Source organism: Methylobacterium oryzisoli (genome assembly GCF_046557895.1).
GTDB classification, from domain to species: Bacteria; Pseudomonadota; Alphaproteobacteria; order Rhizobiales; family Beijerinckiaceae; genus Methylobacterium; species Methylobacterium oryzisoli.
The window spans coordinates 30754-81457 of the sequence record NZ_JBKIBX010000029.1 but is presented as its reverse complement, the minus strand read 5'-3'; the positions used below and the strand labels follow the sequence as shown (position 1 = coordinate 81457).

Here is a 50704-nt window from a genome sequence, read left to right as displayed (position 1 = left end):
GAAGGCTCGACGGGGGGGTTCGGTGCGATGGTGCTGCACTGCCTGTCGGCGCGGGGCGTGCTGGACGAGGGGCGTGTGCGGGTGCGGACGCTGACGCTGCCGGACGTGTACCAGGACCACGACACGCCAGAGCGGATGTACGCGCAGGCGGGGCTGGACGCGTCCGCCATCGTCAAGACCGTTCGCGACCTCCTGCCGGCCCAGCAGGTCAAGCGCACTCACCTGCGCCGCGCCTGAGCGGCGGGCGGGCCTTAAGCCCGCCTTGCCGCTGAGGCTCCGGAATGGCAGAAGCGGCGGGCCTTCGCGCCCGCCGCGCATCTTTCGTTCGTCGTTCCCGCGACGGTGATCCTGGACAACCCCGTGAGCATGATCGAGGCGTCGGACCGCACCCTGTCTGAAGCCGGGCCGGAGGTCGGTCCGGTGCTGATCACCGGCGCGAGCGGCTTCCTCGGGCCGGCGCTGGTCGACGTCTTCCGCGGCGCCGGCTTCCCGGTGCGCATCCTCGTGCGCGCGACGAGCCCGCGCACCAACCTGACATGGCCGGACGTCGAGGTGGCCGAGGGCGACATGCGCGACCCCGCGGCCGTCGCGGCGGCCCTGCGCGGCATGCGCTACCTCGTGCACGCCGCCGCCGATTACCGCCTCTGGGCGCCCGACCCGGAGGAGATCGTGCGCACCAACCGGGACGGCACCCGGGTGCTGATGCAGGCGGCGCTCAAGGAGGGCCTGGAGCGGGTCGTCTACACGTCGAGCGTCGCGACGATCCGGCCGCACGACGACGGCACGCCCGCCGACGAGACCCGCCCGCTCACCCCCGAGACCGCCATCGGCGCCTACAAGCGCAGCAAGGTCGTGGCCGAGCGCGTGGTCGAGGAGATGGTGGCGCGCGAGCGCCTGCCCGCCGTGATCGTCAATCCCTCGACGCCGATCGGCCCCCGCGACGTGAAGCCGACCCCGACCGGGCGCATCATCGTCGAGGCGGCCAACGGGAAGATGCCGGCCTTCGTCGATACCGGCCTCAACCTCGCCCACGTGGACGACGTGGCGGCCGGCCACCTGCTGGCGCTGCGGCGCGGGCGCATCGGCGAGCGCTACATCCTGGGGGGCGAGAACGTGCTGCTGTCGCAGATGCTCGCCGACATCGCCGGGATCGTCGGGCGCCGCGCGCCGACCCTGCGCCTGCCCCGGGCGGCGGTCTATCCCGTGGCCTTCGTCTCGGAGCTTGCCGCCCGCGTCACCGGCAAGGCGCCGCTCGCGACCCTCGACGGCATCCGGATGTCGCGCTACCGGATGTTCTTCTCCGACGCCAAGGCCCAGGCCGAACTCGGCTACGCCGCGCGGCCCTACCGCGAGGGCCTGCGGGACGCCGTCGCCTGGTTCCGCCAAGCGGGGTCCGTGCGGTGACGGTGGCGCTAGTCCAGCCAGTCGGCCGCGATGCCCGTGAGGGCGGCGATCTCGTATCGCTGCGCGGCCGTCAGGTGTCGGCGGCCCCGTTCGATGTCGCTCAGGTGGCCCTGGGAGATGGCGAGCCGCCGCGCCAGTTCGGCCTGCGTGCAGCCGTGGTGCTTGCGGGCCGCAGTGACGGGCGATCCGTGCTCGGCGAGAAGGGCGACGAACCAGTCCGGAACGCTCGCGGTCTCGCCTCCGTCGGCCTTCGCGGCGAGATACGCCTCGGCCATCCGCGCGGTGGAGCGGTCCTCCGCGGCCTCGTCGCCGAGGCGGGCGAGCAGCGCGTCGTAGGCGCGGCGGCTGAGGACGACCAGCTCCTCGCCGGCCTCGGTCGTGATGATCTGAGGATCCATGGTGTCTCTCACTCACTCGTACACGTCGCGACGGTGACCGATCGCGAAAACCTCGATGCGGTCGGCCGTCTCGATGAACAGAACCCTGTAGTCGCCGACCCGCAGGCGTCTCCCGGGACGGCCGGTCAGCCCCTTCGTGTCGCCGGCGCCCGTCTCGGCATAGCGCCTCAGCTTCGCGACGATCGAGAGCCGCACGGCCTTGGGCAGCCGCGCCAAGTCCCGGGCGGCGGACGGCGTGTAGGCGATCGTCGGCATTGCGATATTATCGCGCCCGCCTGCGCGGCCCGCAAGTCCGCATCGATCATGACCGACGCCAGTCAGGGACGCCCAGCATGACCACCGCGACCGAGGCGCGCTCCGGCAAGTCGCACCGCGACGAGAACTTTCCGGTCGCGTCGCACCTGATCCATCCGCGCCACCGCGGGCCGATCCTGGCCTTCTACACCTTCGTGCGCGCGGGCGACGACGTCGCCGACAATGGCGGGCTGTCGCCCGAGCGCAAGATCGCCCTCCTCGACGGCCTCGCGGCGGCGCTGACCGGCGCGGGCGCGCCTGATCCCGAGGCCGCCCCCCTCAAGGCGGCCCTGGCGGCGCGCGGCCTGCCGCCGCGCCACGCCCTCGAACTCCTCGACGCCTTCCGGATGGATGCGCGGAAGTCGCGCTACGCGGATTTTGACGAGCTGATGCACTATTGCCGCTACTCGGCGATGCCGGTCGGGCGCTTCGTCCTCGACGTGCACGGCGAGGATCCGGCCGCGACCTGGGCGGCCTCGGACGCGATCTGCGCGGCCCTCCAGATCATCAACCACCTGCAGGATTGCGGGAAGGACTACGCCCAGCTCGACCGGGTCTACCTGCCCGCCGACCTGCTCGCCACGCACGGCGTCGAGGTCGCGGCGCTCGGGGCGCCGCGCGCCTCGCCCGGCCTGCGCGCGGTGATCGGCACGCTGGCGCATCGCTGCCTCGACCTCCTGCACGAGGGCCGGGCGCTGCCCGACCTGATCGAGGACACCCGCCTCTCCATGGAGATCGCCGCGATCCACCGTCTCGCGGTGCTGCTCGCCCGCGGCCTGACCGCCCGCGATCCCCTGAGCGAGCCCGTGCACCACGGCAAGGCCGCCTTCGCGCTGACCGCGCTCGCCGCCGCCGGCGCCTGCCTCGCGCGACGCCCCTTCCGGCGCCGCCTCGCCCCCAGCATCCGCGGAGCCCGGCCGTGACCGCGCTCGCCGCCCCCTCGCCTGCCCCCGAATCACCCCCCCCTGAGACGCCCGCCCTGCCGGCGGCGGGCTCCTCCTTCTACGCGGCGATGCGGCTGCTGCCGCAAGCCCAGCGCGACGCGATGTACGCGGTCTACGCCTTCTGCCGGGCGGTCGACGACGTCGCGGACGACGGCGGCGCCCGGGAGGTGCGGGCGGCCGAACTCGACCGCTGGCGCGCCGACATCGACGCCCTCTACGCCGGCAACCCCCCGCCCCGCACGCGGCCGCTCGTCGGCCCGGTGCGGCAGTTCGGCCTCCGGCGCGAGGACTTCCAGGCCGTCATCGACGGCATGGCGATGGACGCCGAGGCCGACATCGTGGCGCCCGACGCCGCGACCCTCGACCTCTACTGCGACCGGGTCGCGAGCGCGGTCGGGCGCCTGTCGGTGCGGATCTTCGGCATGGCCGAGGCGCCGGGCCGGGAGCTCGCCCATCACCTCGGGCGGGCGCTGCAGCTCACCAACATCCTGCGCGACATCGACGAGGATGCGGCGCGCGGGCGCCTCTACCTGCCGCGCGAGCGGCTGGCCGGGATCGGCCTCGACCGGCCGACGCCGGAGGCGGCCTTGCGCCATCCGCGCCTCGGCGAGGTCTGCGCGGCGCTGGCGGCGGAGGCGGACGCCCATTACCGCGCCTCCTGGCGGATCATCGCGGGGGCGCCGCGCCGGGCCACCAAGGCGCCCCGGATCATGGCGGCGGCCTACCGGCTGATCCTCGACGGGCTCCTGGCGCGCGGCTGGGCCGCTCCGCGCGCGCGGGTGAAGCCGGGCAAGCTGAAGCTCGCCGGCGTCCTTCTGCGGCACGGGATCGTGTGATGGCGGGACGCGTCCACGTGGTGGGAGCCGGCCTCGCGGGGCTCTCGGCGGCCGTGCGCCTCGTCGAGGCCGGCCGGCGCGTGATCGTGCACGAGGCCGCCAAGCAGGCGGGCGGTCGCTGCCGCTCCTACTTCGACCCCGCGCTCGGGCTCACCATCGACAACGGCAACCACCTGCTGCTCTCGGGCAACCGCGACGCCCTCGACTTCCTGGCGGCGGTGGGCGCCCCGGCGGACGTGCTGACCGGGCCGGCGGAGGCCGCCTTCCCGTTCGCGGATCTCGCCACGGGCGAGCGCTGGACCCTGCGGCCCAATGCCGGCCGGCTGCCCTGGTGGGTGCTCGACGCCCGCCGCCGCGTGCCCGGCAGCCGCGCCCGCGACTACCTCGCGCCGCTCGGGCTCTTCCGGGCGGGCGGGCGCGCCGCCACCATCGGCGAGAGCATGGCCTGCGAGGGCCTGCTGTGGCAGCGGCTCTGGCATCCGGTGCTGCTCGCCGCCCTCAACACCGAGCCGCGCGAGAGCGATGCGGGGCTCGCCGCCGCGATCCTGCGCGAGACGCTCGGCGCGGGCGGCCGGGCCTGCCGGCCCCTGGTGGCGGTGGCGGGCCTCTCGGCCGCCTTCGTGGAGCCGGCCCTGCGCCACCTCGCGGAGCGCGGCGCGGAACTCCGCTTCGGCCGCCGCCTGCGCGCGCTCGACGCCGCGGGGGGCGCGGTCGCGCAACTGGTCTTCAGCGACGGCGCCGAAACCCTCGGGCCGGACGACGCCGTAATTTTGGCGCTGCCCGCCTGGGTCGCCGCCGACCTGATCCCGGGCCTCGCCGTGCCGCAGGCGCACCGCTCGATCGTGAACGCGCATTTCGCGGTGGCCCCGCCTCCGGACGCCCCCCTGCTGCTGGGGGTGGTCGGCGGCGTGACCGAGTGGCTGTTCGCCTATCCGGACCGGCTCTCGGTGACGATCAGCGGCGCCGACCGGCTGCTCGACGTGCCCCGCGAGGATCTCGCCGCGACGATCTGGGGCGAGGTCGCCCGACTCACCGGCCAGGAGGGTGCCCCCCTGCCGTCTTGGCAGATCGTCAAGGAGAAGCGTGCCACCTTCGCGGCGACGCCGCAGGAGGCCGCGCGGCGCCCGGGTGCGCGCACGCACCTCGTCAATCTCGCACTTGCGGGAGATTGGACCGCGACGGGGCTGCCCTCGACCATCGAGGGCGCGATCCGGTCCGGCGCGACGGCGGCCTCGGTCGTCGTGGAGGACAACGCAGCCCTGCGCGGAGCCGCTTGACGGACCGTCCGCGCGGAGGGAACAGCTTGGGCAGTGCGGCGATTTTTGCATCGCCGCGAATCAGGGGACGCAGCGGCGGCACAGCGGGCCGTCCGGACGAAAGAAGGTGGGACGAAAGTGGGCAAGGTCGAGACGCTGCACCGCATGAGCACGCAGGGCATCACCCTGGAGGATGTCGAGCGGCGCGTGTCGCTCGCCTCCCGGGGGCTGCAGAAGCTCGCCCATCCCGACGGCCACTGGTGCTTCGAGCTGGAGGCCGACGCGACCATCCCGTCCGAGTACATCCTCTACCACCACTTCCGCGCCTCGATCCCGCCGGCCGAGCTGGAAGCCAAGATCGCCAACTACCTGCGCCGCACGCAGAGCGCCGCCCATGACGGCTGGTCCCTCGTCCACGACGGGCCCTTCGACATGAGCGCCTCCGTCAAGGCGTACTTCGCCCTCAAGATGATCGGCGATTCGGTCGAGGCCCCGCACATGCGCCGGGTCCGCGACGCCATCCTGGCCCGGGGCGGTGCGGCGCACGCCAACGTCTTCACCCGCACCCTGCTGGCGCTCTACGGCGAGGTGCCCTGGACCGCCGTTCCGGTGATGCCGGTCGAGGTCATGCTGCTGCCGCGGTGGTTCCCCTTCCACCTCGACAAGGTGTCCTACTGGGCCCGCACCGTGATGGTGCCGCTGTTCGTGCTGCAGGCCAAGAAGCCGCGCGCCCGGAACCCGCGCGGGATCGGCATGCAGGAGCTCTTCGTGGAGCCCCCCGAGCAGGTGAAGCGCTGGCCCGCCGGCCCGCAGGAGGCCTCGCCCTGGCGCCCGGTCTTCGCCGCCATCGACGCGGTGCTCCAGAAGGTCGAGGGCGCCTTCCCGGCCGGCTCGCGCGCCCGCGCCATCGACAAGGCGGTGGCCTTCGTGAGCGAGCGCCTGAACGGCGAGGACGGGCTGGGCGCCATCTTCCCGGCGATGACCAACTCGGTCCTGATGTTCGAGGCGCTGGGCTATCCCGAGGATCATCCCCTCGTCGCCACGGCCCGCTCGGCGGTGGAGAAGCTCGTCACCGTCAAGGAGCACGAGGCCTACGTGCAGCCCTGCCTGTCCCCGGTCTGGGACACGGCGCTCGCCGCCCACGCCCTGATGGAGGCCGGCGGCCCCGAGGCCGAGCGCCACGCCAAGCGCGCCCTCGACTGGCTCAAGCCCCTGCAGGTGCTCGACGTCAAGGGCGACTGGGCGGCCGCCAAGCCGGACGTGCGGCCGGGCGGCTGGGCCTTCCAGTACGCCAACCCGCACTACCCGGACCTCGACGACACCGCCGTGGTGGTGATGGCGATGGACCGCTCCCAGGCGCGGAGCGAGGCCCGGCGCGGCACGGGCACGCCCGATTACGACCACTCGATCGCCCGGGCGCGCGAGTGGGTGGAGGGGCTGCAGAGCCGGGACGGCGGCTGGGCGGCCTTCGACGCCGACAACACCTACCACTACCTCAACTACATCCCGTTCTCCGATCACGGCGCGCTGCTCGACCCGCCGACCGCCGACGTGACGGCGCGCTGCGTCTCCATGCTGGCGCAGCTCGGCGAGACGCAGGAATCGAGCCCCGCCCTCGCCCGCGGCCTCGCCTACCTGCTCGCCGACCAGGAGCCGGACGGCAGCTGGTACGGCCGCTGGGGCATGAACTACATCTACGGCACGTGGTCGGCGCTCTGCGCCCTCAACGCGGCCGGGGTCGACCCGGCCTCCGAGCCGGTGCGGCGGGCGGTGGGCTGGCTCACCGGCATCCAGAACCCGGACGGCGGCTGGGGCGAGGACGCGGCGAGCTACACGCTCGACTACCGCGGCTACGAGCGGGCGCCGAGCACCGCCTCGCAGACCGCCTGGGCGCTGATCGCCCTCATGGCGGCGGGTGAGGCCGACCACCCGGCGGTGGAGCGGGGCATCAACTACCTCGCCCGCACGCAAGGAGCGGATGGGCTGTGGGCGGAGGACCGCTACACCGCGACCGGGTTCCCGCGCGTGTTCTACCTGCGCTACCACGGCTACGCGAAGTTCTTCCCGCTCTGGGCGATGGCCCGCTACCGCAACCTGCGGCGCGGCAACAGCCGGCGCGTCGCGGTGGGCATGTGAGGTCCGGACGAGACCCCGGATCCGGGGTCTCGGTTTCTCGCCGGATCTTTGATCCGACGTCCGGAAACTGATAGGTCCGGCGGCCCGGGGCCCACCTATCCTGGGCCTCCCGGGGAAGCCGGACATCCTGCCGCATGCGCGTTGCGCGGGCGTCGGGCATTGGGAGGGCGCCAGCGCGGGATCCCTCGATGACGCTCTACAGCTACCACGTCTCGCACGAGCAGTTCGCGCCCCGCGACCTGCTCGGCCTCGTGCAGCGCGCCGAGCAGGCCGGCTTCGACGCGGCCTTCTCCTCCGACCATCTCCAGCCCTGGTCGGCCGCGCAGGGGCAGTCGGGCTTCGCTTGGGCGTGGCTCGGCGCCGCGCTCCAGGCGACGCAGCGCCTGACCTTCGGGATCATCACCGTGCCGGGCGGCTGGCGCTACCACCCGGCGGTGCTGGCCCAGGCCGTGGCGACGCTCGGCCAGATGTATCCCGGCCGCCTGCCCTGGGTGGCACTCGGCAGCGGGCAGGCGATGAACGAGCACGTCACCGGCCTGCCCTGGCCCGACAAGGCCGAGCGCAACGCGCGCCTGCGCGAGGGGGCCGAGATCATGCGGGCGCTGCTCGCGGGCGAGACCGTGACCCACCGGGGCCGCGTCTCGGCGGTCGAGGCGAAGGTCTGGTCGCGTCCCGAGACGCCCACCCGCCTCGTGGGGGCGGCCACCACGCCCGAGACCGCCGCCTGGCTGGGCACCTGGGCGGACGGTCTCCTGACGGTGGGCAGCCGGCCGGACGCGCTCGCCCGCATCATCGAGGCCTTCCGGGAGACCGGCGGGGCCGACAAGCCGATCTTCCTGAAGCTCGACCTCAGCTACGCCCGCGACCCCGCCGAGGCCCTGCACCAGGCGCATGCGCAATGGCGCTTCAACCAGATCGGCAGCCCGGCCGCCTGGGAGCTGCGCGGCCCGGCGGAGTTCGAGGCCGCCACCCGGTTCGTGCGCCCCGAGGACATGCACGCGCAGGTGCTGGTCTCCGGCGACCTTCCGGCGATCATCGACCGGGTCGCCGCCTGCGCGGCGCTCGGCTTCGACAGCATCGACCTGCATCAGGTCGGCGGCAGCCAGCCCGCCTTCATCGACCTGTTCGGCGAGCGCGTGCTGCCGGCCCTTCGGGCGCGCAAGGCCCCGGCCGCGGATTTCGATGCCACCGCGGTGATGCCGGCGGCGCGGGCGGGATAGCCTGGACGCGGCCTCCGATGCCCGGCGGGGTCCGGCCCCGGACCGCCGGCGCGCCCGGACGATTCAGGCCCGCTCAGGGTGGCCAAGCCGCCACAGAGCGGCCATACACGCCCTGGTATGAGGACTGCATGCGGCACGCCTCGCGTCCGCCCCTGCCCTCCAGACAGGCCGCCAGCATGATCGTCGTCGAGGACACCGCCGGCCCCTCCCCGCATCCCGTGCTGGCCGTGACGGGGCTCGCCCGCGAGGCGCGGCTCGCCGCCGGCCCGGGGGTCGCCACCGTGGGCGCGGGCGGGAACCCGGAGCGGCTGCGGGAGATGCTGCGCGCACGCACGCCGCCCGGCTGCCGGGCGGTGATGAGCATCGGCATCGCGGGCGGGCTCGACCCGGCGCTCGCGCCCGGCGACGTGGTGGTGGCGACGGGCGTGGTGACGGCGGGCGTGCGGCGGATCGCGCATCCGGACGTGGCGGCGGCGCTGGCCCGCCGCCTCGCCGACGGAGCGTTCCGGGTGGTGCAGGCGGATCTCGCGGGCGTGGACGCGGCGGTGCTCTCGCCCCACGCCAAGGCGATGCTCCACGCCGCCACGGGGGCGGCGGCCGTCGACATGGAATCGCACGTGGCGGCCGCCTTCGCGGACGGGCACGGCCTGCCGTTCTGCGCCGTGCGGGTGGTGTGCGACCCCGCCGACCGGGCGCTGCCCGCCGCGATCGCCAAGGCCCTGAAGCCGAACGGCGAGCCCGACCTCCTCGCCGTCCTGTCGGCGCTGGCGCGCCGTTCCGCCAAGGTGGGCGGGCTGGTGCGCCTCGCCCGCGATTCCTCGGCGGCTTTCGCGTCCTTAGGCCGCTGTCGCGCGCTTCTTGGCTTCGGTCTCGGCGTTCCGGATCTCGGAGAGTTTTTGCGCGACGTTGCGTGAGAAGACGAACTCCGCCGGACGCTGGTTCTCCAGCGAGATCTCCGGCGCCATCTCACCCTCGGTCTTGATGCCCGTGAGGGCGTAGACGAGAGGCTTCCAGGGCTTGCGCACGGAATCCACCACCGAGGATGCCTCGTAGCCGGAATGCACCATGCAGTCGGCGCACTTCTCGTAGTTGCCGGTGCCGTAGGCGTCCCAGTCGGTGGTCTCCATCAGCTCCTTGAAGGTCTTGGCGTAGCCCTCGCCGAGCAGGTAGCACGGCTTCTGCCAGCCGAAGACCGTCCGGGTCGGGTTGCCCCAGGGCGTGCAATGGTAGCTCTGGTTGCCGGCCAGGAAGTCGAGGAAGAGCCCGGACTGCTGGAAGGTCCACTTCTCGCGGCCCTTCTCCTTGCCGAGGCGGAAGACGCCGCGGAAGAGGTCCTTCGTGGCCTTGCGGTTGAGGAAGTGCTGCTGATCGGGCGCGCGCTCGTAGGCGTAGCCGGGGGAGACGGTGATGCCGTCGATGCCCATCCGGGTCACGCTGTCGAAGAAGTCGGCGATCTTCGCCGGCTCGGAGTTGTTGAAGAAGGTGCAGTTGATCGTGACCCGGAAGCCGAGATCCTTCGCCTTCTTGATCGCCGCCACCGCCTTGTCGTAGACGCCGCGCTGGCACACCGACTTGTCGTGCATCTCCTTGTCGCCATCAAGATGAATCGACCAGGTGAAATACGGGCTCGGCTTATACTGCGAGATCTTCTTCTCGAGCAGCAGGGCATTGGTGCAGACGATCGCGAATTTCTTCTGCGCGATGATGCCCTGGACGATCTGCGGCAGGTCCTTGTGCAGCAGAGGCTCGCCGCCCGCGATGACGACGACGGGCGCGCCGCACTCGCGGACCGATTCCAGTGCTTCGTCGACCGGCAGACGCTTGTTGAGGATCTCGTCCGGATAGTCGATCTTGCCGCAGCCGGCGCAGGCCAGATTGCAGCGGAACAGAGGCTCCATCATCATCACCAGCGGATAGCGCTTCCGCCCGGTGAGGTGCTGCTTCAGGATGTAGCCGCCGATCTTCGCGACGTACCGTAGAGGGATGCCCAAGATCAAGGCTCCTTTGCTCGCGTGCAGGATTCCGGACGGCTCATTAGCGCGAAAAGCGGCGAAATTCCAGCAACCTAGGTTCGAACGTCTCTAACTGTTGCTCAAACTCGACGGTAGCGCGAAGCTCACCCGCTCCTCTACGCCCTCCAGCACCGAGATGGCCAGCGGGGTGCGACGCTGCAGCGCAGCAATAACCTCTCGCACCTGCACCTCGGGCGTGGAGGCCCCGGCCGTCAGCCCGATGGTCCGCGCGGTCCCGAGGGCGATGCGGTCCAGATCCGCCTCGCCCTCGACGAGGTGGCTCGGGCGGCCCGCCTCGGCGGCGATCTCGCGCAGCCGGTTGCAGTTCGAGGAGTTGCGCGCGCCCACCACGAGGATCAGGTCGGCGATCTCCGCCAGCGCCCGCACGGCGACCTGCCGGTTCTGCGTGGCGTAGCAGATGTCGCGCGTCTCCGGGCCGACCGTGTCGGGGAAGCGGGCGCGCAAGGCCGCGATGAGGCCGCGGGTGTCGTCGACGCTGAGCGTCGTCTGGGTGACGTAGGCGAGCGGCGTGTCGGCCGGCAGGTCGAGGCGCGCCACGTCCGCGAGGCTGCCCACGAGGTGGACCGGCCCGTCGACCTGGCCGAGCGTGCCCTCCACCTCGACGTGGCCGGCATGCCCGATCAGCACCAGCGTGCGCCCCTGCGCCACGTAGGCGCGGGCATGGGCGTGCACCTTGGCGACGAGCGGACAGGTGGCGTCGATGGTCGCCAGCCCCCGCGCGGCGGCCTCCTCCGTCACCGCGCGCGGCACGCCGTGGGCCGAGAAGATGGTCAGCGCCCCGTCGGGAATCGCCGCGAGGGTCTCGACGAAGTGCGCGCCCCTGGCCTTGAGGTCGGCCACGACGCGCCCGTTATGCACGATCTCGTGGCGCACGTAGACCGGCATCCCGTCCGCGCGCGCCGCCTGCTGCTGCTGCGCGAGCGCCCGCTCGACGGTCTCGACCGCCCGGACCACCCCGGCGCAAAAACCCCGCGGCTGGGCCAGCACGAGCCGGACGGCACTCTGTTCGGGGTCCTCCACCACCGTCGATCCCTGCGCGTTGGTCCTCGTGCGGCGCGGCCCGAGCCGCGCGAACCGGCCGTTTTCGCCCCGCTCGGTCCGGATCGGCCGGCCGAAGGGGCGTCATCCGACCGTCTTACGGCGGCGTTCGCGCGCGAGTAAAGCGACGCTTGGCGCGCTGCGCGCACTCCGGCACCCGCGCGTGCGCCCGGCATCGGCCGGAATCGTTCTGAGTCAACGCGTTGCAATCCCCTCTTCGGACCACTACTTAGCGCGCCAGTGTTCCGGACCGACGCGCGGGCAGGCCCTCGGGCCGCGCTCTCGGGCGCCCGCTCCCGGCATCATTCCGCAGACCGGTCCTGCGGGCGACGATGATGCGGAATCAACGAGCTCCCGGCAGGAAGGCAGGGCCCCGCCCGCGCCCTCCCGCTCAGGTAGGCTGAGCAAAGGCAGGCTTCGCATCGTGATCGAACGGCTCGTCGCGCTTTCCGTCCGCCAGCGCTGGCTCGTCCTCGTGACGGCGCTGGCGCTCACCCTCGCCAGCGCGCTGACGGCAGCGCACCTCTTCCGCATCAACACCGATGTGGAGCGGCTGATCTCGCCGGACGTCGGCTGGCGCCAGGACGAGATCCAGTTCGAGAAGGCCTTCCCCCAGCGCAGCAACCTGCTGGTGGCGGTGATCGACGCGCGCACGCCCGAGCAGGCCGAGGAGGCCGCCAGCCGGCTCGCCGAGGCGCTCTCCAAGCACAAGGAGGTCGTCCCGGTCGTCTACCGGCCGGACGGCGGTCCGTTCTTCGACAAGAACGGCCTCCTTCTGATGCCGCAGAAGGAGCTGGAGCAGACCACCGAGCGCCTGATCCAGCAGCAGGGACTGCTCGGGCCGCTCGCCGGGGACCCGTCGCTGCGCGGCGTCATGCAAGTGCTCAGCATGGGCGCCCAGGGCGTGAAGGGGGGGCAGGCCAAGATCGAGGACCTGACGGGACCGATCGGCCAGTTCAACGACACCTTCGACAAGGTGCTGAAGGGCGAGCCGGCGCAGCTCTCCTGGCAGCTCCTGCTCCAGGGGGGCAAGGCCGAGACGAGCGACCTGCGCCGCTTCGTCATCACCCAGCCGGCGCTCGACTTCGACGAATTGCAGCCGGGCGCCAAGGCGACCGCGCTGATTCGCGAGACCGCCCGCGACCTGAAGCTGACGCCGGAGAGCGGGGTGCGGGTGCGCCTCACCGGGCAGGTGGCGGTGGCCGACGACGAGTTCGCCACCCTCTCGGACGACGCGCTCCTCAACAACTCGGTCACGGTCGGCGCGATCGTGCTGTTTCTGTGGCTGGCGCTGCGCTCGGCGAGCCTCGTCGTCGCGGTGATGATCACGACCTTCGCGGGGCTCATCGTCACGGCGGCGCTCGGCCTCCTGATGGTGCGGGAGCTGAACCCCATTTCGGTCGCCTTCGCGGCCCTGTTCGTGGGGCTCGGCATCGATTTCGGCATCCAGTTCGCGGTGCGCTACCGGGCCGACCGCTTCACGCAGCCCGACCTCGGCAAGGCGATCCGCTCGGCCGCCCACGGGGTGGGCTGGTCGCTGACGCTCGCGGCGGTGTCGCTGCTGGCGGGCTTCTTCTCGTTCCTGCCCACCGACTTCCGCGGCGTGTCCGAACTCGGGCTGATCGCCGGCGTCGGCATGATCGTGGCCTACCTGTTCTCGCTCACGCTCCTGCCCGCGCTCATCGCCGTGATGAAGCCCCCGGGGGAGAAGGAGGAGGTCGGCACCGCCTCGCTGGCCAAGGTCGATCACTGGATCATCCACAACCGCAAGCTCGTGCTGGTGCTCACCGGCATCGTCACGGTCGCGGGCCTGCCGCTCCTCTACTACCTGCCCTTCGACTCGAACCCGATGCACCTGCGCAGCCCGAAGGTGGAATCGGTCGCGACCTATCTCGACCTCGCCAAGGACCCGAAGACGAGCCCCAACACCATCGACGTGCTGGTGCCCAACCGCGACGCCGTGGCGCCGATGGCCGAGAAGCTGCGCGACCTGCCCGCCGTCGCCCGGGTCATCGACATCAACACCTTCGTGCCGTCCGACCAGGACCAGAAGCTGGCGACGATCGAGGATGCGGCCAGCGTGCTCGGCTCGATCCTGAACCCGCCGCGGGTCGCGCCGCCCCCGGCCGACCGTGACGTGGTGGCGGCGATCAAGGCGGCCGCGACGGCGCTGCGCGGCATCGCCGGCGCCGGCGGACCCGAGCCCCAGAAGGAGATCACCGCCTTCACGGACACCCTCGACCGCCTCGCGGCGGCCGAGCCGCCGGTGCGCGAGGCCGCCGCGGCCGCCGTGATTCCGAACCTCAAGCGACTGCTCACGCAGCTGCGCAGCCTGCTCACGCCGGAAAAGATCACGCTCGAGAACATGCCCGCGCAGCTGCGCTCCGAGTGGGTCTCCAAGGATGGGCGTGCCCGGCTCGAAGTGCAGCCGAAGGGGGATTCGAACGACAACGGCGTGCTGCGCCGCTTCGCCAAGCAGGTGCTCAGCGTGGCGCCCCACGCCACCGGCGCGCCGATCGCCACCACGCGGTCGAGCCGCACCATCCTGGGGGCCTTCGTGGAGGCGGCCCTGCTCGCCCTCGGCTCGATCTTCGTGATCCTGTCTGTGGCGCTGCGCCGGCCCTGGGACGTCGCGATGGCGCTCGGACCGCTGGTGCTCGCCACCCTGTGGACCCTGGAGGCGCTCTACCTCATCGGCATGCCGCTGAACTTCGCCAACATCATCGCGATGCCGTTGATGCTGGCGGTGGGCGTGGCCTTCCACATCTACTACGTGATCGCGTGGCGGGCCGGCGTCGCCGACATGCTGGCCTCCAGCCTGACGCGGGCGATCTTCTTCTCCGCGCTCACCACCGGGACCGCCTTCGGCTCGCTCGTCCTGTCGAGCCACCCGGGCACCGCCAGCATGGGCAAGCTCCTCGCCCTGTCGCTGTTCTTCACCCTGGTGGCGGCCTTCTTCATCGTTCCGGCCTTCCTCGGCCCGCCGCCGAAGGCCAAGGGGGCGGTGCCCGCCAAGGCGCCGGCGCCGCGGCGCGAGCCGGAAGAGGCGGTGGCGCGGCGCTTCGTGTAGCGCCGCGGTCCCTGACGCGCGGGCTCCTCCTCCCGGCGGGAGGCCGGGCGCCCCGGGATCAGGTCAGGAAATCCGAGAACCCGCCGAGCGCCGCGCCCGTTTCCCGCAGCGCCGCCCGGCTCTCGGGAGCCACCAGGGCCGCGAGCTCCTCGGCGTAGGCGTAGCCTTGCGCCTCGCCCGGGAACCCGCCCCCGGTCGCCGGGTGGGCGTAGAGTTCGGTCAGCCCGTCCGGCAGGTGCCGCAGCAGGGCCTGGACCCGGGCCGGGTTCATGTGCCCGGACCACGCGAGGCCGAGCACGCCGTCGGGCGTCAGGAGCCCGGCCCGGCGCGCCCGCCACCGCAGCAGCGCCGCCCAGGGCGCGGTGTCGAGGGCGAGGCCGGGCGCCGCCGCCGGCTCCGCCCGCCGCAGCACGGCCCGGTCCTCGCGCGGCACGCGCAGGGACCGCATGCCGTAGTCGCGCCCGATCGCCAGCACCATCCCGGCGATGATCGGGTGGACGTGGAAGTGCTTGTGCGCGTTGACGTGATCGAGGGGCAGCCCGGTCGCCCGGTAGGCCTCGAACTGCGCCCGGATCTCGGCCGCGAGCTGGCGGCGGGCACGGGGCTTCAGGGCGAGGTCGAGGCCGAGACCGCCCATGTCGGCCCGCATCAGCCCGGCCCCGTCGGTGAGGTCCGGCAGCTCCGCCGCCGGCAGGGTCGGCCACGCCTCGACCATCACGAGATGCAGCCCGACCCGCAGGGACGGCAGGGCGCGGGCCCGCGCCACCGCGTCGGCGGCGGCGGGGGCCGACACCATCAGGCTCGCCGCCGTGAGGATGCCGTCGCGGTGCGCCCGCTCCACCGCCGCGTTGACCTGGGCTGAGAGGCCGAAATCGTCCGACGTGACGACGAGGCGCTTGCCCGAGGCCGGCATGGTCAGCATTCCTGCTCCGTCGCGGCGGCGTCCTCCGGCCGCGCGGCCGCCAGGGCGTCGCGGCCGAGCACCAGCGTCGCCCCGCCCTTGCCGCCCGACGGGGAGAGCGCCTGGAGCAGGCGCAGGTTCATCAGCTCGGGATTGCCCTTGAGCATCCGGGCCGCGTTGGCGAGGGAGCGCAGGGCCGCCTGCTCGCCGCGGGCGCGCTCCAGGGCCGCCTGGGATTCGAGGCGGGCGCGCTCGACCTCGGCGTAGAGGCGGCGCAGCTCCGGCGGCAGGGTGAGCGCCGTGAGGGTGATCGAGACGATCCGGCAGCCCGCGACCGGCTGCGCGAGCGTGCTCACGAGCCCCGCGCCGAGCCCCGGCCGGTCGGCCAGCATCGCCTCGACGCTGCGGGCGGCGGCGGCGTGCACCAGCGCGTCGGTGACGGCGAGCTTGATTGCCTCGCGGTGGTTGCCCTCGTGGGCGGCGCGCGGATCGATGATCTCGAAGGCGATCGTCGCCGAGACCCGGTAGAGCAGCCGGTCGGAACTCGTGACTTCGAGGGCGAAGAGGTGCTCGAAGGCCACGGAGCGCGGCAGCACCACCACGAGGCGGTCGCGCCGGCCCAGGGTGCGGTAGCGGCCCGGGCCGAGAACCCGGGCGAAGCGGCCGTCGATGTAGAGGAGCCCCTGCTCCCACTCGTGGATGGTCCGGCTCGTCCCGCCGGAGCGCCGCCACAGGACGGCCAGCACCAGGGCGCAGAGCACCACGCTCGTGAGGCCGAGGCCGATCGACGACATCCTCGCTCCGTCCGGCTGGATCACCCTCCGGCGCCACAGGGGATCGGACGGGGGCCCGAAACCCGCAGGGTCCGATCCCGGCTGCCCGAAGGCCGGCGCCGGAGGGCTTGTTGGGCTATCGAGCGAAGCCGGGAGGCAGACCCTTCGCCGCTGGCCGTGCCCGGTCGGGCATCGCGCGGCACTCGGACCCGCCGCCCGGACCCTAGCACGGGGCCGGGCGCCCCTGTCGAGAGGGCCGGACGCGAACGGCCGGGCTCGCGCCCGGCCGCCGTGACGACACGCTGACGGGGCCGCGCTTACGCCGCCTTGGCGCCGGCCTGGCGGTCGCGCAGGAAGTGCCAGAACTCCACGCCCTCGCGCAGGCGCCGCTTCATCATGTCGGGCGAGCGCACCATCTCGCCGACGATCGAGGCGATCTTCGGGGCGCGGAAGTAGAACTTCTTGTAGAACTCCTCCACCGAGTTGAAGATCTCGGTGTGCGACAGGTGCGGGTAGTGCAGCGGCGCGATCTGCACGCCGTTCTCGTCGACCAGCTCGGCGTTGGCGGCGTCGAGCCAGCCGTTCTCCACCGCCTGCTTGTACAGGAAGGTGCCCGGATAGGGCGCCGCGAGCGAGACCTGGATGGTGTGCGGGTTGATCCGGGTAGCGAACTTGATCGTCTCCTGGATCGTCTCCTTCGACTCGCCCGGCAGGCCGAGGATGAAGGTGCCGTGGATGGCGATGCCGAGCTCGTGGCAGTCCTTGGTGAACTTTTCCGCCACCTCGACCCGCATGCCCTTCTTGATGTTGTGCAGGATCTGCTGGTTGCCGGACTCGTAGCCGACCAGCAGCAGCCGCAGGCCGTTGTCGCGCAGCACCTTCAGGGTTTCGCGCGGCACGTTGGCCTTGGCGTTGCACGACCACGTCACGCCGAGCTTGCCGAGTTCACGGGCGATTTCTTCCGCGCGGGGCAGGTTGTCCGTGAAGGTGTCGTCGTCGAAGAAGAACTCCTTCGTCTGCGGAAACGCCTTCAGGCAGTACTTGATCTCCTCGATCACGTGGCCGACCGAGCGCGTGCGGTAGGTGTGCCCGCCCACCGTCTGCGGCCAGAGGCAGAAGGTGCAGCGCGACTTGCAGCCCCGGCCGGAATAGAACGAGATGTAGGGGTGCTTCAGGTAGCCGATGAAGTACTTCTCCATCTCGAGGTCGCGCTTGTAGACGCTCGTGACGAAGGGCAGCTGGTCCATGTCCATCATCACCGGCCGGTCCTCGTTGTGCACGATGACGCCCGACGCGTTGCGGTAGGACAGGCCCTTGATCTGGGAGAGGTCGCGGCCGTCCGCGACCTCCTTGCAGGTGAAGTCGAACTCGTTGCGGGCCACGAAGTCGATGGCCGGAGCCTTGTCCAGCGAGCCCTGCGCGTCCACCGCCACCTTGGCGCCGATCAGGCCGGCCTTGAGGTTGGGGTTGGCGGCCTTCAGCGCCTCCACGGTCGCCACGTCCTGCCGGAAGGACGGCACCGAGGTGTGCAGCACCACGAGGTCGAAGTCCTTGGCCTGGGCGGCGACGTCGGCGAGCTTCAGGTTGTGGGGCGGCGCGTCGATGAGCTTGGAGTTCTCGACCAGGGCGGCCGGCTGGGCGAGCCAGGTCGGATACCAGAACGACTTGATCTCGCGCTTGGCCTGGTAGCGCGAGCCCGCGCCGCCGTCGAAGCCGTCGAAGGTGGGAGCCTGGAGGAAGAGGGTCCGCATCGGGTTGGTCTCTCGAAGGTGGGGCCGCGGAGGCGCGGCGAGGTCAGGCCGTGGGAGCGCCGGATTCCCGCGCGAGGCCCGGCTCCGGAATGAGCGTGCCGTCAGCTACGACGCGATAATCATGACCTTTCCAAGTCACGGCACCGGAGACGAAGCACCAGACGAAGCCTGCGAAGGACAGCATGTCGCGAATCGGCAACAGCCAGTAGGCGTGCGGGCTCAGGCCGAAGGCCCGCTCGACGCGCCAGCACAGGATGATCCGGCAGGTGAGCGCCAGGGCGGCCACCATCATCCCCTGCGGGCTCGAATCGGGCACCAGCGCGCCGATCAGCGCCAGCGGGAAGGCGTGGGTGACGAGGGTGCCGGCATAGCCCGCCGGGTCGAGGTTGCGGATGGTGCGGTTCCAGCGCGTCTCGTGCCGCCACAAGTCGCCGAGCGAGGTGTCGACGCAGGTATGCCCGATGGTGAAGTTCGGGATGGCGATGCGCCCGCCCTGCCCCGCCCGGGTGAGCGCCGCGCCGAGCGCGTAATCGTCCGCGAGGTCGTCCCGCACCGCCTCGAAGCCGCCGATGGCCTGGAGCGCCGCGGTGCGGAACGCGATGGTGGAGCCGAAGCAGGGTTCGGCCAGCCCGAGCGCCGTGCCGACCAGCACGTTGGGCAGGAACTGCGTGTCGATGGCGAGGCCCGAGAGCTGCGCCCAGGCGGTCTTGTGGGCGGGCACCCCGTGGTAGAGGCAGGTGACGGCCGCGACGCCGGGCTGCGCCAGTTCCGCCACCAGCCGCTCCAGGTAGTCGGGGGCGACCACCATGTCGCTGTCGGCCAGCACCACGATCTCGTGGGCGATCAGGCCCGCCATGTTGATGAGGTTCGAGACCTTGCGGTTCGCGCCGTGCTGGCGGGCATCCACCACGAGGTCGATGCGCAGCCGCGGATGCTCCGCCCGCAGGCGCTCGACCACGCCGATCGCCGGGTCGGCGGCGGTCTGGACGCCGAAGATGACCTGGACCGGGCCGGCGTAGTCCTGCCGGCAGAAGGTGGTCAGGTTCTCGTACAGGTTCGGCTCCGCCCCGCAGAGCGGCTTCATCAGGGTCACGGACGGCCGGGGCGCGCTCGGCTCCAGCACGGGCCCCGGGCGACGCGCGAGGCGGCCGGCGAGCCACGCGGCGGCGAGCGCGTAGAGGCAACCCGCGACCGCGAGGCTGAGAAAAAGGGTCGAGATCCAGAAGGATTCCATGGGTTGGTCCGAGGGCGTGCCGGCCGCCGGGGGCGGCGGGAGAGAGGTGGCGGGAGGCGCGAGAACCCCGTCAGGGCTTGGCGTCGGCCGCGGGCTTGTCGGGCGTGGCGGGCGCGGAGGTCGTCGAGGCTGGTGTGGCGGGGGCCGGCGGGGGCGGCGCCGCCAGCATCGTGGCGGTGGTCTTGCGCAGGAACTCGAGGAGGGCGTCGGGCCCGCCGGACTTGAGCTGCTCGCCGAAATTCGTGCGCAGCGTGCCCGCCTCGCTCACCGTGCCCTGAAGGTAGACGTCGGTGATCCGCCCCTCGGCGTTGGTCACGTAGTCGACGGGTGATTCCTCCCCGCTCGCCTCCGTGACGGTGCTGCGCACGAGCCGCCCGCTGCCGCGCGGCTCGCTCTTGGGCTGGACGGTGAAGCGCGCGCCCGTCGCGGCGCTGAGGCGGGTGGCGTAGGTGGCGGTGAGGTAGGGACCGAACGCCTCGACCAGGGCCGTCTGCTTGGCCGCCGGGATGTCCTTCCAGCGCGTGCCCACCGCGAGGCGCAGCATCGCCGGCAGGTCGAAGGATTGCGCCATCGGCCCGGACAGCACCGCCGCCCGGCCGGTCACGTCGGGGCGCTTGAGCGCCTCCTGGAACGCCTCGGTCATGCGCGTGACCGAGGCCACGGCCGCGTCCTCGGCCGCCAAGGCCGGGCTGAGGACCGGGCCGATGGCCGCAAGGCCGGCCGCGGCGAGGCTCGCGCGCAGGATCTCGCGTCGATTCGGCACTGGCTCAATCTCCCCTGGTTGCGTCGCCGGCCGGCCGGCCGGCCGCGCCCGCATAGCCGTAAGCCGGGGCCGGATCGAGGCGCGCGGGATCGAGAACGGAGCGCAGCGACGAGCCGAAGCCGGAGCTCGGCTCCGGCGCGGACCCGGCGGCCGGCGCCGCTTCGAGGGCGTGCCAGAGCAGCAGGCTCGGCAATCCGACCGCGAGGTCGGCGAGGCGCTTGACGAGGGAGAGGGCGAGCGCCGCCTCGGCGGGCACGCCGAACACCGCGCAGAGCGCGATCAGGCCCCCCTCCTGGGCGCCGAGCGCGCCGGGCACCGCGAAGGCCGCGCCGCGCACCGCCTGGGCGAGGCTCTCGATCACCACGGCTTCCGGAAAGCCGATGTCGTAGCCCATGAAGCGCAGGACGACCCAGACCTCCAGGGCGCCGATGATCCAGCCGATCATGTGCAGGCAGCCGGCCGCCAGGATGCGCCGCGGGCGGCCGTAGAGGCCGCGCAGGCACTCGTAGAGCACCTCGACGGCGCCGAGCGCCTGCCACTCGCGCCCGCCCGCGAAGCGCTGCAGCACGGTCTGCACGAGGCGGTGCCCGGAGCGCCGCTGCACGAGGTAGAAGGCGCCGAGCGCGGGTGCGGCGACCGCGAGCCCGGCCGCGACGGTGTGCACGATCGGCCCGTCGCCCTCGAGCCACACCAGGATGCCGAGCCCGAGCACCGTGAACAGGAACTGCGTGCCGGCCTGCACCATCAGGTCGACGAGCATGCCGGCGCCCGAGAGCCCGCCCGAGACGCCGCGCTGCGCCAGCAGGCGGGCGCCGATCAGGTCGCCGCCGACCTGCGCCACCGGCAGGAGCGTGTTCACGCCCTCGCGCACGAAGCGCACGTCGATGCAGGCCCGCAGGGACGGCCGGGCCGCGGCGGGGAAGACCACCCACCAGCCGAGGCCCGCCCAGGCCACCGCGACGAACCGGGCCAGGATGACGAGCGCCACGCCCCAGCCGGCGGCCCAGGCGGCGGCGGCCACCGCTTCCGGTCCCGACGACACGAACAGGCCGACCACGGTGCACAGACCCACGACCAGGGCCAGTGTGGTGAGATGCTTCATGGTCCTCTTTCTGTCGCGACAGCCTGCACCGCCACCCGAATAGGCGCGCTATTCGTGCAACGGGTGCGGTGCAAAGCATCGGCGCCCCTGGGCCGGACGTTGCAGCTCCGCCACGCCTTGTCTATCACCGCCCGGACACAGTGCTGGGTAAACCAGCCGTGCGGGCGGCTCGACCAAGATCGACACAGGTCGCCGCAAGTTTTTGGCAATGCGCGATTTTTCCCGCCTGCTGGCGAAAACCGCCGGGACGCGGGCGCGCCCGACAGCGACCGATTTGCAACGGCCGCAAGGGGGATGACAGGTATGGACCGGGAGACGACCATCGACAGCGGGCACGAGGTGCTCGACGAGGCCGCCGGCCGCGAGTTTCTGAGCGCAGGCCCCGCCCGCCCGCCTCAGCCCCAGTCGCCCGTGATGGCCTGGAACGAGTGGGATCCGCTCGAAGAGGTGATCGTCGGCAGCCTCGACGGCGCGACCATCCCGACCCACCACCTCACGGTGATCTTCAACCTGCCGCGGGCCGCCCAGCCGTTCTACCGCTTCGCCTCGGGCTGGCGGTACCCCAAGTTCATGAAGAAGCTCGCCCAGCAGGAGCTGGACGGCTTCATCAGGATCCTGGCCGGCGAGGGCGTGAAGATCCGCCGGCCCGACTCGATCGACTTCTCGAAGAAATTCCGGGCGCCGCGCTGGTCCTCCCGCGGCTTCTGCGTCGCCTGCCCGCGCGATCCTTACCTCGTGATCGGCGACGAGATCATCGAGAGCCCGATGTGCTGGCGCTCGCGCTACTTCGAGGGCGACGCCTACCGCGCGCTGTTCAAGGAGTATTTTCGCAATGGCGCCCGCTGGACCTCGGCGCCGCGGCCCCAGCTCACCGACGACCTCTACAATTACGACTACCGGGTGCCGAACCTGAAGGCCGGCGAACCGATGCAGTTCACGGTCAACGAGTTCGAGCCGGTCTTCGACGCGGCCGACTTCGTGCGCTGCGGCCGCGACCTGTTCGTGACCCGCTCCAACGTGACGAACCTGATGGGCATCGAGTGGCTGCGCCGCCACCTCGGCTCAGGCTTCCGCATCCACGAGATCGAGAGCCGCTGCCCGCAGCCGATGCACATCGATTCCTCGTTCATGCCGCTCGCCCCCGGCAAGGTGCTGGTCAACCCCGACTACATCGACGTCGAGAAGCTGCCGGCGGTGCTCAAGAAATGGGACGTGCTGATCGCGCCCCGCCCCGACCCCGTCGAGGGCTTCATGAGCAAGATCTCGATGTGCTCGCCTTGGACCTCGATCAACGTGCTCGCCATCGATGAGAAGAAGATCGTGGTCGATTCGAGCCAGCCGACGTTGATCAAGGCGCTCAAGGACTGGGGTTTCGATCCGATCCCGACGCCGTTCCTGTCCTACGGCCCGTTCGGCGGCTCGTTCCACTGCGCCACGCTGGACGTGCGCCGGCGCGGCACGCTGAAGTCGTACTTCTGAGCGACGCCCGGACGGCGGCCCGCGCTCACGCCGGCCGCCGTCCGGTCCCCATCGGGGATCGCGCCCCGGGATCGGGCTCGGGCCGGTCCTGCGCCTGAGGCGGTCGGGCGCCGCCCGGCGCCCAAGGCTGCTGCATCCGAAGGCGTTGCGTTCGGATGCGGCGCCAAGTCCTTGTTTCTCAAATCCTTTCATCGATCTCTCTTGCGCCGGGCCGGCGTCGGCGCAGCGCCAGGCCGTCGCCCGCATGCGAATCCTCGTCCTCGGTGGCTACGGCCTCGTCGGCTCCGCCGTGCTCGCGCGCCTGATCGAGGCGGGCCACGCCGTACTGGCGCTGGGGCGCGACGTCGGCGCGGCGCGGCGCCGCGTCCCCGAGGCGACCTGGATCGCGCGGGACATCGCCACGCTCACCGAGGCCGCCGCGTGGCATCCGGTCATCGCCGGCTGCGAGGCAGTCGTGAACTGCGCCGGGATCCTGCAGGACGGCCCGCGCGACGACGTGCGCGCCGTGCAGGAGACCGCCATGCGGGCCCTGTTTCGGGCCTGCATCGAGGCGGAGATTCGCAAGGTCGTGCAGGTCTCTGCGGTCGGCGCCTCGTGCGACGCGCGAACCGCCTTCATGCGCACCAAGTCCGCGGCGGACGCGGATCTCGCCGGGCTCGACCTCGACTGGACCATCCTGCGCCCGGGCCTCGTCCTCGCCCCCACCGCCTATGGCGGGACCGCCCTGCTGCGGGCCCTCGCCTCCGTCCCGCTCGTCACACCGCTCGTCGGCGGCGCGGGGTCGATCCAGACGGTCCACGTGGACGACGTCGCCGAGGCCGTGCGCCTCGCCGTCGAGGACCGGGTGCCGGCCCGGGCGCGCTACGATCTCGTGGAGGAGGAGGCGCATTCCCTGAGCGACGTGGTCGCGGCGTTCCGCGGCTGGCTCGGTCACCCGCCGGTCAAGGCCGTCACCGTGCCGCGGCCCCTCGTCCGGCTGGTGGTCGGGCTGAGCGACGGGCTCGGCCGGCTGGGCTGGCGGTCGCCGTTGCGCCGCACCGCGCTCGTGCAGGTCACGGAGGGCGTCACGGGCGATCCCGGTCCCTGGCGGCGCGCCGGCGGGCCGGTGCCGTCCGGGCTCCGGATGAGCCTCCGGCGCCTGCCCTCCACGGTGCAGGAGCGCTGGTTCGGCCGGCTCTGGCTCCTGAAGCCGGTCGTCGTCGGCGGCTTGGCGCTGTTCTGGCTCGTCTCCGGCCTCGTCGGTCTCGCCCGGTTCGACGCGGCGGCGGCCGTGCTCACGCAGCGCGGCGTCGGGGCGGGAGCCGCCGGTGCCGCGGTCGCGGCCGGGGTCGCGCTCGACCTCTCCCTCGGGGCGGCGATGCTCGTGCGGCGCACGATGCCGCTCGCCGCCCTGGCGATGGTCGGCGGCACGCTCGCCTACCTGGCGGCCGGGACGGTGCTGGCCCCCGACCTGTGGGCCGACCCCCTCGGCCCGTTCGTCAAGACGCTGCCCGCCGCCCTCCTGGCGCTGGTCGCCCTCGCGCTCGCCGCCGAGCGCTGACGCCATGCCGTGGATCGACCTGCTGCGCTGGCTGCACGTGATCGGCGCGACGGTGCTGTTCGGCACCGGGACGGGCATCGCCTTCTTCATGCTGGCCGCCCACCGCACCCGCGACCCGGTCCTCGTCGCACACGTCGCCGGCACGGTGGTGATCGCCGACGCGGTGTTCACGGCCACCGCCGCCGTGCTGCAGCCGCTGACCGGCTACGGCCTCGCCCGGCTGGTCGGCTGGCCGCTCACCGAGGGCTGGGTCCTGCTCTCGATCGGGCTCTACGTCGGCGTCGGCCTGTTCTGGCTGCCGGTGGTGCGGATCCAGCTCCGCCTGCGCGACCTCGCGCGGGACGCCGCCGCCGCCGGGCAGCCGCTGCCGCCCGCCTACGACCGGCTCTTCCGGATCTGGTTCGCCTGCGGCTGGCCGGCCTTCGCGGCCATGCTGGCGATTTTTTGGCTCATGACGGCCAAGCCGGCCCTGCCCGGCTGAGGAGCGGCCCCGCCCTCACGGCCGCCCGGCGGTCGGCCCCCGGTCGGACCAGTCCGGCGGCAGGCCGAGGGAATCGCCGATGATGCCGTCGACTCCGGGCGCGCGGCCGAAGGCCTGGCAATCCGGATCGCGGGGCATCTCGCCGAGCACCGTGACGCGGACGCGGTCGTAGGTTGGGAGGGTCAGCTCGGCCTGGAACGGATCCTCGCCGGTGGCGAGCAGGTAGCCGAAATCCTGGCCGAAATCGCCCGCGAGGTCGTAGGCGTCGGACCCGAGGGAGAACCGGGCCTGGTTGGTGAAGGAGTTGGCCGCGCCCGCCCAGACGATGGCGGCGCGCTGCTGGCGGCGCGCATCCAGCGCCTCGGCCTCGACGGTCAGGTCGCCGAGCCCGATCGGCAGGCGCGGGACCGGCACCTTGCCGACCGTGTCGGCGAAGCCGACGCCCACCTGGGCGGCGATCGTGATCGCCGCGGAGGCGCCGATGGTGACGCCTTGCGCCGGCACGTTGCTGAGGCCGACGCGGGTGATCGAGGAGCGCACGGTCAGATCCGCCGGCCCGGACGAGACCACGTCGTAGCGCAGGGAGAGTTCGTAGCAGAGCGCCCGGTCCGCCGCGTTGGCGATGACACGCCGCTCGACCGGCGTGAGCGCGGGGCCCGACACCGATTCCGGGAAGGCGGTGGGGATGATGCGCACGGTGCGCACGCCGGCGAGCGCGGCCCGATCGACGAAGAGCCGCGACTTCGAGGCGGTGGTGTCGCTCGCCGACAGGCGGTCGTAGCGGGAGATCAGGCCCGCCTCGGTGACGACCGGCGTGCCGCATCCGGCACTGGCCAGGAGGGCGGCCACGGCCCCGATTTGGACGGCCCGCGCCCTCAGGACAGCCTTGCGCACCTTCCGCATTCGCTCGATTTCCCGGATGAAGGGACCGGCCCGTCCCAAGAGGCGCCGCGGGTCCGCAGGCGGACGCGACGCGGCAAGCCTAGCCGTTCGGGCCTCGCCGGAGAAGCGTGCGCGCCCCGGGCGGGCCGCTTCGGCCCGCGCTGTTACGATTCAGCCACATGCGGGCGGGCCGCGGCTCAGGCCGTGCGCGTCGCCCGGCGCCACGCCGCAAGCCCGATCCCGAGCGCCAGCGCGACCTGCAGGAAGCTGCCCTCCCCGAGGTAGCGCGTGCCGAATTCGAACTGCACGGCGAGGCGCACGAGGAGCCCGAGTGCCATGAAGGCGAGGCACGCGGCGAGGGCGGCGAGGAGGAGCGCGACGAAATCGTTCATGGCTCTTGAGCCCGGACGAGGGATCCGAGAGGGGACCAAGCAAAGGCTGCGCCAGCGGGGAGCCGGGAGACGGGCGCCGGCCCGCCGCCTCAGGCCGGCCGCGTCGCCTGCATCGAGGGACGCGCGTCGAAGCCCTCGAACCACGTCGCGGCGGCGGGCGCGCGGGCGCGCCAGTCGAGGTCGGCGAAGCGCAGGTCGAGGTAGCCCAGCGCGCAGGCATACGTGATGATGCCGATGTCGAGGCGCTGGCCGAAGCCCGGGGCCGCCGCTTCGATCACCTGCAGCGCGCTCTCGATCTTGGCGTGCTGGCCTGCCACCCAGGCCTCGGAGCGCTCGGTCTCGGCCCGCACCCGGGATTCGTAGACGACGAGCAGCGCCGCATCGAGCAGCCCGTCCCCGGTCGATTGCGCGGCGAGCGCCGCCCAGCGGGCGGGACCGGCCGGGGGAAACAGCCCGCCCTGCCCCAGATGGTCGAGGTACTCGCAGATCACCCGGCTGTCGGCCAGCACCGTGCCGTCGTCGAGGAGCAGGGTCGGCACCTGCCCGAGCGGGTTCTGCGCCACGATTCCCGCGTCGCGGTTCACCGGGTGCGCGGCGGCCGGCAGCCGCTCCAGCCGATCGGCGAGGCCGAGTTCGAGGGCCGTCACCATCACCTTGCGCACGAACGGCGAGGTCTGCGAGTGGAAGAGCTTCATCGGAGTCTCCGGGGACGGTGGCGCGGATCGGGTCGGCGCCGGGCCGGCGTCAGCGCCGCGCCGGCGGTTTGGCCGCGCCGGGGGCCGTGCCGGTCGCGGCCGGGCGCTCGGCCGGCGGGCGCGGTGTCTCGGCCCCGAGGCGCCGCACCGGCCAGCCGTCGCTCCACCGCTCCATGTCGGTGAAGCGGGGGTTGTTCTTGAGCGCGGTGGCGTCCTGGCCGGCGAAGGCCGCGGCCGCCGCCATGTCGAAGGTCTTCCAGTAGGCGAGATAGTCGAGGCTGTCGGTGCCGGCGGCGTTGATCTGCGCCACGAGCGTGGTCTGCTCGCCGGTGAGCGCCATGTCGGCCGACCACCGGAAGGGCGGCGGCTTCTGTTTGGGGTCCCGAGGAGCCGCTTCCTTGGGCGGCTCGGGCGGCAGCTTGATCGCGGCGGCGTCGTAGGCGGTGTTGTTGCCCGCGGGCGAGGCGAGCGTGGCCGAGAGCGCCGGGAAGCCGTGGTCGTCCGAGAGCGCCCGCAGGAAGAGCTTGCGGTCGGCCGGCACGCCGCTCGCCTCGCGCAGCAGGCGGCGCGCCGCGAGGTCCGCCGCCCGCGCGTCCCGGTCGCCGATCACCGTGACGATGAGCGTGCCGGGGGCGATCCGCGCGAGGTCGTGCAGGGCGATGCCCCGGGCCTTGTCGTCCCGAGCGATGCCGCCAGGCATGGCCCCGAAGATCAGCCGCGGCACCGGAAGGCCGGTCTCGGTGGCGTGCGCGGCGAGGTTGGCGGCGATCGGCACGCCGGCCAAGTGGCCGATCAGCGCCACCCGGGTCATGTCGGGCTTCGCCTCGGGATCCGTCGCGAGAGAGGCGAGCGCGTCCTTGACGAGCTCCGCCGCCAGCGTGCTGGCATCGGCCGGGCGGGTGCGGTTGACCTCCTGGAAGCGCGGGAACAGCACGAGCGAGCCCGACTTGGCGAGGTGCTCGATCCAGGCCCCGTAGGCCTGCGGGTTGGTGGCGCCCCAGGCATGCAGGAACACCACCACGGGGCGCCCCTGCGCGGGGGCGGGCGTGGCGGCGTAGAACGCGAAGGTCACGGCCCCCGCGCGGCCGAGCGCCCGTTTGGTGACGGTCTGGCCCGCATAGGCGGCGCCGCCCGGACCCTCCTTGGGCTGCGGGGGCGGGGTGGCGGCCTCGGCCCCGCCCTGCGCCGCGGCGAGGCCGAGCGTCAGCAGGACGACGCGGGGAAGGCGGAGCAAGGGGCGCATGGACGAGGAGGCGGGGGAGCCGGGCCGACGATCCGCCCAACCGACACTGTTTCGGAGCCGATCACAAGGCCTCGTCGGCCCGCCCGCTGCCGGTTGCGCGGCCCTGTCGCTTCCGCGGTACAGTTGTCCGGGTGCCGGCGCTCAACCGCGCTGGCCTGGCGCTCAACCGCGCTGGCCTGGCTCCGGATCGGTCGGGCTCAGGTGGTCGATGAGCCGGTTCAGCTCATCGGGCACCGGCTCGTCGACCACGTCGGTGTAGAGGGCCCGCAGATCGTGCCCGAGTTTGGCGAGCAGCAGGGCGTCGGCCAGCGACGTGGCCGTCGCGTGCGTCTGTCCAAAGCTGGCTGCGTGGTTGCTCGGAATCAGCTTCATCTGCGGTCTTCGGGCGGCTGCCCTGTCTCCCCCGTGAGAGGCCCGGCCCTTCGGCCGATGGGCGGAATGACTCAGGAAATCACGAGTCACAACGCGGCTCGGACGGGTGGGTTGCGCAGCATCCGCGATGATCTCGCGCCCTGCTGCTCTCGCGAGCATTGACCCTGACGCCGCACCCGATGCCCGATAGTAGGAGGATGCAGGCGGCGTCGACGTGCGCGCCCGCACGGGCGGCCCGGGCGAACCCGCGGGTCATCTTGGAGAGTCGGGAGACGGCTTTTCCTCGACGCGACGCCTACCCGGCGTTCGCGTCTCCGACGGGAGAATTCCCGCTGTGATAGCCGGCCGCCTGCTCGACGAGGGTCAGGATGTCGAGCGCCCGCCACGGCTTGGGAATGAAGGTCGCGGACATGCGCAGGTCGCTCGGTTGGTCGCCCGCATCGCCCGAGGTGAGCAGCACATGCACGCGCGGCCACGTCACGCCGATGATGCGCGCCAATTCGAAGCCGCCGATCGGTCCGGGGGTTCTCACGTCGGAGAACACCACGGTCACCTCCTCGCCCCGCTCGCGCAGGATCGCGAGCGCCTTCTCGGCGGTCTCCGCCTCGATGACGCGGAAGCCCGTCTCCTCGAGGAGCGTGGCCGCGAGGAAGCGCTCCTCCGGCTCGTCCTCGACGACCAGGATCACGGGTTGCGTCTTCGCGCCGGCATCGCTCATAGGCATGGAACGGGCGTCCGGTCCAACGGTTGCATAGGGCCGCGCCGATCCGAGACGGCGCTCACGAAAGCTTGACCACAGACGCATCATCCTGCCCTTGATGGCGTGAATCAAGGTCCGGCGGGCCTGCGCCGGGGCTTGGGCGCGCATGTGTGCCGTCGCGGGCACGCTTCCTCCTGCGGCGCGGGTGCGCATCATGGGAGCGAGGTGGGCGCCAGCAAGGCAGCCGGCGCCCCGGCCCATTCACGATTGCGACAATGTGGCCAAGGTCGACGGCCGCCGCGGGGGCGCGGAATTGGCAGTCCCGAGCAAAGGTCACGCGCTCAAGCAGCCCGGACGAGTCCCGCCCGGGCCGCTCGACGAGGATCCGTGCGGGCCGGGCTGCCTCAGGCCGCCGCGGCCTTGCGGCTCTTGGCCGGCCAGCCGAGGCTGACGAGGCGCTGCTTGGCGTGCTCGCGCACCTCGTCGCGCAGGCCCGGCGCCAGGGCGGCGAGGACGCGCTGCGTCTCGGGGTCGAGCATCAGGTCGGTCACCGCGTTGATGCTCTTCGCCTTGTCGATCCGGGCCTTGAGGTCGGCCTCTGCCGAGGCGCCGTCGAGGGCGGGCGCGGCGGCCGTATCGGGCATCTCTTCTTCGGACAACTCCCCGGCCGCCTCGGGCTGCGGCGCCGGCTCGGTCCGGCCGGCCTGGGCACGCGCCGGCTGGAGATCGGGGCGGGAGGCCTTGAACTCGTCCGCCTCGTCCTCCGAGTAGAGCAGGCCGTGCAGGCCCGCGAGCTTGAGGATCACGCGGTCCTTGGCCCGCTTCTCCGCCATCGCGAAGACGTAGGCCGCCTGCTTGCCGGAGACGCGGTAGTTCACGCCGATCAGCGCCTCGCCGATCGACCACTCGGTGCGGTCGCCGTTCGGCCCCGGCATATGGCCGGTGACCAGGATCACGGCCTCGTCGCGCTCCGCCCGCACGATCACCGGCGCATCGAAGCGGATGCGGGCCTGCACGGCGATGCGCTCCAGCGCCTTGTGGTAGATCACGGCGGTGCCCTGCACCCGCCAGACGTTGCCGGCCAGCGGCTCACCGTAGGTCGCGAGGATCTCCGCGATCTGCTTGTCGGTCGTTGCGCTCATGCGATCGATCTCACCTGCTCGAAGGCGGCCGGGGGTGCGCTGAGGCGCCTGCGGCCACGGCGATTCTTGTAGCACGACGCCTCGCGTTGAGCGAGTGTTTTCGCCGGATTTCAGGAAGCAAAGCCGCTCCGGCGGCGCGCATTTTGTCCCAGCCCGCAACGCCTATCCGGAGCCGATCCGTGGCAAGCTCCAGACGATGACGCCCGGGCTTATCGTCGTGCGATTATGGCGCCGTTGACCGGCAAGAGTGTGTTCGCTAATCGTTCTTGTGAACTGGTGCGGCGAGATCTTTGTGCGTGGGCGATCCCTGCCTGCGCGCCGCCGCGTTTCCGGGAGTGCCCTCCGGCCATGAGTGCCCCTCGCCCGCACGATTCCGCCCTGTTGCTCGACCGGCCGGGGACGCGCCGCAGCGCGGTGCGCCATGCTCGCCGCACCGGCGCGCCGGCGCTCGCGGCCCCGCGCATGGCGCTGGTGGCCGACTTCTTGGCGATCGCGGCCCTCGATCCGGCCGTGGAGGCGCTGCGCCCCGGCCCCGCGCCGGCGCGGCTCCTCGTCGGGGACGAGAGCGTGGAGCACGCCGCCGATTTCGAGCAGACCCGCACGGACGAGCCGGGCCTGCTCGTCGACGTGGTGGCGGAGGCGGATCTCGCCCGCCATCCCCTGCGCGTCGCCTACGTGGCGGGCGAGACGGTGGTGGCCGAGGACGGGCGCCGCTTCGTCATCGAGAGCGCGGCCTCGCTGCGGGCCGAGCCCCGGATCTCCACGGTGCGGCTGGTGATGGCCTGCCGCCGCACCTTCGTGTCGGCGGGCGACCGGGTGCGGATCCTGCACTACCTCGACGAGTGCGGCACCGGCCGCCTCGTGGAATGCGCGGCGGTGGTCCAGAACGCCCCGGACGGCGTCGCCGCCGTGCTGGCGCTCGCCGTCGAAGGCCTGCTCGCCATCGACATCGGCCGCCCGATCCTGCCCGAGACTCCGGTGCGCCGCCGGCCCCTGCCCGCCGCGGACCCGTTCGGCTTCTGAACCCCGGCCGGGTTCAGACGTGCACCGGCCCGTCCTCGACGTCCCGCCGGCCGGCGGACAGGCCCACCGCCAGAAGCCAGCCGTAGAAGGCCGCCACCGCCCCGAGCACCAGCCAGCCCGGCAGGGGGCCCAGCGCCGCGTTGCCGACGATCTCGCCCACCGAGTGGACCATCTCGCCCCGGCCCGCCTCCTGCAGCCGGGCCGAGGTGATCTTGAGCACCCAGGCGAGCGCCAGGATCACGAACATCCAGCCGTAATTGCGCCGCAGCCGCCGCGCGAAGGCATCCGCCAGGGTGACGTGGAACTGGGGCTGGCGCAGGTCCGCGCCGAGCGCCGCCGGCCAGTCGGCCGACGGGTCCGGCCGCGGGGCGAAGACCTGCGCGTAGTAGCAGCGCTCCAGCCGGCGCACGCGGTGGCGGTAGACGTCGAAGAAGCGGTAGCGCCGGGCCTCGATGCCGAGCAGCAGCAGCACCAGGAGCATCGCGAACAGCAGCACGCCGTGATGCGCGGTCGGGGTCGAGAGCGACACCGACAGCATGGCGGCGATGACCGTGATGGCCCAGTTGGTGGTGCGGTCGATCCGGTCGCGCCAGCCCGCCATGCGGGCGATCTCGGCCCGGTGGTAGTGGGCGAGCACGGTGATGATCTCGGCGGGCGTGCGCGGATACGGGACCGGCGCCTCGGCGGCCCCGCGCGCGGTCTCCGGCCCGGTCGTCATGGCGCTCCCTCCCCGTCTCTCCCGGGCCGGATCCGGCCCGGGCGCATCATGGCGCGAGGGGGCGCGGAAGCTGAAGCCCGAATCACCCCGCCCGACGCGCCACAGCCTCCTCCACCAGCGAGCGGATCGCCGCGCGCACCGGCTCCGGGGTGCCGTCGCGGGCGAACTTGGCCTCGATCTCCTCACGGATCAGCGCGCCGTCGTCGCTGCGGGCGAGGTCGGTGGCGGTCTCGGCGCGCAGGAGCGACACGAAGGCGCTCTCGACCGGCGCCGCCTCGGGCCGGGCCGGGGCCACCTGGCGGCCCGTAAGGTCGAAGACGTCGGGGCGGTGCGGCAGGGGCTCGGGCTTGAGCGAGAGATCGGGCGCGACGATCCAGGCGGCGGGCTCGTGGGCCAGAAGATCGACCGAGCCGCGGGTGATGGTGCCGGGGTTGAACCAGAGCGTGCCGCCGATCCCCACCGGCCGGTGGCGCTTGTGGACGTGGCCGTTCACCGCCAGCGCGCAGCCCGCGATGGCGTGCGGCGGCACGGCGCCCGGATAGCCCGCTCCGAAGGCGAGGTCGTGGTGGGTGAGCCAGACAATCGCCTGCGTTCCGGGAAAAAGGCCCCGCACGTCGGCGGGGATCGCCTGCCCGTAGGGCGTGGCGCCGACGCCCACGACCCGGCCGCCGAGGTCGAACCGCGCGGCGGGGCCGGATTCCGGCACCGCGTCGAGCACGTCGCTGAGCGCCAGCACCGCGAGGCTGTCCCCGTCCGAGAGGCGGGCGTGGCGGATGTCGTGGTTGCCCACGTTGGCGAGCGGGCGATGGCGAAAGGCCTTCAGGATCCGCACGAGGCGCGCCTTCAGGCTCTCGTCGGGCTCCACCGGGTGCTCGAACAGGTCGCCGAGCAGCACCGGCGCGAGATCGCGCGCGTTGGCGAGCGCGACGCAGTGTTCGAGCTTGGCCAGGATCGGGCCGGGCCAGTCCGGGTCCTTGCGCCGGCCGGGCTTGCGCGAGGAGACGTGCGGATCGCCCACGAGCAGCAGGCCCGCGCAGGCGAGCGGGGCGGCCTCCCAGCGTTCGGACCCGAGGATCATGCGGCCTCCGGATGGGCGGGGCCGTGGCGATGGCCGTCGAGGAGCGTGCCGGCGACGGCCGGGCCGCCGCAGGCCGGGCAGCGCCCGCCGGTCCGGGCGAGCAGCGCCGCGGTCTCGGCCTCGATCTCCGCGAGGCCCGCCTGCGCCTGCGCGACGCGCCGCTCTGCCGCCGCGAGCCGGTCCGCCAGGGCGGCGAGCCGCGCGGCGTGGCTCACGGCTGGTCCATCGGGCGCGAGCGCGGGCGCCGCCGGCAGGTCCGCGAGCGACCGCGCCCGGGCGCGGGCACGGGCGAGGTCGCCCAAAAGGCGTGCCAGGGCGGCGGCGTGACGCTCGGGCGCCGCGCTCGGGCGCAGGATGGGTGCCGCCGGCAGGTCCGCCAGCGCCGCCGCCTGGGCGCGGGCCGCCGCGAGGCCGCGCGCCGCGGCGCTCAACCGCCGGGCGACGCCCTCGCGGTGGCGCGCCTCGGCGAGGGTGCGGCCGAGATCCGCCACGGCCTCGGGCGGGGGCAGCGCGCGCACGGCCTCGGCCCGCGCCAGCGCGGCCTCGCGCCCCTCCGCGAGCTGGCCGAGGAGGAGCGCCCGCGCCTCGATCGCCCGCAGGCGCTCCGCCCCCTGGGCGAGCGCGCCGGCCTCGCGGCGCAGGCCCGCCACCGCCGGGCCGAGCGCGTCGAGATCCACGAAGGGCGCCAGCCGCTCGCCCAGGGCCGCGAGGCGTCGCTCGCCCTCGCGCACCGCGCGCTGATCCTCGATGATCCGCTCGCGCTGGAGCGCCTGCATGTCGCGGACGTAGCCCGCCTCCCGGCCGATCGAGAGCACGGCGGAGCGCTTGGGTGCTTTTTCGCCGAGCAGGAAGACCGGGAATTTCTGGTGGGCGACGTGGACCTCCAGCTCCTCCACCCGGGTGATGCCGAAGAGGCGGTCGACCCAGTCGGGCACGTCGCGTCCGCCGGTCTCGCAATGCGTCCCGTTCTCGACCACCACCGACCCGTCGGGCTCGTGCAGCGACCACAGGTTGACCGGGCTGCGCTTCGGCCGGCGCACGAAGCGCAGCGTGCGCCCGTCCGCGACGCCGATCTCGATCCGGGCGGCCGCGGCGCCGGCCCGCACCAGCCCGTCGCGGGCCTCGCCGTAAAACACCGCCCGCAGCGCCCGGATCACCGTGGACTTGCCGCGGTTGTTGGGGCCGATCAGCGCGTTGACGCCGGGGCCGAGCGGCAGCGTGGCGTCGGCGAAGCCCTGCACGTCCACGAGGCGGATGAAGCGGAACCCTGCGTCGCCGGGCGTCCACGCCGCCGCGCAGGCCTCCGCCGGCCCGTCGACGAGGACGCCGCTCTCCGGGTGGCCGCCGATCCGGCTCACCTGCGTGGCGCTCCCGAAGCCCGTGACGTCGTGGTGCGAGATGGCGAGGCATTGCAGCCCCAGCCGCGCGGCGCCGTCCTCCAGCACCCGGTAGAAGGCCGGCACCCGGTCCGGGGCGATCCAGCAATCGGCCTCGTCGAGGGCGATGAAGCGCCCGACCCCGGCCTTGACCACCGCGATCAGCCGCAGGCCCATGCCGACCACGTTGGTCATGGCCCCGCCGTTGTCCTCCAGCACGTCCTCGCGCCCGCCGTCCGGGCGCAGGAGGCCGATGTCGAGGGCCGGCAGGCCGCGCTCGGTGGAGAGGTCGAGCGAGACCGGCTTTTCCCCCGGCAGCACCTCCTGCACCAGGGCCGAGAGCAGCGTCTCGAAACGCGCGAGGCTGCGCTGGTGCACCTCCTGCTGCAGGTCGCGCAGGCAGGCATCGATCGCGTCGCGCAGGTCGAGCCGGCCCTTGGCCGCCGCCACCGTGCGGATCAGCGCGTCCCGCTCCTCGCAGAGGGCCGCGCGGCGCGCCTCGGCGAGGCTCAGCGCGCGGGCGAGGCGTTCGGCCGCCTCCGCCGCCTCGCCGGGGCGCATCTCAGCGGGTCCCGGCGCGGTCGGCAGGCTTGTCCGACAGGCGGTCGAGGCGCTCCTGGACCTCGCGCAGGCCCTGCGCGAAGGCCTCCACCGCCCGGGCGTTCTCGGCCCGGGCAGCCTCGATCATCGCCCGGATCGCCGCCTCGTCGTCGGTGCCCAGCTCCTCCCGGGCCTGGGCGCGGGCCGCCTCCAGCTCGGCGGTCAGGCGCTCGACGTCGCTCTCGGCCCGGATCCGGTCGGCGCGCAGGCGCTCGTAGGCGGGCCGCAGGGCCTCCAGCCGCTTGAGCGCCTCGGCCTCCTGGCTGGTCCGGCTCCGGTCCATGCTGCTCCCCGCTCCCGCGTCGTGACGAACGCCTCAGGTGGCATGCCGCGCGGCCCCGCGCCAGGGGCTCTGCCCCCGATATCGTTCCGGGATTGTTCGCGCGGAGCCGTTGACGGATGCCCTGATTCGGCTCACTGTTCGGCATATGTTCCATAGATCGGGCCCGGACGCCACGCGGCACGGGCCCGCACCGGAGGCGGATGATGCCGACGAGTTGGCCGACCACCGCGCAGCCGTCCGACGACGCCGTCCTGTTCGAGAACCGGGACTGGATCGTCACGCGCGAGGGCCTGGAGCATCGCGCCACCGGCTACTTCATCGCCCGCGAGACCCTGCCGGCCCGGCGGCCGGACGGCTACTGGGACTGGCCGCTGCAGCTCTCCGAAAAGACGTGGTGCGGCGTGCGCAGCTTCCGCGAGGCCTTCCTGGCGGCGCTCGACGCCGGCGGCATCGCCCCGGATTCCAAGCTCACCCTGTCCTTCGCCCTCGGCTTCGGCACGCGCCTGCCCGGGCCGGACACCGAAGACTTCACCGCGCTCGCCGACCTCGTGCGGTTCGCCGAGCCCCGGGCCAAGCCCGCCCCGCACCGCCCGGCGCGGGCGCTGGCGGTCGGCGCCTGAGCCGAGGCGGCCCCGGGCCGCCTCACGCGTCCTGCCGGTCCCGCGCCGCCACCTCGACCGGGCCGACCTGCGCGACCCGCAGGCCCGCCGCCATCGCCTGGAGCCGCGTCTGCGGGTCCTCCGGCTGGATCACGCCGGCCGACATCACGAGCTTGGCCGCGTCGTCCACGCTGATCGGCACCTCCAGCACCTCCGAGCGCGGCAGGTAGAAGAAGAACCCGGTGGTCGGGTTGGGGGCGCAGGGCAGGAAGACCCCGACATAGTCGCCGGCCGGCGGCAGCGCCGCCTGCACGTCCGGGCCGGCGGGGGCCGAGAGGAAGACCACCGACCACGTGCCCTTCACCGGGAATTCCACGAGGCCGACGGTGCGGAACGACGTGCCCTTGGCGGAAAACAGCGTCTCGAACACCTGCCGCAGGCCCCGGTAGAGGCCCGAGATCACCGGGGTGCGCGCGAGCAGCACCTCGCCGAACTCCACCACCGAGCGCCCGACGAGGTTGGCTGTCAGCGCGCCGAGCGTGGTCAGCGCCACGAAGGCGATGAGCAGCCCGAGGCCCGGGATGCTGAAGGGCAGGTAATGGTCCGGCAGGTAGGCCGAGGGGACCAGCGGCTTGACCCAGCCGTCGATGAGGCTGATGCACCACCACGTGATGTAGATCGTGATCGCCAGCGGGCCGGCGACGATGACGCCGGTGAAGAAGTAGTTGCGCAGGCGCCCCCGGACACTGACGCGCTTGCGGGTGTCCAGCTCGGGGATCGACGGAGACGAATCCTGCACGCTCTCGCCCTCACCAGCGCAGGCGCCCCCTGCCCCCGCACAGGTAGCGGTTTGCTGCGCTGCGCTCAAGGCGGCGCGCGGTGAGTTCGCGTCCCGCCGCGCCCGACGCCGTGCAGGCGCTCTTGGAATGCGCGCTGGCCGACCCGGCCGTGACCTGGACCTTCGGCGGCTACGGGGCGGCGCTCGCCCTGCGGCGCGAACCCGGCGAGGAGGCCGTGCCGCTCGCGGGCCGGCTCGGCTGGGCGACCTCGCGCGCCGCGCTCGCCTTCGCGCCAGGGCTGCACCCCGTCGCCTACGAGACGGCGCTCGGCGCGCGGGACTGGAGCCACGCGGTGGCCTTGTGCGTGCCCGCTGCCGCCTGCGTTGAATTCGCGCCCGGCGCCGTGACGGCCTGCGGGCCGGACCGCGCGGCCCTGCGCCCGCAGGACCGCGAGGCAGCCCTGTTCGATCTCGGTCTCGGCCTGCGCCAGGCGCGGGTGCTGCTGCGCAGCGCCGATCCGGCCGCGACGGCGGTCCTGCGGGCGGCCTGCGGCAGGGAACCCCTGGCCGACGAGGGGCTTTTCGCCGCGCTCCTCGCCCTCCCCTGCGACCGGGTCGTCCTCGCCGGCCCGCACCGGGCCGAGGCGGCGCCGGGCGGCCCGCGCCTGCACGTGCTGGGAAAGCTCCTGCGCCTCGGCCGCACCCATGCGGCCACGGCCCCGATCCCGCCCGGGCTGGTGCCGGTCGCCCACCTGCATCCGCCGCATCCGCTCGCGGGCGGCGCGCCGTTCGACCGCGCCCGGCACGACGCCTTCCAGGCGCTCCTGGCGGCCTGGGGCGATCCGGCCCTGATGGCGCTGAAGGCGCGCGCGCTGGCCGGCGAGGACCCGGTGCCGCAAACCCGCGCCGGGCGGGCCGCCCTGACGGTGGCGCGCGCGCAGGCCGCCTGGCTCGCGGGCTGACCCCGCCGCGGCTCCCGGCAAAAAAGAAGGCCGCCCGTAGGGGGCGGCCCGAGTCTAGGGAGGAAACGCCCAAGAGGGCAGCAGGGCCACGACGCCAACGTAACCCTGCTGTCCTCATACCTATCCCGGTTCCCGGCCCGCGGACGTGCGGGAGCGCACATCGGTGGCGAGCCCGGGCCGGAGGCGCGCGTCAGCGGCGCAGGATCTTGGTGACGATCCGGCCCACGAGCGTGCTCGAATCCTGGTTGCGGTAATCGTGGCGGTCGCCCTGGCGGAGGTTCGGGTCGTCGTTGCCCAGGATCTTGGTGACGATGCGGCCGATCAGGCTCATGGGAGGCTCCTTGTCGGTGAGGACGAGCGCGTTGCGCTGGCAGTCGCCATGTCAACGAGGAGGGAGGCTGAGCCGTTCCGCGGCGGACCCGGTTCACGACCCCGTGTGGAAGCTCGGCTCCTCCTCGACCGCCGCGATACCCGGCACCTTGTGCAGGGCACCGACGCTCCGCTCCGGCACCGCGCCGACGATCACGCCGCCGAGATCGAACGTTTCGGCAACCGTCATGCCGGCGTGCTCCAGCTTCTTGGCGACTTGGTCGAGGCGATCACGGTATTCCTCCTCGACCGTGACCATGACGTTCATCGACTTGGAGGAGGGTTGCGTCTTCTGGGACATGGCAAATCTCGCGAGCGGGAGTGGCCGACGGCAAGGACCGCTGAGAACCGCGCCCTGCTCCATATCTATCTCAAGCCATGGCCGCTCGGCCAGTTCCCGTGTCGCACCGAGCGCTCCCGCATCGCGGGAGCGTCGGGCACTGGCGCACTTCGATCTCTCGGTGCCAAATCGAGGATCCGGCGAGGAAGCTTGAGGACGCCTCCTCGACGTCTCCCGCCATCAGGCCTGAACCAAGCCGGCACCGATGTCGCCCGCCGATTGCGGCAGCGTACGCGCCCGCGCGACGAGGAGTCGCCACAACCCGCCGGCGCTGAGATTCGGGTTTTCCTGGCGCAGCAGGGCCGCGATCCCGGCGACGTGAGGGGTCGCCATGCTCGTGCCGCTGATCGTGTGGTACTGCGCCGGCCATTGCCTGTAGGCGTTCGGTTGCGGCGTCGCCGCAGGCTCCGGCGCGCTTGAGTAGACGTCGACGCCCGGTCCCGAGATGTCGACGCGTCCATCCGAATTGACGGATCCGTTCGAGAAGTCGGCGGTGCGCAGGAAGTGGTCGACGGCACCGACCGCCATGATCGACGGGCAATTGGCCGGATTTGCCACCGGACAGATCTTGTTCTGACTTCGGCGGCTGTCGTTTCCCGCGGCGGCGATGATGAGTGTTCCCTGTGCTAGAGCCGTCCGCGCAACGCTCTCGAACGCCTCCTGATGGCTCTGCCCCGGCGAGACCCAGCCGCCCAGCGACATCGAGACGATATGGCACTTGTTCCTGACGGCCCATTCCATGCCGGCCAGCGTTGATCGGCCGAGGCTCGACCCCTGGTTCGACAGGACCTTCCCGGCGAAGATCTCGGCCTCGTAGGCGATGCCGTACCGTCTCCCTCTGACCGGGCTGCGTGGTCCGCACGCCGTTCCGATGCAATGCGTGCCGTGCCCGTTGTCGTCGGGCACGTCCTGTCCCGCGATGAAGGACCGTCCCGTGACCTGCCGCCCGCGGAAATCCGGATGATCGAGGTCGAAGCCCGTGTCCAGCACCGCGACGCGCACCCCGCGACCGCTCGACCGAGTGCTGAGGACGCGGGTCGCCGCCAAGCCCCAGGTCGCCTCCGCAGTATCTTGGAAGCCCTGCCCTACGGTCGCCTCGTTTGGCGTGAGGATTCCAGCGGATGGGTTGCCCAGCAGCTTGTCGTAGAGATGGTCGACCGCGTCCTTGTAGCCGCGCAGATAGGTCGCGAAATCCGCCGGAGACCGGCCGAAGGCGAAGAAGATCGGCTCCGGCTCCTGGACGATGCCGTCCTCGGCGGCAACCAGCGTCGCGAGCGCGGTCTCCTGGTCGGGGTCGGCATCCACGACGGCGACGCCAAGCGAATCGAAGACGATCATGCCGGCCTGCGCGGTCTGCGCGAAATCGACGGCGCCGTCGTCGAACTCGGCTGCATGGGCAACGGCCTTGAGACCCGCCGAAGAGGTCAATTGCTGCAAGCCGGCCTTCATGGCGCCGGGCTTGAAGCTGATGAGGATGCCGGGCGTGAGGTCGCCTGCCGGCGACGCGCCATCGGGCGAGTCCTCGCGGGACGCACTCGTGCTCTGCCTGCGAGCTCTGCGGGCCATCGTCCTCTCCATCATATCGTGATCGCGTGAGGATTCAGAACACGTGTGGACGAGCACTGGAAAGCGCGGTCCATCGCGGCGATAAATCGATGTTGAGACACTTACAGGTTGCGGATGTTATTGGTTTATGCCAATCATGCAAGCATAAATCGTGAAAACGACAACCTCGAAGAGGGCGGGCAAAGAGCCGGGAGTTTGAAGACTCCCAGAAATGGCCGGAGACCGGGTAGGAAACGAAATAAATTGCCGGCGATGGCGCCGGTTTGCTGCGAGTTGAAGGGCTCGAACTGCCGGGGCGGGCAGGTTTGCGGCCCACCACGCTTGGCTCACACCCACTCCGCCATCGCCTCGAACACCAGGGCGTGGCGCCCGGCCAGGGCCTCGATGTCGGCCGCGTAGCCGCCGCCGATCACCGCGACGAGCGGGATGCCCCGCCGCCACGCCTCGCCGACCACGTGGCGGTCGCGGGCGGCCAAGCCCTCGTCGCCGAGCGCGAGCCGCCCGAGCCGGTCGTCGCGGTGCGGGTCGACGCCCGCGTTGTAGAAGACGAGGTCCGGCTGCACGGCGTCGAGGAGCCGCGGCACGTGGAGGCGCAGCGCGTCGAGATAGCCTTCGTCCCCGAGCCCGTCCGGCAGCCCGACGTCGAGATCCCCCGGCACCTTGTCGGTGGGGTAGTTCTTCTCGGCGTGCATCGAGAAGGTGAACAGGTCGGGGTCGCCCGCGAGGCAGTCGGCGGTGCCGTCGCCCTGGTGCACGTCGAGGTCGACGACGAGCGCCCGCCGGATCGTCCCCTCGCGCTTGAGCGCGAGCGCGGCCACCGCCACGTCGTTGAAGACGCAGAACCCCCCGCCCCCGGCCCGGCGCCCGTGATGGCTGCCCCCCGCGGTGCTCCCCGCGAGCCCGTGCGCCAGCGCGAGCCGGGCGGCGAGCAGCGTGCCCCCGGCGGAGGCGAGCGAGCGGCGCGCCACCCCGGCATCCACCGGCAGCCCGATCGCCCGCTCGACCGCCCGCGGCACCGTGCCGGTGAGCACCTGCTCGACGTAGGCGCGGTCGTGCGCGAGGGCGAGCGTGTCGGGGTCGGCCGGCTCGGGCGTGACGAAGCCCTCCCGCACCAGCCCGCGCGCGGCCAGGATCTCGGCGAGCCGGCCGTACTTGCGCATCGGGAAGCGGTGCCCGTCCGGCAGCGCCGCCTCGTAGGCCGGGTGGAACACGACCGGGAGCATCGGGCCTCCTCCGCGCATCGGTCGCCGGCGCGGCGGCGGCGATGATGCAGGTCCAAAAGCTTGGCGGAACCGCCCCGGGCCGTGCCGCGCCAGCCGGAGGTGGGGCTGGGCAGCCTCGCGCGAAGCGCGACCGCACGCCGCAAGGCGCCCGGCCGGGGTTGAGCAATGGCCCCGCTATCCCCAGAGTGCGCCCGCGCGCCGCGGCGTGGACACGGTTTGAACACGAAATCCGCCGACCCTTGGGGAAGGCGGGGCAACGAGCAGCCGGGGGCATGCTGGGCAGGGGACGGACGGCACACGGCGCACACCGTATCGGGAGACACGGCCGGCCGGGGGCGCTCGCGCTCGGCGCCTGTCTGGTGATCGGCCTCCTGACGGCGCCGCCGGCGCGGGCCTTCGACCTGTTCGGCCTGTTCGGGAGCGAGGAGGCGCCGCCCGCCCCGCGCCCGGACGCGGTGGCCTACGCGGTGCGCCTCCAGGGTGTCGAGGACGGCGACCTGCTCCCCGCGCTCCAAGATGCCTCGACCCTCTATCGCCTGCGGGGCGAGCCGCCGCCGGACGGCGAGGGCCTGTTGCGCCGCGCCGAGGCCGACGCGGTCCGGCTCGTCGACGCGCTGTGGGGCTACGGCTACTACGCGGGTACCGTCACCTTCCGCATCGAGGACGTGACCCTCGGCGGCGACGGGGCGGCCCGGGCGGCCGTGCGCGCCGCGGAAGCCGCCCGCGACCGCCGCCCCGCGGCGGTGCGGATCATCGTCGAGCAGGGTCCGCTCTATCGCCTGCGCAGCATCGCGGTGCGGGACGCTTCGGGCCGGCCCCTCGCCCTGCCCCCGCGCCTGACCCGCGTCGCCGACGAGGAGCCGGCGCGCTCCGCCACGGTGCTGGCCCGCGAGGCGCGCCTCGTCGATCACCTGCGCGGCGAGGGCCATCCCTTCGCCAAGGTGGTCCGGCGCGATCCGGTGGTGGACCACGCCGCCCGGGCGATGGACGTGACGCTCACGGTCGATCCGGGGCCGTTCGCGACCCTCGGCGCCGTGACGGTGCGCGGCACGCGCGACCTCGACCCGGCGGTGGTGCGCTCCTTCATCTACGCGGAGCCCGGCGATCCCTATTCCCCGGAGGCGCTGGCGGGCATCCGCCGCTCGGTCTCGCGCATCGAGGCGCTCGGCGGCGTGCGGGTGCGCGAGGGGCAGGCGCTCGACCCGGACGGCACGCTGCCGGTCTTCGTGGACGTCACCGAGCGGGCGCCGAACCTGCTGGGCGTCGCGGCCCGCTACTCCACGGTCGACGGGCCGGGCGTGCGCGGCTACTGGGCGAACCGCAACCTGTTCGGCGGCGGCGAGAGCCTGCGCCTCGACGCGGACCTCTCCTATCTGGGGCTCGGCACCGACTACTACGCGCGCCGCCGCAAGCTCGCCGGCATCGAGACCAACGGGCTCGGCGGGCGGCTCGCCGCCACCTTCGTCAAGCCCGCCCTGTTCGGCAGCCGCACCGACCTTCTCGCCAGCGCCTTCGTGGGGCGCGAGGTGCAGCAATCCTACCTCAGCGACGCGGCCGGCGGCACGCTGGCCCTGCGCCACCGCTTCACCGACACCTTTTCCGTGCAGGGGGGCGTCGAGGGGCAGGTCGGCTCGGCCCGCGACGCGCTGGGCCGCGTCGATTACCGCCTCGTCGGCCTGCCGGTCTCGGTGGCCTACGATTCCACCGACAGCCTGCTCGATCCGACGCGCGGCATCCGCCTCACCGCCTCGGCGACGCCCTATCCGGGCTTCCTCGGCTCCGATCCGGGCCTCTTCCTCGCGCGGGCGCAGGGCTCGACCTACCTCGCCCTCGACGACGAGGCGAACACCATCCTGGCCGCGCGCCTCGGCTTCGGCTCGATCAGCGGCGCGGGCCTGGCCGAGATCCCGGCCTCGCTGCGCTTCTTCGCGGGGGGCGGCGGCTCGATCCGGGGCTACGCCTACCGCACGGTCGGGCCGATCGGGCCGTTCCAGCTGCCGATCGGCGGGCGCTCGCTCCTCGACGGCTCGCTGGAGGCGCGCATCAAGATCACCGACACGATCGGCCTCGTGCCCTTCGTGGATGCCGGCACCGCCTTCGCGTCGAGCCTGCCGGATTTCGACGAGCCGATCCGCTACGCGGCGGGCCTGGGCCTGCGCTACTACACCGGCATCGGCCCGATCCGGGTCGACCTCGCGGTGCCGCTGAACCCCGACAAGGCGCTCAAGCAGCCGCCGGTCGCCCTCTACATCAGCATCGGGCAGGCGTTCTGATGACGCACCATTCCGGACGGATCGCGGGGGGGCCGCGCGGTGCGCGGTCCGGCAGGGGCCGGGCGGCCCCGCTCGCGGCGGCCCTCGCGCTCCTGCTGTTCGGCCTCGCCTGGCTGGGGTCGAACGCGGGGAGCCGGGCGGCCGAGGGCGAGACCACGGTGCTGGGGGGCCTGCTCTCCCGTGCGCTCTCGACGCCGGCCTCGCGGGTGTCGATCGGGGCCGTGGACGGCGCCCTGTCCTCCGACGCGACCATCCGCGACGTGTCGATCGCCGACCGCGAGGGCGTGTGGCTGCGCCTCGACCGGGCGCGGCTGATCTGGCGGCGCACCGCCCTCCTCTCCCGCCGCCTGGAGGTGGACCGGCTGGAGATCGGCCGCCTGGAGGTGCTGCGCCGGCCGCTGCCGAACCCGGTCGCCACCACCGCCACGGACGATCCGCTGCTGCCGGACCTGCCCGTGAAGATCGAGGTGAAGGCCTTCACGCTCGGCGAACTCGTCCTCGGCGAGCCGGTGCTGGGGCAGGCCGCCCGCCTCGCCGGCGCCGGGCAGGCCAAGCTCGGCAACCCGAGCGAGGGGCTCGACCTCGGCCTCGGCATCCGCCGCCTCGACCGGCCCGGGAACGCCACCCTCAAGCTCGCCTTCGTGCCGGAGGGCCAGAGGCTCGAACTGAAACTCGCCCACGACGAGCCCGAGGGCGGCCTCGTCGCGCGGGCCATGACCCTGCCGGGCCTGCCGCCCGTGACCCTCGACCTCGACGGGCGCGGTCCCCTCGACGCCTTCGCGGCCAAGCTCGCCTTCCGGGCGGGCGACGACATCGGCGCCGAGGGTCAGGCCCGCATCGACCGGGTGGCGAAGGAGCGCCGGATGACGCTCGACCTCGCCTCGCGGATCGAGGGGCTGATGCCCGGCCCCGCCGCCGCGATCTTCGCGGGCACGACAAGGCTCGACGGCGCGCTGCGGTTCGGCGACGACGGCGGCCTCGCCGTCGAGCGCTTCGACCTCGCCTCGCGCACCGCGCGCCTCACCGCGGCGGGCCGGCTCGATCCCGCCGGCAGCGCCGACCTCGTCGTCCAGGCCCGCGCGCTGCCGACCGACGGCGGCGTCACGCGGGCGGGCGCGGGCGAGGTCGAATCGCTCAGCCTCGACGCCAGCCTGAAGGGCCCGCTCGCCGCCCCGCGCCTCGCCGGCACCCTGCGCGCCGCGGGCCTGCGGGCGCAGGACAGCCGCCTCGACCGGGTGAGCGCCGACCTCTCGGCCGAGCCGCTGCCGCGCACCCCCGAGGGGCAGGCTTTTCGCCTCGCCGCCGACGCGGCCGTGGAGGGCCTGAGCCTCGCCGATCCGGCCCTGCGCCGGGCGCTCGGCCCGCGCGCGCGGCTGACCCTGCGCGGCACCCTGCGGCCGGACGGCGTCGCCGACCTCGCCGACCTCACCCTCGACGCGCCCCAGGCCGGCCTGCACTATGCCGGCCGGGTCGGCCGCACCGAGGTGGCGGGCCGGCTGCGCGCCGAGCTGCGCGACCTGTCCGCCTTCTCGCTGCTGGCCGGACGGCCGCTGGCCGGCCGCGTGACGGCCGGTGCCGACCTCGCCGGCAACCCCGCCCGCACCGGCGTGACCGCCGCGGTCGAGGCCCGGGGCGACGACCTCGCGCTCGGCACCCCCGCCCTCGACCGCACGATCGGCCCCGCCCCGCGCCTGACCGGCCGCCTGACCCGCCTGCCGGACGGCTACGCCGTCGAGGGGCTGCGCCTGGAAGGCCGCGCCGTGACGGGGAGCGCGGAGGGCCGCGCCACGCTGGCGCAGGCGAACCTGACGGCGCGGCTCGACCTCGCCGACCTCGCGACCCTGCACGACGACCTCGCCGGCCGCGCCGGGCTCTCCGCCGCCCTCACCGGCTCGCTGGAGCGTCCCGACCTCGCCCTCGGCGTCCGGGCGCCGGACGCGCGGGCGCTCGGGCGGCCCCTGGCCGGCCTCGCCGCCGAGGCGAGCCTGCGCGACGTCACCGGCCGCCTCGACGGCACGGTGCGGCTCTCCGGCCGGGTCGACGGCAAGGCGCTCGCCGGCGAGGGGCAGCTCGCCCGCGCCCGGACCGACTGGGTGCTCGACCGGCTCGCCTTGAGCCTCGGCTCGGTGGCGGTGGCGGGCCGGGCGGCGGTCGGACAGGAGAGCGGCCTCGCGGAGGCCGACCTCACCGTCAGGGCGGGCGATCTCGACGATCTCTCGGCGCTCGCGCTGACGCGCCTCGGCGGGCGCCTCGACGCGGCGCTGACGCTGGAGCGGACCGGCGGCCGGCAGGACGCGCGCCTGCGCGCGACGGCCGAGCGCCTGACGGCCGGCTCGCTCGCGCTGACGCGCCTCGACGCCGACCTCGCCGGCAGCGACCTCAAGGGCGCACCCCGCCTCCAGGGGCGGCTCCACGCCGACCGGCTGGTCGCCGCCGGGGAGACGATCGAGACCGTGCGCTTCGACGCCGCGCCGGCCCAGGGCGGCGAGGCGGGCAGCGACCTCCTGCTCCAGGCCCGCGCCCGCGGCTTCACCCTCGACGGCCAGGGGCGGCTCGTCGCCGGCCCGCGGCGCCTCGATCTCGCGCGGCTCTCGGCGGTGCGCGGGGCCGACCGGCTCGCGCTGGCGCAGCCGGCCCGCCTCACCCTCGACGGGTCGGACCTCGTGGTGGAGGGGCTCGCGGTCGCGGCGGGATCCGGGCGGATCGCGCTCGACGGGCGGCTGGGCTCGCGCCTCGACGCCACCCTGGCGCTCAAGGCGGTGCCGCTCTCGCTGGCGCGCCTCGCTCGCCCCTCCCTCGCCCTCTCGGGCAGCCTCGACGGCGAGGCGGTGTTGTCCGGCCCGGCCGCGAGCCCGCAGGGGCGCTATGCCCTGGCGCTGACGCGCCTCGTCACCCCGGACACCCGCGCGGCCGGCCTGCCGCCCATCGACGCGCGCGCCGCGGGCACGATCCGCGACGGCCGGGCCGGCCTCGACGGCACGGTCACGGCGGGGCGCGGGGTGCAGGTGAGCCTCGGCGGGTCGCTTCCCGTGGAGATCGGCGGCCCGCTCGCGCTCTCGGCCCGCGGCAGCCTCGACGCCGCCCTCGCCAACACGCTCCTGTCCACCGCCGGCCAGCGCCTCGCGGGCAGGGTCGCCTTCGAGGGCGAGGCGACCGGGACGGTGGCCGCCCCGCGCCTGTCGGGCCACGCGACGCTGAGCGGGGGCAGCTTCACCGACCCGCTCCAGGGCATCCGCCTCACCGACATCGAGGGCCGGGTGAGCGGCCGGGGCGACGCGCTGGTGATCGAGCGCCTCACCGCCGCCACCCGCAACGGCGGCAGCCTGCGGGCGGAGGGGCGCGTCGCGCTCTCCCCCGCGCAGGGGTTCCCGGGCACGATCCGGATCGGCGGGACGCGGGCCGAACTGGTGTCGAGCCCGCTGATGAATGCGGTGGCGGACCTCGACCTCTCCCTGTCCGGGCCGCTCGCCCGCACCCCGCGGATCGCCGGGCGGGTGGACGTGGTCTCGCTGGAGGTCGGGGTGCCCGACCGCCTGCCCGCCACCGTGCAGCCCCTGCCGGGCCTGCGGCACGTCAACGTGCCGGAGGACCAGCGTCGGCGCCTCGCCGCGCGGGCGCGCCGGGAGGCGGCCGGCCGCCGCAAGGCCCCCCCCTTCGAGGCCGCCCTCGACCTCGCGGTGAACGCCCCCGGGCGCATCATCGTGCGCGGACGCGGCATCGACGCCGAACTCGGCGGGGCGCTGCGGCTCACCGGCAGCTCGCGCGCGCCGGTGGCGAACGGCGCCTTCGCGATGCGCCGCGGGCGCATCCAGATCATCAGCCAGCGCCTCGACTTCGAGCGTGGGCGCCTGACCTTCGCGGGCGACCTCACGACGCCGGATCTCGACTTCGAGGCCCGGGCCCAGGCCGGGGACGTCACCGCCCGCATCCTCGTCACCGGCCCGGCCGACCGGCCCTCCTTCGTGCTCGCCTCCGAGCCGCCCCTGCCGCAGGACGAGGTGCTCTCGCGCCTGCTGTTCAAGAAGGCGTCCGGGGGGCTCTCGCCCTTCCAGGCCCTGCAGCTCGCGCAGGGGGTGGCGCAGCTCTCCGGCGGCGCCGGCGGCCCCGACGTGTTCGAGAGCGCCCGCAAGGGGCTCGGCCTCGACGGCCTCGACGTGCAGGCCGGCGCCAGGGGCGGGGCGGCGGTCGGCCTGTCGCGGGCGCTCGGCGACCGGCTGAGCGTCGGCGTCCGCGCCGGGGCGCGGCCGGAGGACAGCGCCGCCACCCTCACGTACGACGTCACCGGCCGCATCAAGGTCCAGGGCGAGGCCGGCGCGGACGGGCGCACCGCCGTGGGCGTCGGCGCCGAGTGGGAGTATTGAGGATCGGGCCGGCGGCCCGGGCCGGTCCGACCCGCCCGCCGGGTGCGAGGCGTCCGGCGCTCAGCCGCGCCGGGCGGTGAGCAGCGAGGCCGCGAGGACGCCGAGGCTCACCGTGCCGATGAGCAGGGTCGCGATGGCGTTGATCTCGGGCGAGATGCCCAGGCGCACCTGGCTGTAGAGCCGCATCGGCAGCGTGGTGGCGCCCGGCCCCGAGACGAAGCTCGCGATCACCAGATCGTCCATCGACAGCGTGAAGGCGAGCAGGAACCCGGCGATCACCGCGGGCAGGATCAGCGGCAGCGTGACCGTGAAAAACACCCGCGCGGGCGGCGCGCCGAGATCCGCCGCGGCGTCGAGCAGCGCGCGGTCGAGGGTGGCCAGCCGCGCCTGCACCACCACGGCGACGAAGCAGAGCGTGAAGGTCGCGTGCGCGGCCACGATGGTCCACAGGCCCCGGTCGACGCCGAGCGCCACGAAGAGCAGCAGCAGCGACAGGCCGATGATCACCTCCGGCATCACCATCGGGGCGACGATCAGGCCGGTGAACAGGGTGCGGCCGGGAAAGCGCCCGCGCCGGTCGAGGGCGAGCGCCGCGAGCGTGCCGAGCACGGTGGCGAGGCTCGCCGAGGCGAACGCGACCTTGAGGGTGGTGAACGTCGCGCTCACGAGCGCGCTGTCGGCCGCGAGGCCGGCGTACCAGCGGGTCGAGAAACCGCCCCAGACCGTGACGAGGCGCGACGCGTTGAACGAGTAGACCACGAGGACGAGGATCGGCCCGTACAGGAAGGCGAAGCCGAGCGCGAGGCCGGCGAGCGCCAGGGGGTGGAGGCGCGTGCTCACGGTGGTCCCTCCAGCCGCCGCGCCTCGGCCTCGCGGAAGAACACCACCGGTCCCGCCACGATGACGAGCATCAGCACCGCCACCGCGGCGGCCAGCGGCCAGTCGCGGTTGGAGAAGAACTCGCTCCACAGGACGCGCCCGAGCATCAGGGTGTCGGGGCCGCCGAGCAGGTCGGGCACGATGAACTCGCCGATGATCGGGATGAAGCACAAGAGCGCCCCCGCCACGAGCCCGGGCGCGGAGAGCGGCAGCGTCACGGTGAGGAAGGCCTTGAACCGGCTCGCCCCGAGGTCGCGGGCGGCCTCGATCAGGCCGCGGTCGAGGCGCTCCAGCACCGCGTAGAGCGGCAGCACCATGAAGGGCAGGTAGGCGTAGACCACCCCGATCAGGATCGCCGGCAGCGTGTTCAGGATCTCGATCGGGCTGGCGATCAGTCCCAGCGCGAGGAGCGCTTTGTTGATGAGCCCGTCGCCCTTCAGGATCGCGATCCAGGCGTAGATCCGGATGAGGAAGCTCGTCCAGAACGGGATCACCATCAGGGCGACGAGGAGCGGTTGCAGCCCCTTGGGCGCGCGCGCCATGCCGTAAGCGATCGGGTAGCCGACGAGGACGAGGAGCACGGTCGCGGCGAGCGCCACCCCGAGCGAGGTCGTGGCCGCCGCGAGGTAGAGCGGGTCGGCGATCAGCGTGCGGTAATTCTCGAAATCGAGGGCGGCCAGGAAGTCCGACCACGCGGCCACGCCCCCGTCCCAGTTCAGGACGGGCGTGTAGGGCGGCAGCGCGGTGGCCGGGTCCGACAGGCTGATCTTGAGGACGATCAGGAACGGCAGGCCGAAAAAGACCAGGAGCCAGCCGAACGGCACCGCCGGGAGCAGCGCCCGGCGCAGGCGGTCGCGGCGGCGCGACCCCGCGTTCATGCCGGCCCCCGTACTCACGCGGGCACCAGCGAGGCGGCCTCGGGGGAGAAGCCGAGGCGCACCGCGTCGCCGGGCGCGAGCGGGGCCGTGCCCGCGGGCGCGGCGGCGCGCAGCACCCGGCCGTCCGCCGCCCGCGCCCGGTAGAGGATCCGGTCGCCCAGATAGGTGGTGTCGAAGAGCGTGGCCGGGAGCCCCTCGCCCGCATCCCCCTCTTCACGCCCCTCTTGACGCGTGAGGCGCAGCCGCTCGGGGCGCAACGCCAGCACGGCGCCCGCCCCCGCCGCCCCGGCCCCGTGGTGGTCGGTGCCCGTGAGCGGCCCGAGCGGCGTGTCGAGGCGGCGCGCCTCGCCCGCGCCGCCGGGGCCGAGGCGGCCCTCGATCAGGTTCACGTCCCCGAGGAGGGCCGCGACGTAGCGGGTCGCGGGGCGCTCGTAGAGGGTGGCGGCCGATCCGACTTGGACGAGGCGCCCGCGATCCATCACGCCGATGCGGTCGGCGAGCACCATCGCCTCGCCGGGATCGTGGGTGACGACCACGAAGGTGGTGCCGAGCCGCCGCTGGATCTCGCGCAACTCGGCCTGGGTCGCCTCCCGCAGGGAGCGGTCGAGGGCGCCGAGCGGCTCGTCGAGGAGGAGCACGCGGGGCCGCTTGGCGAGCGCGCGGGCGAGCGCCACCCGCTGGCGTTGGCCGCCCGAGAGCCGGTCGGGCCGGCGCGCCGACAGACCGTCGAGCTGGACGAGGCGCAGCATCTCGGCGGTGCGGGCGGCGATCTCGGCCTTCGCCAGCCCCTCCTGCTTGAGCCCGTAGGCGATGTTGCCGGCCACGCTCATGTGGGGAAACAGCGCGTAGGACTGGAACATCATGTTCACCGGGCGCCGGTGGGGCGGCACGCCCGCGAGGTCCCGCCCGTCGAGGAGGATGCGCCCGGCGCTCGGCGTCTCGAAGCCCGCCAGCATCCGCAGCAGCGTGGACTTGCCGCAGCCCGAGGGGCCGAGCAGGCAAAAGACCTCGCCCGCCGCGAGGTCGAGGCTCACCGCCTCCACGGCCGGCACCGTGCCGAAGTGCTTGGTCACCGCCTCGAAGCGGAGATGGGCGGGAGCGGAAGGGGCAGGGTCTGGGGGCAAGATGAAATGGGCTTCGATCGCGTCCCTGAAACTGCGCCCTTACACGCAAGAACCCGGGCGGCCGTCAAGGTGGCGGGCCAAGTGAGGTCGTTGGCCTGGACGGCGGGCTCGGCGCGCGGCGTCCGCCAGAGCATTTTCCGACGAAGTGGATCCCGGTTCGTCGCAGAAAATGCGGCAAATCAAAGACTTGGAGCG

45 protein-coding genes and 1 pseudogene are annotated in these 50704 nt (G+C 73.4%); 17 read left to right on the top strand and 29 right to left on the bottom strand.

Annotation, left to right across the window (positions count from 1 at the left end):
* Positions 1 to 237 (top strand): annotated as a pseudogene (locus ACKUB9_RS23340) (1-deoxy-D-xylulose-5-phosphate synthase); the annotation flags it as partial.
* Positions 238 to 366: 129 nt separating this feature from the next.
* On the top strand, positions 367 to 1404 hold the full coding sequence (gene hpnA / locus ACKUB9_RS23335; protein WP_407527348.1) for a hopanoid-associated sugar epimerase: 1038 nt from the start codon (positions 367 to 369) through the stop codon (positions 1402 to 1404).
* An 8-nt stretch (positions 1405 to 1412) separates the two neighbouring features.
* Here the strand turns inward: hpnA and ACKUB9_RS23330 are convergent, their stop codons facing one another.
* Together ACKUB9_RS23330 and ACKUB9_RS23325 are read right to left on the bottom strand one after the other, a co-directional pair.
* Positions 1413 to 1802: a helix-turn-helix domain-containing protein gene (locus tag ACKUB9_RS23330; protein WP_407527141.1), complete on the bottom strand. Its 390-nt coding sequence runs from the start codon at positions 1800 to 1802 to the stop codon at positions 1413 to 1415.
* A gap of 12 nt (positions 1803 to 1814) precedes the next feature.
* Entirely contained in the window at positions 1815 to 2057 is a 243-nt protein-coding gene (locus ACKUB9_RS23325; protein ID WP_407527144.1) for a type II toxin-antitoxin system RelE family toxin, read from the bottom strand.
* A gap of 77 nt (positions 2058 to 2134) precedes the next feature.
* Between ACKUB9_RS23325 and hpnC the strand changes: the two genes are divergently transcribed.
* The 6 genes from hpnC to ACKUB9_RS23295 all read left to right on the top strand — a co-directional run bounded on the left by hpnC (position 2135) and on the right by ACKUB9_RS23295 (position 9402).
* Entirely contained in the window at positions 2135 to 3019 is an 885-nt protein-coding gene (gene hpnC / locus ACKUB9_RS23320; RefSeq protein ID WP_407527147.1) for a squalene synthase HpnC, read from the top strand.
* Positions 3016 to 3876, top strand: a complete 861-nt coding sequence (gene hpnD / locus ACKUB9_RS23315; protein WP_407527150.1) for a presqualene diphosphate synthase HpnD — start codon at positions 3016 to 3018, stop codon at positions 3874 to 3876. Before hpnC ends, hpnD begins: the two co-directional genes overlap by 4 nt.
* On the top strand, positions 3876 to 5153 hold the full coding sequence (gene hpnE / locus ACKUB9_RS23310) for a hydroxysqualene dehydroxylase HpnE (protein WP_407527152.1): 1278 nt from the start codon (positions 3876 to 3878) through the stop codon (positions 5151 to 5153). The genes hpnD and hpnE overlap by 1 nt, the downstream gene beginning before the upstream one ends.
* A 144-nt stretch (positions 5154 to 5297) precedes the next feature.
* The gene (gene shc, locus ACKUB9_RS23305) at positions 5298 to 7268 is read left to right on the top strand and encodes a squalene--hopene cyclase (RefSeq protein WP_407527350.1); all 1971 of its coding nucleotides are present in this window, start codon (positions 5298 to 5300) and stop codon (positions 7266 to 7268) included.
* Positions 7269 to 7456: 188 nt separating this feature from the next.
* Positions 7457 to 8488 (top strand): TIGR03885 family FMN-dependent LLM class oxidoreductase, encoded by a 1032-nt coding sequence (locus ACKUB9_RS23300; RefSeq protein ID WP_407527155.1) that lies wholly within the window; start codon positions 7457 to 7459, stop codon positions 8486 to 8488.
* 176 nt (positions 8489 to 8664) lie between these two features.
* A complete protein-coding gene (locus tag ACKUB9_RS23295) occupies positions 8665 to 9402 on the top strand; it encodes a phosphorylase (RefSeq protein ID WP_407527352.1) in 738 nt (245 codons plus the stop codon).
* Here the strand turns inward: ACKUB9_RS23295 and hpnH are convergent.
* Both hpnH and ispH read right to left on the bottom strand, forming a co-directional pair.
* Positions 9325 to 10479: an adenosyl-hopene transferase HpnH gene (gene hpnH / locus ACKUB9_RS23290; protein ID WP_407527158.1), complete on the bottom strand. Its 1155-nt coding sequence runs from the start codon at positions 10477 to 10479 to the stop codon at positions 9325 to 9327. The genes ACKUB9_RS23295 and hpnH overlap by 78 nt on opposite strands.
* A gap of 90 nt (positions 10480 to 10569) precedes the next feature.
* On the bottom strand, positions 10570 to 11544 hold the full coding sequence (gene ispH / locus ACKUB9_RS23285; RefSeq protein ID WP_407527161.1) for a 4-hydroxy-3-methylbut-2-enyl diphosphate reductase: 975 nt from the start codon (positions 11542 to 11544) through the stop codon (positions 10570 to 10572).
* A 439-nt stretch (positions 11545 to 11983) separates the two neighbouring features.
* On the opposite strand from ispH, the gene hpnN reads away from it, so the two are divergent.
* Positions 11984 to 14629 (top strand): hopanoid transporter HpnN, encoded by a 2646-nt coding sequence (hpnN, locus tag ACKUB9_RS23280; protein ID WP_407527164.1) that lies wholly within the window; start codon positions 11984 to 11986, stop codon positions 14627 to 14629.
* Between the two features lie 58 nt (positions 14630 to 14687).
* On the opposite strand, the gene hpnK is transcribed toward hpnN, so the two are convergent.
* The 6 genes from hpnK to ACKUB9_RS23250 form a co-directional block, all read right to left on the bottom strand.
* Positions 14688 to 15542 (bottom strand): hopanoid biosynthesis-associated protein HpnK, encoded by an 855-nt coding sequence (gene hpnK, locus ACKUB9_RS23275; protein WP_407527355.1) that lies wholly within the window; start codon positions 15540 to 15542, stop codon positions 14688 to 14690.
* Between the two features lie 2 nt (positions 15543 to 15544).
* Positions 15545 to 16324, bottom strand: a complete 780-nt coding sequence (locus tag ACKUB9_RS23270; protein ID WP_407527166.1) for an SPFH domain-containing protein — start codon at positions 16322 to 16324, stop codon at positions 15545 to 15547.
* Positions 16325 to 16620: 296 nt separating this feature from the next.
* Positions 16621 to 18054 (bottom strand): hopanoid biosynthesis associated radical SAM protein HpnJ, encoded by a 1434-nt coding sequence (gene hpnJ, locus ACKUB9_RS23265; RefSeq protein WP_407527169.1) that lies wholly within the window; start codon positions 18052 to 18054, stop codon positions 16621 to 16623.
* Positions 18055 to 18097: 43 nt separating this feature from the next.
* Positions 18098 to 19288 (bottom strand): bacteriohopanetetrol glucosamine biosynthesis glycosyltransferase HpnI, encoded by a 1191-nt coding sequence (gene hpnI / locus ACKUB9_RS23260; RefSeq protein WP_407527172.1) that lies wholly within the window; start codon positions 19286 to 19288, stop codon positions 18098 to 18100.
* A 70-nt stretch (positions 19289 to 19358) separates the two neighbouring features.
* Positions 19359 to 20051: a Tgt2/MlaC family protein gene (locus ACKUB9_RS23255; protein WP_407527174.1), complete on the bottom strand. Its 693-nt coding sequence runs from the start codon at positions 20049 to 20051 to the stop codon at positions 19359 to 19361.
* A gap of 4 nt (positions 20052 to 20055) precedes the next feature.
* On the bottom strand, positions 20056 to 21153 hold the full coding sequence (locus ACKUB9_RS23250; RefSeq protein WP_407527177.1) for a flippase-like domain-containing protein: 1098 nt from the start codon (positions 21151 to 21153) through the stop codon (positions 20056 to 20058).
* A 303-nt stretch (positions 21154 to 21456) separates the two neighbouring features.
* On the opposite strand from ACKUB9_RS23250, the gene ACKUB9_RS23245 reads away from it, so the two are divergent.
* From ACKUB9_RS23245 to ACKUB9_RS23235, 3 genes are all read left to right on the top strand, one after another.
* Positions 21457 to 22632 (top strand): amidinotransferase, encoded by a 1176-nt coding sequence (locus tag ACKUB9_RS23245; RefSeq protein WP_407527180.1) that lies wholly within the window; start codon positions 21457 to 21459, stop codon positions 22630 to 22632.
* Between the two features lie 244 nt (positions 22633 to 22876).
* The gene (locus ACKUB9_RS23240; RefSeq protein WP_407527182.1) at positions 22877 to 24172 is read left to right on the top strand and encodes an SDR family oxidoreductase; all 1296 of its coding nucleotides are present in this window, start codon (positions 22877 to 22879) and stop codon (positions 24170 to 24172) included.
* Positions 24173 to 24176: 4 nt separating this feature from the next.
* Entirely contained in the window at positions 24177 to 24653 is a 477-nt protein-coding gene (locus tag ACKUB9_RS23235) for a DUF2269 family protein (protein ID WP_407527185.1), read from the top strand.
* Positions 24654 to 24668: 15 nt separating this feature from the next.
* On the opposite strand, the gene ACKUB9_RS23230 is transcribed toward ACKUB9_RS23235, so the two are convergent.
* From ACKUB9_RS23230 to ACKUB9_RS23200, 7 genes are all read right to left on the bottom strand, one after another.
* Entirely contained in the window at positions 24669 to 25556 is an 888-nt protein-coding gene (locus tag ACKUB9_RS23230) for a DUF3313 domain-containing protein (RefSeq protein ID WP_407527188.1), read from the bottom strand.
* Between the two features lie 176 nt (positions 25557 to 25732).
* On the bottom strand, positions 25733 to 25927 hold the full coding sequence (locus ACKUB9_RS23225) for a hypothetical protein (RefSeq protein WP_407527191.1): 195 nt from the start codon (positions 25925 to 25927) through the stop codon (positions 25733 to 25735).
* An 89-nt stretch (positions 25928 to 26016) separates the two neighbouring features.
* The gene (locus ACKUB9_RS23220) at positions 26017 to 26622 is read right to left on the bottom strand and encodes a glutathione S-transferase family protein (protein ID WP_407527193.1); all 606 of its coding nucleotides are present in this window, start codon (positions 26620 to 26622) and stop codon (positions 26017 to 26019) included.
* A 49-nt stretch (positions 26623 to 26671) separates the two neighbouring features.
* Positions 26672 to 27865 carry an alpha/beta hydrolase family protein gene (locus ACKUB9_RS23215; RefSeq protein ID WP_407527196.1) on the bottom strand — a complete coding sequence of 398 codons (1194 nt, stop codon included), beginning with the start codon at positions 27863 to 27865 and terminating at the stop codon, positions 26672 to 26674.
* A 162-nt stretch (positions 27866 to 28027) separates the two neighbouring features.
* Positions 28028 to 28237, bottom strand: a complete 210-nt coding sequence (locus ACKUB9_RS23210; protein ID WP_407527199.1) for a NepR family anti-sigma factor — start codon at positions 28235 to 28237, stop codon at positions 28028 to 28030.
* Between the two features lie 295 nt (positions 28238 to 28532).
* Entirely contained in the window at positions 28533 to 28955 is a 423-nt protein-coding gene (locus tag ACKUB9_RS23205) for a response regulator (RefSeq protein WP_407527358.1), read from the bottom strand.
* A gap of 386 nt (positions 28956 to 29341) precedes the next feature.
* On the bottom strand, positions 29342 to 30079 hold the full coding sequence (locus tag ACKUB9_RS23200; protein ID WP_407527202.1) for a trna delta -isopentenylpyrophosphate transferase: 738 nt from the start codon (positions 30077 to 30079) through the stop codon (positions 29342 to 29344).
* Positions 30080 to 30427: 348 nt separating this feature from the next.
* Between ACKUB9_RS23200 and ACKUB9_RS23195 the strand changes: the two genes are divergently transcribed.
* Positions 30428 to 31102 carry a hypothetical protein gene (locus ACKUB9_RS23195; protein ID WP_407527205.1) on the top strand — a complete coding sequence of 225 codons (675 nt, stop codon included), beginning with the start codon at positions 30428 to 30430 and terminating at the stop codon, positions 31100 to 31102.
* A 13-nt stretch (positions 31103 to 31115) separates the two neighbouring features.
* On the opposite strand, the gene ACKUB9_RS23190 is transcribed toward ACKUB9_RS23195, so the two are convergent.
* From ACKUB9_RS23190 to ACKUB9_RS23175, 4 genes are all read right to left on the bottom strand, one after another.
* Positions 31116 to 31820: a DUF2270 domain-containing protein gene (locus tag ACKUB9_RS23190; RefSeq protein WP_407527207.1), complete on the bottom strand. Its 705-nt coding sequence runs from the start codon at positions 31818 to 31820 to the stop codon at positions 31116 to 31118.
* An 82-nt stretch (positions 31821 to 31902) separates the two neighbouring features.
* Positions 31903 to 32898: a hypothetical protein gene (locus tag ACKUB9_RS23185; protein ID WP_407527210.1), complete on the bottom strand. Its 996-nt coding sequence runs from the start codon at positions 32896 to 32898 to the stop codon at positions 31903 to 31905.
* Positions 32895 to 34835 carry an AAA family ATPase gene (locus tag ACKUB9_RS23180; protein ID WP_407527212.1) on the bottom strand — a complete coding sequence of 647 codons (1941 nt, stop codon included), beginning with the start codon at positions 34833 to 34835 and terminating at the stop codon, positions 32895 to 32897. Before ACKUB9_RS23180 ends, ACKUB9_RS23185 begins: the two co-directional genes overlap by 4 nt.
* Before the next feature lies 1 nt (position 34836).
* Complete coding sequence (locus ACKUB9_RS23175) at positions 34837 to 35157, bottom strand: hypothetical protein (protein ID WP_407527215.1); 321 nt, start codon at positions 35155 to 35157, stop codon at positions 34837 to 34839.
* Positions 35158 to 35360: 203 nt separating this feature from the next.
* Here ACKUB9_RS23175 and ACKUB9_RS23170 point away from each other — a divergent pair, with 203 nt between their 5' ends.
* The gene (locus tag ACKUB9_RS23170; RefSeq protein ID WP_407527218.1) at positions 35361 to 35777 is read left to right on the top strand and encodes a hypothetical protein; all 417 of its coding nucleotides are present in this window, start codon (positions 35361 to 35363) and stop codon (positions 35775 to 35777) included.
* 22 nt (positions 35778 to 35799) lie between these two features.
* On the opposite strand, the gene ACKUB9_RS23165 is transcribed toward ACKUB9_RS23170, so the two are convergent.
* Positions 35800 to 36555: a DUF502 domain-containing protein gene (locus ACKUB9_RS23165; RefSeq protein WP_407527221.1), complete on the bottom strand. Its 756-nt coding sequence runs from the start codon at positions 36553 to 36555 to the stop codon at positions 35800 to 35802.
* Between the two features lie 80 nt (positions 36556 to 36635).
* Between ACKUB9_RS23165 and ACKUB9_RS23160 the strand changes: the two genes are divergently transcribed.
* Positions 36636 to 37496, top strand: coding sequence for a DUF6925 family protein (locus tag ACKUB9_RS23160; protein WP_407527223.1), 861 nt, complete (start codon positions 36636 to 36638; stop codon positions 37494 to 37496).
* A gap of 190 nt (positions 37497 to 37686) precedes the next feature.
* On the opposite strand, the gene ACKUB9_RS23155 is transcribed toward ACKUB9_RS23160, so the two are convergent.
* From ACKUB9_RS23155 to ACKUB9_RS23140, 4 genes are all read right to left on the bottom strand, one after another.
* Complete coding sequence (locus ACKUB9_RS23155; RefSeq protein WP_407527226.1) at positions 37687 to 37827, bottom strand: TFIIS helical bundle-like domain containing protein; 141 nt, start codon at positions 37825 to 37827, stop codon at positions 37687 to 37689.
* A 93-nt stretch (positions 37828 to 37920) separates the two neighbouring features.
* Complete coding sequence (locus ACKUB9_RS23150; RefSeq protein ID WP_407527229.1) at positions 37921 to 38166, bottom strand: hypothetical protein; 246 nt, start codon at positions 38164 to 38166, stop codon at positions 37921 to 37923.
* Between the two features lie 219 nt (positions 38167 to 38385).
* Complete coding sequence (locus tag ACKUB9_RS23145; RefSeq protein WP_407527232.1) at positions 38386 to 39771, bottom strand: S8 family serine peptidase; 1386 nt, start codon at positions 39769 to 39771, stop codon at positions 38386 to 38388.
* Positions 39772 to 40097: 326 nt separating this feature from the next.
* On the bottom strand, positions 40098 to 40994 hold the full coding sequence (locus ACKUB9_RS23140) for a histone deacetylase family protein (protein WP_407527235.1): 897 nt from the start codon (positions 40992 to 40994) through the stop codon (positions 40098 to 40100).
* 272 nt (positions 40995 to 41266) lie between these two features.
* Between ACKUB9_RS23140 and ACKUB9_RS23135 the strand changes: the two genes are divergently transcribed.
* Together ACKUB9_RS23135 and ACKUB9_RS23130 are read left to right on the top strand one after the other, a co-directional pair.
* The gene (locus ACKUB9_RS23135; protein WP_407527237.1) at positions 41267 to 43267 is read left to right on the top strand and encodes an autotransporter assembly complex protein TamA; all 2001 of its coding nucleotides are present in this window, start codon (positions 41267 to 41269) and stop codon (positions 43265 to 43267) included.
* Entirely contained in the window at positions 43267 to 47628 is a 4362-nt protein-coding gene (locus ACKUB9_RS23130; protein ID WP_407527240.1) for a translocation/assembly module TamB domain-containing protein, read from the top strand. The genes ACKUB9_RS23135 and ACKUB9_RS23130 overlap by 1 nt, the downstream gene beginning before the upstream one ends.
* Positions 47629 to 47688: 60 nt before the next feature.
* Here the strand turns inward: ACKUB9_RS23130 and ACKUB9_RS23125 are convergent, their stop codons facing one another.
* Genes ACKUB9_RS23125 through ACKUB9_RS23115 form a run of 3 tightly spaced genes read right to left on the bottom strand, consistent with a single transcriptional unit; the run spans position 47689 to position 50509 of the window.
* Positions 47689 to 48468, bottom strand: a complete 780-nt coding sequence (locus ACKUB9_RS23125) for an ABC transporter permease (RefSeq protein WP_407527243.1) — start codon at positions 48466 to 48468, stop codon at positions 47689 to 47691.
* Positions 48465 to 49385 carry an ABC transporter permease gene (locus ACKUB9_RS23120; RefSeq protein WP_407527361.1) on the bottom strand — a complete coding sequence of 307 codons (921 nt, stop codon included), beginning with the start codon at positions 49383 to 49385 and terminating at the stop codon, positions 48465 to 48467. The genes ACKUB9_RS23125 and ACKUB9_RS23120 overlap by 4 nt, the downstream gene beginning before the upstream one ends.
* 14 nt (positions 49386 to 49399) lie before the next feature.
* Positions 49400 to 50509 (bottom strand): ABC transporter ATP-binding protein, encoded by a 1110-nt coding sequence (locus ACKUB9_RS23115; RefSeq protein ID WP_407527246.1) that lies wholly within the window; start codon positions 50507 to 50509, stop codon positions 49400 to 49402.
* Between the last annotated feature and the right edge of the window lie 195 nt (positions 50510 to 50704).

Excerpts from the sequence above, each read along its gene's own strand:
- hpnA (WP_407527348.1), top strand. The coding sequence starts at position 367 with ATGATCGAGGCGTCGGACCGCACCCTGTCTGAAGCCGGGCCGGAGGTC.
- ACKUB9_RS23330 (WP_407527141.1), bottom strand. The coding sequence starts at position 1,802 with ATGGATCCTCAGATCATCACGACCGAGGCCGGCGAGGAGCTGGTCGTC.
- ACKUB9_RS23325 (WP_407527144.1), bottom strand. The coding sequence starts at position 2,057 with ATGCCGACGATCGCCTACACGCCGTCCGCCGCCCGGGACTTGGCGCGG.
- hpnC (WP_407527147.1), top strand. The coding sequence starts at position 2,135 with ATGACCACCGCGACCGAGGCGCGCTCCGGCAAGTCGCACCGCGACGAG.
- hpnE (WP_407527152.1), top strand. The coding sequence starts at position 3,876 with ATGGCGGGACGCGTCCACGTGGTGGGAGCCGGCCTCGCGGGGCTCTCG.
- shc (WP_407527350.1), top strand. The coding sequence starts at position 5,298 with ATGAGCACGCAGGGCATCACCCTGGAGGATGTCGAGCGGCGCGTGTCG.
- ACKUB9_RS23300 (WP_407527155.1), top strand. The coding sequence starts at position 7,457 with ATGACGCTCTACAGCTACCACGTCTCGCACGAGCAGTTCGCGCCCCGC.
- ACKUB9_RS23295 (WP_407527352.1), top strand. The coding sequence starts at position 8,665 with ATGATCGTCGTCGAGGACACCGCCGGCCCCTCCCCGCATCCCGTGCTG.
- hpnK (WP_407527355.1), bottom strand. The coding sequence starts at position 15,542 with ATGCCGGCCTCGGGCAAGCGCCTCGTCGTCACGTCGGACGATTTCGGC.
- ACKUB9_RS23270 (WP_407527166.1), bottom strand. The coding sequence starts at position 16,324 with ATGTCGTCGATCGGCCTCGGCCTCACGAGCGTGGTGCTCTGCGCCCTG.
- hpnJ (WP_407527169.1), bottom strand. The coding sequence starts at position 18,054 with ATGCGGACCCTCTTCCTCCAGGCTCCCACCTTCGACGGCTTCGACGGC.
- hpnI (WP_407527172.1), bottom strand. The coding sequence starts at position 19,288 with ATGGAATCCTTCTGGATCTCGACCCTTTTTCTCAGCCTCGCGGTCGCG.
- ACKUB9_RS23250 (WP_407527177.1), bottom strand. The coding sequence starts at position 21,153 with ATGAAGCATCTCACCACACTGGCCCTGGTCGTGGGTCTGTGCACCGTG.
- ACKUB9_RS23245 (WP_407527180.1), top strand. The coding sequence starts at position 21,457 with ATGGACCGGGAGACGACCATCGACAGCGGGCACGAGGTGCTCGACGAG.
- ACKUB9_RS23240 (WP_407527182.1), top strand. The coding sequence starts at position 22,877 with ATGCGAATCCTCGTCCTCGGTGGCTACGGCCTCGTCGGCTCCGCCGTG.
- ACKUB9_RS23235 (WP_407527185.1), top strand. The coding sequence starts at position 24,177 with ATGCCGTGGATCGACCTGCTGCGCTGGCTGCACGTGATCGGCGCGACG.
- ACKUB9_RS23230 (WP_407527188.1), bottom strand. The coding sequence starts at position 25,556 with ATGCGGAAGGTGCGCAAGGCTGTCCTGAGGGCGCGGGCCGTCCAAATC.
- ACKUB9_RS23225 (WP_407527191.1), bottom strand. The coding sequence starts at position 25,927 with ATGAACGATTTCGTCGCGCTCCTCCTCGCCGCCCTCGCCGCGTGCCTC.
- ACKUB9_RS23220 (WP_407527193.1), bottom strand. The coding sequence starts at position 26,622 with ATGAAGCTCTTCCACTCGCAGACCTCGCCGTTCGTGCGCAAGGTGATG.
- ACKUB9_RS23215 (WP_407527196.1), bottom strand. The coding sequence starts at position 27,865 with ATGCGCCCCTTGCTCCGCCTTCCCCGCGTCGTCCTGCTGACGCTCGGC.
- ACKUB9_RS23210 (WP_407527199.1), bottom strand. The coding sequence starts at position 28,237 with ATGAAGCTGATTCCGAGCAACCACGCAGCCAGCTTTGGACAGACGCAC.
- ACKUB9_RS23205 (WP_407527358.1), bottom strand. The coding sequence starts at position 28,955 with ATGAGCGATGCCGGCGCGAAGACGCAACCCGTGATCCTGGTCGTCGAG.
- ACKUB9_RS23200 (WP_407527202.1), bottom strand. The coding sequence starts at position 30,079 with ATGAGCGCAACGACCGACAAGCAGATCGCGGAGATCCTCGCGACCTAC.
- ACKUB9_RS23195 (WP_407527205.1), top strand. The coding sequence starts at position 30,428 with ATGAGTGCCCCTCGCCCGCACGATTCCGCCCTGTTGCTCGACCGGCCG.
- ACKUB9_RS23190 (WP_407527207.1), bottom strand. The coding sequence starts at position 31,820 with ATGACGACCGGGCCGGAGACCGCGCGCGGGGCCGCCGAGGCGCCGGTC.
- ACKUB9_RS23185 (WP_407527210.1), bottom strand. The coding sequence starts at position 32,898 with ATGATCCTCGGGTCCGAACGCTGGGAGGCCGCCCCGCTCGCCTGCGCG.
- ACKUB9_RS23180 (WP_407527212.1), bottom strand. The coding sequence starts at position 34,835 with ATGCGCCCCGGCGAGGCGGCGGAGGCGGCCGAACGCCTCGCCCGCGCG.
- ACKUB9_RS23175 (WP_407527215.1), bottom strand. The coding sequence starts at position 35,157 with ATGGACCGGAGCCGGACCAGCCAGGAGGCCGAGGCGCTCAAGCGGCTG.
- ACKUB9_RS23170 (WP_407527218.1), top strand. The coding sequence starts at position 35,361 with ATGCCGACGAGTTGGCCGACCACCGCGCAGCCGTCCGACGACGCCGTC.
- ACKUB9_RS23155 (WP_407527226.1), bottom strand. The coding sequence starts at position 37,827 with ATGAGCCTGATCGGCCGCATCGTCACCAAGATCCTGGGCAACGACGAC.
- ACKUB9_RS23150 (WP_407527229.1), bottom strand. The coding sequence starts at position 38,166 with ATGTCCCAGAAGACGCAACCCTCCTCCAAGTCGATGAACGTCATGGTC.
- ACKUB9_RS23145 (WP_407527232.1), bottom strand. The coding sequence starts at position 39,771 with ATGGCCCGCAGAGCTCGCAGGCAGAGCACGAGTGCGTCCCGCGAGGAC.
- ACKUB9_RS23140 (WP_407527235.1), bottom strand. The coding sequence starts at position 40,994 with ATGCTCCCGGTCGTGTTCCACCCGGCCTACGAGGCGGCGCTGCCGGAC.
- ACKUB9_RS23135 (WP_407527237.1), top strand. The coding sequence starts at position 41,267 with ATGCTGGGCAGGGGACGGACGGCACACGGCGCACACCGTATCGGGAGA.
- ACKUB9_RS23130 (WP_407527240.1), top strand. The coding sequence starts at position 43,267 with ATGACGCACCATTCCGGACGGATCGCGGGGGGGCCGCGCGGTGCGCGG.
- ACKUB9_RS23120 (WP_407527361.1), bottom strand. The coding sequence starts at position 49,385 with ATGAACGCGGGGTCGCGCCGCCGCGACCGCCTGCGCCGGGCGCTGCTC.